Here is a 53,732-nt window from a genome sequence, read left to right on the forward strand (position 1 = left end):
CTCGTTGAGCCCGCCCACCACGGCGCCCTTGAAGCGGCGCAGCCCGGCTCCCAGGGTGGGCGCGGTCAGCCGGTCGTGCCAGTTGATGGCGGCCACGGGCAGGGTGGCCGAGCGGTCGAAGTAGATCTGCCGGCCGTGGACGTGGAGCATGGTCCACAGGGGGCTGCCATCAAGGCTCTCCAGCACCCGCCACGAGTACGGCATGCTGAACCTCGAGTGATCGCCTTCGGCCATCACGTCCCGGCTGGCCGTCTGGGACGCATAGAAGATGCCGTCGGCGCCGGCCTTGCCCACCTCCGCCACGTAGCGGATCACCGTCTCCGTGATGGCGTCGAGCGCGCCCATGACCGCATTGGGATGATCGCGGAGGTCATGGTCGAGGCGGTCCCCCGCGAGCTTGCGGGCAATGGTGAGGGGAGCGAAGACCGTGTGCAGCACGGGTACGTCATCGCTCCGGCCGCGCAGAATGTGACGCAGCGCCTCCAGCTCGCGCCCGAGCGCCCCGCGCCCAGGATCGAGGGGCTTGATCCTGGCCCAGTCCGCGGGCTGCCTCACCGCGTGCTGGGTGCAGGTCTTGGCGCCATTGGGCGAGCCCTGATAGGCGACCTTACAGCCCCAGTCCTCCACGCAATAGACCCCGCTCGACATGATCTTGATGAGGTCGAGATCCCAGCGACGCTGCCACTCGAGCATGGCGTCGGCGAGGCCGCGGGCCGTGTGGTCCCGATGCGGCACGTGCTGCCAGAACGCCACAGGCGGCCGGTCGACGGGACGGCGGTGCAGAGCCGCAAGAATCCGCTCGCGCTTGGTCATGGCCGAGAGTCTATCTTATCCAGCCCCCGCCTGCGGCTCGTCGGGTCGAAAGACAGTTCAGCCCTCGCCTCGCCGCTGATCCACTCAGCTCTCGCCTCAGGGCTGCGCCCGTCAGCTCGAACGGCCATGCCTGCGGTGTCAATTCAGCCCTCATCTCGCGGCTTCGCCACTCAACTCGAACCGCGGGCAGCGTCTCGCCTCGAAGGAGAATTTGATATCCGGGAACTCTGTGGGCACGCTATGGTCTAAGGATGCGAGAGGGAGACGCCGCCGACGCCCCGGAGTTTCTGGATCGGCTGCGGGCCGGCGACATACAGGCCTTCGAGCAGCTGGTCGCCCTCCATCAGCATCGCGTCTTCGGCGTCGCCCTCCGGATGCTGGGGAACGCGGCCGAGGCCGAGGAGATGGCCCAGGAGGCCTTCATGCGGGCTCACCGGAGCCTGTCGGAGTTCCGCGGGGACGCCAAGCTTTCGACCTGGCTCTATGCCATTGTCTCGCGCCTCTGTCTGAGCCGTCTCGCCTCGGGTGAGCGGCGGGCGGGGCGCCAGGGCGGCGAAGAGACGCTCCTGCGCCTTTCTGACCCCTCGGGAGGTCCGGATGCGGGCGCGGAGCGCGCCGAGCTCGAGGCAGCCCTGCATCGGGCCATCGCCGAGCTGCCCGAGGACCGCCGGGCCGTGGTCATCCTCCGCGATCTTCAGGGCCTCTCCTACGAGGAGATCGCCGAGGCGCTCGATCTCGAGCTCAATACCGTGCGCTCGCGTCTCCACCGCGCCCGCCTGGATCTCAAGGAGAAGATGGAGCGGTTCCTGCCATGACCTGCCACGAGACCCGCGAGCGGCTGTCCGAGCTCCTCGACGAGGCCCTCCTCGCCCGGGAGCGCACCGACGTCGAAGCCCACCTCGCCGGCTGTCCGGAATGCCGCCGCGAGCTCGAGCGGCTGCGCGCCACGGTTTCGTTGCTGGCGCGTGTCGAGCCCGTGCGCGCGCCCGCCGGCTTCGTGGATCGCGTCATGGCCGCGGTGCGCCCGGTCCCGTGGTATCGACGGCTGGCCGCGTGGATATTCCTGCCGCTCTCGATCAAGCTGCCCGCGGAGGCGGCGGCCATGGCCCTGATCGCCATCATGGCCGTCTATCTCTTCCAGCGTGACCCCGAGCTCCGACAGACCGTCAGACCAGATCTTCAAGTGACTCCGCCGCGTGCCGAAGCCCCGGCCCCGCGTGAGGAGCAGCCGGCATCCTCACCCGTCCCGCCACCGTTCAAGGCCGCCAAGGTCGAAAGACGGAGAGGAATGGAGCCCGCCCGCGAGAATGTCCAGGAGGCCGAGCGGGCCACGCGGGACGAGCGTGTGGCAAGCACCCAGCCTTCTCCGTCCGCCACGGCCGAGGACAAGTTGACCGAGAAGAAGAGAGAAGGTGAAGTCGGCCGTCTCCAGAAGGAAGGGCAGGCGCCCCAGAGCGCCGCACCCCCGGCGCCCTATGCCGCGCCGGCTCCGGCGGCTCCCGCCCAGGCGCCACCCGAGTCGCGGGCCAAGAGCCAGGATGCGAGCGAGCGCCCGCCCCGGATTCTCGCTCCCGCACCGCCCGCACAGGCCCATCGCCAGGCCGGGGCCTTGAGCTTCTCCGGTCTCCTCGCCGTCAAGGACCGCCGCGCCGCCGAGCAAGGGCTGGCCGAGCTTCTCGCGCGAGTGGGCGGAAGCGAAATCTCACGCCGTCGCGACGCCGCGCAGAGCGTGGTCGATGTGACGGTGCCCGAAGCCCGCTATGCCGAGTTCGCCCGCGGCCTCACGACTCTCGGCGTCTGGAGCCCCGAGCCACATCCCACGGTCCTGTCCACGGAGCCCGCCGCGCTCCGCGTCACCATCCGCATCTCGGAGTAGCATTTCGCGTTGAGTCCGCGGGAACTTCCCCGCTCCGACCCGGTCTAACCCTCCAGAAGCAACCGACCAAGCATGTGGAGGATAGACCCATGTGGAGACGGACCAGTGCCCTTTCCTTAGCGCTCCTGCTCTGGAGCACGAACCTCGTGGGGGCGGTGCCGCAAGCCATCACGCGAGACGATCAGAAGGATCTGATGGTGACCATCTACAACGGCAATCTCGGCCTCGTGAAGGACACGCGCGAGATCAGGCTCGATGCCGGCATGCTCGAAGTGCAGTTCGCGGATGTCGCCGCGCAGATCGATCCGACCACCGTGCATCTCAAGTCGCTCACCGACCCGTCGGGGCTCAAGATCCTCGAGCAGAACTACGAGTACGACCTCCTGACCTCGGCCAAGCTCATGGAAAAGTACGTGGGCAAGAAGGTGCGGCTCTACCAGTCGAACGGGACGTATCAGGAGGCGACGCTGCTCAGCATGAACGGACCCGTCTACGAGATCAATGGCCAGATCCACATGGGGCATCACGGCCAGGTCGTGCTCCCCGCCCTGCCCGACAACCTGGTCTCGAAGCCCACCCTCGTGTGGCTCCTTCGTAACGCCAGGGCGGCCGCCCAGCGCGTCGAGGCCTCCTATTTGACCGGCGGCATCACGTGGAAGTCCGACTACGTCATGGTGATCAATCCCTCCGACAGCCGCTCCGATCTGACCGGATGGGTCACCATCGACAACAAGAGCGGCGCGACCTATTCGAATGCGGCGCTCAAGCTCGTGGCCGGGGACATCAACCGCGCCCCCGATCGCCGGCGGGAGGGACGCGTGCTGGAGAAGGCGGCCCTCGCTTCTCCTGCCTCCAATGCCAGCCGGGACTTCAGAGAAGAGACCTTCTTCGAGTACCACCTGTACTCCCTCGACGGCCGCACCACCATCAAGGACAACCAGACCAAGCAGCTCTCCTTGATGTCGGCGGCGGACGTGCCCGTGGACAAGCACTTCATCTACTTCGGCGCCGCCGACTACTACCGCACCTCCTACGGGCTGCCCGTCTCGAACCAGAAAGTCGGCGTCTATCTCGAGCTCAAGAACAGCAAGGAGAACCGTCTCGGCGTGCCCCTGCCCAAGGGCCGCGTGCGCGTGTACAAGGCCGACGTCTCGGGCAGCCAGCAGCTCATCGGCGAGGACTGGATAGAGCACACCCCGAAGGACGAGAAGATCAAGATCAAGATGGGCAATGCCTTCGACGTGGTGGGCGAGCGGGTCCAGAAGGACTGGAAGCGCATCGCCTCCAACCTCTACGAGGTCGAGTGGGAGATCTCGCTCCGCAACCACAAGAAAGAAAGCATCACCGTCGAGGTGTTCGAGCCCATGCCGGGCGACTGGGAGGTGCTCCGCGCCAGCCAGCCTCACGAGAAGATCCAGGCCTTCACGGCCAAGTGGAATGTCTCCGTGCCTAAAGAAGGCGAGGCCAAGCTCAGCTATCGCATCCGAGTGCGCTTCTGATGCGGCGAGCGGCCGCGGCCGGGCTGGCAGTGCTCGCCCTCGGGTTTGCCGCGGTACCGGCCCTTGCGCTCACCTGCATGTTCCGGCCCTTCCAGGCGCCCGGGGAGCGTTTCGGGTCGAGGGAGCTGATCGCCCACGTCGAGGTGCTGGACGTGCGCGCGGACCGCACCATGGAGGTGCGCGTGCTTCGCGTCCTGCACGGACGCGAGGCGCGTCCCATCATCTCGATCGACGTCAGCGGATCGCTCGCCTGGAATATGCCGAAGCAGTGGGGCTTCGAGTCCTTCACCCGTGGCACGCAATGGGCAATGGTGCTGCTCCCCGCGCGGGAGGGCCCCACGGCCTGGCAGCTCGAGGTATGCCGGGCCTTTCTCAAGGTGGAGAGCGGTGTCGCCACGGGCCCCATCAGAGACTTGACGCGAACGGAACGTGTGCGGCTCGACGTCCTCGCATCAGAAATCGCCGCGCCTTGAATCCCGCCTGACCGGTTCACGTGCACGCAACAATTGCGGAGGGACGATCAACAAATTCAATACGATCACACGCAACAATTGCAGCGAAATGAGGGGCGCTGTCAGTCAACTTGACGATTGCCTGAGCCCTCGGTCCTAACCCCTCGTTGTTCTTCCCTCTCAATTCTTGGCCTCGGGTTTGCTCTCCTACCTGTCGAGGAAGTTTTGATGGACGCCCAGATTCTGGGCTGCGTCACATTCGACGAGAGCGAACGATTCGAACGGACGATAGAGGAGAAGACAGTGATGCGGTCATTGCCCTTCAGATTCCTTGCCGCCTGCTTACTGGGCGCGTGCCTCATGTTCGCCCCGGCGGCATATGCCGAGCCGCTCATGGTGACAGGCTTTACCGTCGGCTCCCAGACGATTACTCTTACCGACCCGTTCAGGAACGGGAACGTGCACGCGGGAGCCTTCAACCTGAATCCGCCCGCGGGTGAGATCGCCTACTGCATCGACCTGGCCCAGACCATCAGCTTCGGTACCCTGTACACCGACTACACCAAGTCATCGCTCGCCCTCGACGGCGGACTCACGGCGGCTCGCAAAGGCGACATCGCCCGGCTCTTTCACGGCTTCTACGACACCTCCTTGCTGAATTCGACGAACAGCGCCGCCTTCCAGCTCGCCCTGTGGGAGATCGTGTTCGAGACCGGAGCCAGCCTGGACGTTGACAGCACGCACGGGGCCACTCGAGGCGTGAACTATGCGACGAGCCCGGACACGCCGGGCGGGGTGATCACGACGGCGAACGCGTGGCTCGCGGGGCTGGGCGCCTTCTCGACGGACACCACGGGCCTGTTCACTTATCGCAGCGGAGAGCATCAGGACCAAATCGTCTACCATCGCACCCCGGAACCGCCCACGTGGATCATCCTGTGCGCGGGTCTCGGGCTGGTCGCGCTCCTGATGCGGCGGCGCGTGAAGTCATAGACCGAGCAGCGTTGGCCTGAGGGGTCGCTCGCGAGAGCGGCCCCTTTTTCATTTGTCGCGCTTCCGCCCCTTCGCCGCGCGGGCGGCGCGGATTGTGCTCGGCGGCCCCATATGGTATACGCTCGGCAAGTCGTGAGGCCACCGTTGCCCTCGCTTTCATCCACCTCCGGACCGGTGACTGAGGAGAGCCCCTCATGAAGAAATGGGCCCTGCTGTCCAGCGTGCTGTTTCTCATCGTGCTCGGGGCCGCCCCGATCCCTGCCCATGCCCAGGCCAAAGACACGCTGGTGGTCGCCCTGACCTCGCACGCGCCGACCCTTGACCCTCACATGCACTTCGAGCGGGTGGGCATCCTCCTCAACATCAACATGTTCGACTCCCTCCTCCACCGGAACACCAAGCTGGAGTTCGAGCCCTCGCTCGCCACCTCCTGGAAGCCGCTCTCGGACACCCAGTGGGAGTTCAAGCTCCGCAAGGGCGTCCGGTTTCACAACGGCGAGACCATGGGCGCGGAGGACGTGAAGTACTCCTTCGAGCGCGTGCTCGACCAGGCGAAGAAGTCGCCCCAGTACGGCAATATCCGGGCCATCAAGGAGGTCCGGGTGGTGAACCCGGACACCGTCCACATCATCACCGACAAGCCCTTCCCCCTGCTCCTGGAGCGGCTCGTCTTCTTCCCCATCGTGCCCAAGAAGCACGTCGAGACCGTAGGTGACCAGGCCTTCGGGACGACCTCCCCCGTGGGCACGGGACCGTGGAAGTTCGTGGAGTGGAAGCGCGATCAGTTGATCCGCCTGGAGGCCTTCGACCAGCACTGGCGCGGCCGTCCGGCCTTCAAGCATCTCGTATTTCGTGCCATTCCCGAGATCGCCACGCAGATTGCCGAGATCAAGACGGGCGGCGTGGACATCATCCGCAACGTGTCCGCCGACATCGTCCCCGAGCTCAAGACCCACCCTCAAGCCTACATCTCGTCGACGCCCATCCTGCGTGTCCACTACGCAGAGCTCGACATGCGCTCGGCGCCTTTCGACAAGAAGCTCGTGCGGCAGGCGGCGAACTATGCGGTGGACAAGCAGACCATCATTCAGAAGATGATGGGGGGACTAGGCCGGCAGGTCGCGACCACCGTTCAGCCCCTGGCTTTCGGCTTCGATCCCGAGGTCAAGCCTTACCCCTATGACCCCAAGAAGGCCAAGGAGCTCCTGGCCCAGGCGGGCTATCCCAACGGCGTAGACGTGACCTTCCACAGCGCCTTCATCGAGTTCCGCCCGGTCTTCGAGGCCATCTGCCAGATGCTCACCGAGGTCGGCATCCGCACCACCCCGCGCATGTGGGACCCGGGACCCGCGTGGAACAAGTTCCTCCAGGCCGAGGGGAAGGCCACCAACGGAATGTACGGCAGCTGGGGCAACTACTCCGTGTTCGACGCCGACGCGGTCCTCCACCCCCTGTACCACACCGAGCCGGGCGGCTGGATCGGCAAGTGGTACGCGCGCGTGGAGGGGCTCGACCGCCTCATCGACGAGGGCCGCTCCTCCGTGGACCAGCCCAAGCGCAAGCGCGTCTACTCCCAGATCCAGCAGCTGATCCGGGAAGAGGCGCCGAGCATTTTCCTGTGGACGCAGTACGACACGTTGGCCATCTCGAAGAAGGTGCAGTACGCGGCCCGCGGGGACGAGTGGCTCTGGCTCTACGATGCCAAGCCCGGCCGCTAAGGAGCTCGGAGGGGGGCTCCGCCCCCCTTCCGAAACCTCCCCCCGGGAATGGTAGGTTTCTCTCCATCAGCCCGCCGCGGGGCCATGACTAGCCCGGATTATGTGCGAACACCTGACCCCCTCACCCTGCCCTCTCCCCCAGTGGGGGGGAGGGATCAGAATGAAGAGAGCCGCGTGGCGAGAGTGTTCTCATCCCTCTCCCCCGCCGCGGGGGAGAGGGCAGGGTGAGGGGGCCATACGACGAGAGAGTCCCCTTGATGAATAGTCCTGACTAGGCCGCAGTGCTGACCCTCGTCGCGCGCCGGATCGTGCGCCTGCTCGTCGTGCTCGCGGGCGTGTCGCTCGTCACCTTCGCGATCCTGCACGTCAGCGGCGACCCTGTCTCGCTGATGATGCCCGAGGCGCCCGAGGCCGACCGCGCTGTCCTGCGCCAGTCCATGGGCTTCAACGACGCCCTGGCCGTCCAGTTCGGCCGCTTCGTGTGGAATCTGGCGCGGGGCGACTTCGGCCACTCCTTCTTCCACCGCGAGCCCGCTCTGCCCCTCGTCCTGGCCCGGATGCCGACCACGCTGCTGCTCACCGTGCTCGCCATGGGGCTCTCGCTGCTCATCGCCGTGCCCATCGGGATCCTGAGCGCCGTCCGCCGCAATTCCGTCTTCGATCACGGCGCGACATTCGTCGTGTTCCTGGGCACCTCGATGCCCGTCTTCTGGACCGGGATCATGCTGATCCTGCTTTTCGCCGTACAGCTTCGGGTCTTGCCGGTGTCGGGCTGGGAGAGCTGGGCGGCCCTGGTCCTGCCCGCCCTCACCCTCGCCACCTTCTCGACACCTCTCCTGCTCCGCATCGTCCGTTCGAGCATGCTGGACGTGATCAACCTCGACTACGTACGCACCGCCCGCGCCAAGGGCGTCTCGGAGTGGCTCGTCATCTGCCACCACGCACTCGTCAACGCGGCCCTCCCCCTGGTCACGGTGGCGGGGCTCCAGTTCGGTCTGGCTCTGAGCGGCGCCATCATTACCGAGACGGTGTTCGCGGTGCCCGGGGTGGGCCGCCTCATCGTGGGCGCCATTCGCCAGCTCGACTTCCCCATCGTCCAGGCGGGAGTCTTCGTCGTCGCCCTCATCGTCGTCCTCGTGAACTTCGCGGTCGACATGCTCTACATCTACCTGAACCCGCAGATCCGGGTGCGCTGAGCCCGCCGTGTCCATCAGGACGCTCGCCCCGCCCTCCGTTGCCGTACCCGAGGCGGCCCTGCGTGGCGAGGAGCGCTCGCGGGTGTGGCGAAAGCTCGTGCGCAACCCCGCCGCCCTCGTGGGCGCCGTCGTGCTCCTGGTGGTGATCGGCGCCGCCGTCGCCGCTCCCTACGTGGCGCCCCACGATCCCAAGCGCCAGAGCCTGATCCGTCGCTTCACGCCGCCGGTCTGGGCCCAGGGTGGCAACGTCAACTATGCGCTGGGCACGGACCAGGTCGGCCGCGACATCCTGAGCCGCATCATCTACGGCGCGCGGATCTCGCTCGTCGTGGGGATCTCCGCGATGGTGGTGAGCCTCCTGGTGGGTGTCAGCCTTGGCCTCCTGAGCGGGTTCCTTCATGGGCGCGTGGACACGGTGATCATGACGGTGGTGGACGTCCAGCTCTCCTTCCCCCAGCTTTTACTCGCCCTTGCCTTCGTCGCCGCGCTGGGACCGAGCCTGGTCACCATCATCGTCGTGCTCGGGCTCACCGGCTGGGAGCGGTACACGCGCGTGGTGCGGGCCGAAGTGCTCGCGCTGCGGGAGAAGGACTTCGTCGAGGCCGCCCGGTCCATCGGGGCCAGCCCCGCGCGGATGGTGCTCCGCCACCTGCTGCCCAACACCTTTTCCTCCATCATCGTCATGTCCACGCTGCAAGTCGCCCAGGCCATCCTGCAGGAGGCGGCGCTGTCCTTCCTCGGCGTGGGCACCGGGAGCGCGTATCCGACCTGGGGTCAGATGATCGCCCTCGGCCGGGACTTCGTGAGCGTGGCGTGGTGGCTGGCCACTTTCCCCGGCCTCGCCATTCTCCTCACGGTGCTCGCCATCAATCTCGTGGGCGACCGGTTGCGCGACGCCCTCGACCCCCGCATCGGCTGAGCGCGCGGGCCCTCACCGATTCCGGGTGGCCTCCCTCAGCGATACGCGCACGGCGGGACCGGGGTTCTCCAGACCACGGCAGGAAGGTGCCCTCCCTCGGCGAAGAGGCGGAGCTGCTGGGAAGGAGCTCGCGGGGCGAGGCGCTTGCCGCCAAGCGCCATGAAATACGCCCCGCGCGTCACGTCGAGACCGAGGCGGCGCAGATCGTCGGCGCCCCGCAATACGGTGCCCCGGCGTGTTGCCATGAGCCGATCGGCCGAGCGCGGCCCGATGCCGGGCACCCGGAGCAGCTCTTCGCGCGACGCGTGCAGCAGCTCTACGGGAAACTGCGCGGGGTGAGCGAGGGCCCACGCCGTCTTCGGGTCTTGATCCAGGACAAGGTTTCCGTCTGATCCGAAGGTGAGCTCCTCGAACCGAAACGCGTACTGGCGCAGCAGGTGCTCGGCCTGGTAGAGCCGGAACTCGCGGGCGGCCGGTGTCGGCGGCAACCCCTCCATCGGAGTGCCGGCCACGGGCTGGAAAGCGCTGAAGTGCGCATGGTGGAGGAGGCCGTTGCCTTCGAGCCGGCTCACGAGCTGGAGAAGATCGCGATCCGTCTCGCCCTGAGAGCCCACCACGAACTGCGTGGTCGTGCCTGACGGCGCGGCGAGGTGGGCCCGTCCCTCATGGCGCGCGTCGCGGGAGAGCTCTCCCGCGAGCACGAGCTTGGGCAGGAGATCGCCTGAGAAATCCTTCTCCTTGGCGAGCCGCCGCACCACGGCATCGTTCGGCCCTTCGAGGTTGATCGAGAGGCGGCTGGCGAGCTGAGCGGCGGCGCGGACCTGCCCCTCGTCGGCGCCGGGCAGCATCTTGAGGTGGACGTAGCCGGGGAATCTCTCGCGGCGCCGCAGGATGTGAACGGTCGCGAGCATGCGGTCCATGGCCCGCTGCGGGCGCCCGGGGACACCCGATGTGAGAAAGAGCCCGTCGGCCATGCCCGCGCGATGGGCTTCCATGAAGGTGCGGGCGGTCTCCTCCGGCGAGAGCGATACCCGGCGCACCTTGCCGCCGCAGAACGTGGGGCAGTAGCCGCAGGATAGCGAGCAGGCATTGGTCTGCATGACTCGCATGAGCTTGCTGGTTCCGCCGCCCGGCATCCGCACATTCCGGATCCCCACCGGCCCTTCCTGGACTCGCGATCGGCCCGGAAGGCCGTGTTCTCGGTCATTCGTTGCCTCGTGGCTCAGCAATGCGAATCGCTGGTACCTGTCCATGGTGGCCCTCCCCCGAACTCGGTGGTCGTGAGGGGGTATACTATACACCTGATGAGTTACTAGGCAAGGCACATAATCAACTCAGAACGAGCACGAAGGCTTGGCTCAGCGCCCGGCGGCCTGGTCCCCGCGAAGGGTCATGCAAGTGCTGACCGCATGAGCCACGAGCTTGCCGTCCGAGACCACGTCGCACTCCACGAGGGAGACGGTGCGCCCGGTACTCTTGACGCGGCCGCGCGCCTCGAGCCGCCCCGTCCACACGGGACGCAGGAAGTTGACCTTGATCTCGAGCGTCGCATACGACTCGCCCTCCCCGAGCGTGGTCATGAAGGCCCAGCCCATGGCGGCGTCGGCGATGGCGGCGAGGATGCCGCCCTGCACCGTGCCCATGGGGTTGGCGTGGGCGGGAGTCGGGTCGAGGGCGACGACGGCCTCGCCCTGCGCGAAGGCCTCGAGCCGCATCCCGATGAGCGTGGCGGCGGGCGGGGGCGGCATCTCGCTGCGCAGCATGCGCTCCATCCCGTCGAGCAGTTTCGCCATCACGCCACTCCGGGGGAAGCGGTCACCGGTACTTCTTGACGGCCGCTTCGATGGCGCCTCCGGCGCGGGCGAGATCATCCGGCAGCATGACCGGATGGAACTCGATGCTGGCATTGAACGCGAGGAACCACGGCTCGGCGATCGCGGGGATCTGGGAGGCGTCCTGCATGTCGAGAAATAGAAAGGCCGTCCGTTGACCATGGTCGTCGGTGAAATAGGCGGCCTCGGGCCTCAAGTCCGCCAGGATGGACTGGATGGTGGTGCCGAGCTTGCCGGCCTTCGCGGCCCCGTTCCCGGCTTCGACAGGGATATTCACCTTGACGAGGAATCGCATAGATCACCTCCTGGGGTCAGGTCTTGCAATCCAACATCTGACCGGCGGGCTCTAGGTGCGTCCTCTGGGGCGACCGGCCAGCTCATGGCGCGCGACGCGGGAGTCGGATCGCTACGTGCTATGACCGAAGATCCTCGAGACGAACGCCGCGCCCGCTCTTGAAGGCTGCCCGGGCTTCGGCGACTCGGCGAAGGAACTCCGGGTGGTGCTCCAACCGGTAGTCGAACCAGTCGTCTTCTGTTCCGAATCCGATCAGGACGCCCGCAGGCCTTCCGTGCCGCGTGATGATGATCTCCTGAGTCTCCGCCAGGCGCAGGAATCGAGACAGGTCATCCTTCACCTCAGCCAGCGCCGCCTGGCGTACCGGCCGTCCCGTGGGAGGCAAGCCAGCTGGCCGCTTGGGCCTTCGTGACGATAGCGAGGACTTCGACGGCTTCGTGCGTAACGTCATAGAACACTCTCCCCTCTCCAACCCGGAGACGATACTGGGGCTGGCTCAAACCCCGCAGACGTTTGATCCGGCTCTTGCTCCCCCGGGTAGGTTCGTGGCGCAAGTGCCGCTCCAGGGCATCCCGCACTTCGGCCCGACGGTAGGCCGGGAGAGATCTGTAGGCTCTCGCGGCCTCAGGCGCCAGGACGACCTCGTACCGCATTCTGGCTAGAATATAGCCATATTGTCCGTCCGCGTCAATTCGTATCTATCGGTCGGAGGGGCCCGGCTTGCCCCTCCAGCCTCGCGTCAGGAAGAGCGCACGAGAACCAGGTAGAGATCAAGAAGGTTGGTGTTGGTGGGGCCGGTCATCACGAGATCGCCGAGAGATGAGAACACCGGATGCGAGTCGTTTTCGGAGAGGCGCGCTGGGGGCTCAAGGCCTTGCGCGCGCGCCCGGGCGGCGCTCTGGCCGTCCGCGATGGCTCCCGCGGCGTCCGTCGGGCCGTCGGTCCCGTCGGTGCCGGCGGCCAGCACGACGACGTCTTCGATGCCCTCCATGGCGAGCGCAGCGGCAAGAGCGAACTCCTGGCAGCGGCCGCCCTTGCCCTTGCCCCTGACCGTGACCGTGGTTTCGCCTCCCGCGACTAGGCAGGCCGGCGGCCCCACGGGTCCCTTGCCCTCCTTGATCTCACGCGCCATCTCGACGAACCGGCCGGCGATCTCGCGCGCCTCACCCTCGAGGGCCCGGGTCACGACATGAGCATTGAGACCGAGCGCACGTGCCCGTGCCGCGGCGCCCTCCACGACGAGCGCATTGTTGCCGATGACCGTGTTCTTCACCCGCTCGAAGATGGGATCGCCCGGCTTGGGGGTCTCCGGAAACTCGCCCCGGGCGCCACGCTCGAGTCTCTCCACGATGGCCCGCGGTGCTTGCTCGCGCAGGCCGAAGCGGTCGAGGATGGCCAGAGCCTCCGCGAAGGTCGAGACATCCGGCGTCGTCGGACCCGAGGCGATGACATCGAGGGGGTCGCCGATCACGTCGGAGAGGAGCAAGGCCTCCACGCGGGCGGGAGCGGCCGCGCGGGCGAGCTGGCCGCCCTTGAGCAGCGAGCAGTGTTTTCTCACCGCATTGAGCTGGTTGATGGTGGCGCCGGCGGCCAGGAGGAGACGGGTCACCGCCTGCTTGTCGGCAAGCGTCATGGGGGGCGCGGGCGCCGGGGTCAGCGCCGAGCCGCCGCCCGAGACCAGGACCAGCACGAGATCCTCGCCCGTCGCCGACTCGGCGAGCGCCCGGATCTCCTTCGCCGCCGCCTCGCCGCGCTCGTCGGGCACCGGATGGCCCGCCTCGGCGAGTCGGATGCGGCGGGTCGGCGCGAGGTAGCCGTCCTTGACGGCCACGACCCCATCGGCGATGCGCGCGCCCCAGGTCTCCTCCACGGCCGCGGCCATGGCGCCCGAGGCCTTGCCGGCTCCCACCACGAGGACGCGCCCGGGCGCCGGCGGCATGATGGACGAGAGGGCGCCGATGGTGAGAGACCGGACATCGCCGGCCTCGAGGGCGGCATCGAAGATGGACCGGGCAACTTCGCGGAGGGTCAACGACGAAGCTTCTGGAGCCGCCGTCCCGCCTCGATCAGCATGTCGTCGGTCTTGGGGAAGCAGAAGCGGATCTTGGTACGCCCGAGCTCCTTGGTCGAGTAGAACGACGAGCCGGGGACGGTCGCCACGCCGATGTCCTTGACGAGGAACATGGCGAACTCGTGGTCGTCGGCGCAGCCGTATTCCGGCAGCCAGTGCGCCACGTCCGTGAGGATGTAATAGGCGCCCGCGGGCTTGAAGGCCTTGAAGCCCGCCTCCTCGACCTTGCCGAAGAGCAGATCGCGCCGTGCCTGGTAGCTCTCGCGGAGATGCACGTAGTACGAGTCGGGAAAGTTCAGCGCGGTGACGGCGGCCTCCTGCAGCGGATGCGGAGCGCCCACGGTGATGAAGTCATGGGCCCGGCGTATGCCCACCGAGAGCTCGGCATTGGCGATGGCATAGCCGACGCGCCAGCCCGTGACCGAGTAGGACTTCGAGATGCCCGAGATGGTGATGGTCCGCTCGGCCATGCCGGGCAGGGTGGCGATGGGAATGTGCTGCTCGCCGTCGTACACGATATGCTCGTAGATCTCGTCGGTGATGGCGAGGAGGTCGTGAGTGAGGCAGAGATCGGCGATCTGCTGGAGCTCCGCGCGCGAGAACACCTTGCCGGAGGGGTTGTTGGGGCTGTTGAAGACGATGGCGCGCGTGCGCGGCGACACGGCCTTTTTCAGCCGGTCCGGGTCGAAGGAGAAGCTCGGCGGCTCGAGGGGCACCCAGACCGGCTCTGCCCCGGCAATGATGCACCCCGGCCCGTAGTTCTCGTAGAAGGGCTCGAAGATGATGACCTCGTCGCCCGGATTGAGGAGGGCTAGGAGCGTGGCCAGCATGGTCTCTGTCGAGCCACAGCAAACCGTGACGTTCCGCTCCGGATCCACCTCCATCCCATAGAACTTGCGGTACTTCTCCGCGATGGCCTTGCGCAGCCTGGGGGTCCCCCAGGTGATGGCGTACTGGTGGAAGTCACCGTCTATGGCGCTATGGGCCGCGTCGAGGAGCTCCTTGGGTGGGAGAAAATTGGGCATGCCCTGGGCCAGGTTGATGCCCTGATGCTGATTGTTGATCCGGGTCATCTCCCGGATCACCGACTCCGTGAACCCCTGGACGCGGTTCGAGATCACGGCAGGACCATGTCGCCTTCGATGGGATCCACCTTGATGCCCTGCTGGCGCAGCCAGGCCACGCCCTGCCCGAGCTTTTCGTCGGGAGCCTCGAGCTCGAGCACCATCCAGCCGTGGTCGGCGCGCACATCGGCCCGCCGGATATTGGGGATTATGCCGAAGTCCGCCACGAGGCGGTAGATGATGGGCTGCTGCACCAGCTCCGAGGGGAAGGTCAGCCTCACCCTTGCGCGGGCCATGGGATCGGTTCCCGGCGCCCGGTTTCCTGGGCTCACCGTCCTCCCGCGATCGCGGGGACGATGGAGACGTGATCGCCGGCCTTGAGCACCGTCTTGTCGCCCTGGAGGAAGCGGATGTCCTCCTCGTTGACATAGACATTGATGAAGCGGCGCATCTCGCCGCTCTCGTCCACGAGGCGCTCCTTGAGCCCGGGATATTGCTTCTCCAGGCTCTCGATCAGGCCGGCGACGGTGTCGGCCTGGCCTTCGACCTCGGCCTGGCCCTTCGTCAGCGAGCGCAGCGGCGTGGGGATGCGGACGAGCACGGGCATGGATTGTCTCCTTCGCGCCGGCTCAGCCGGCGGCCTTTGATTTGAGATCCGCCAGCGCCTGGTCGAAGACCTGGAGCGAGGGGCGGATGGTCACGTCCACGGACAAGCGATCGTAGAACACGTCGGGCGTCTTGAGGCCATTGCCCGTGATGCAGATGACGATGGGTTCATTTCGCGGGATGCGACCGGAGTCAATGAGCTTCTTGGTTGCGGCCACCGTGACGCCGCCGGCCGTCTCGGTGAAGATGCCCTCGGTGCGGGCGAGGAGCTGCATGCCCTCGATGATCTCCTCGTCCTCGGCATGCTCGCCGTAGCCGCCCGAGTCCTTGGCCGCGCGATAGGCGTAGTAGCCGTCGGCCGGATTGCCGATGGCCAGCGACTTGGCAATGGTGTTCGGGCGCACGGGTACCAGCACGTCCGTATCCTTCTTGATCATGGTCACGATGGGCCCGCAGCCCAGGGCCTGGGCGGCATACATCTTGGTCTCGCCCTCGGGGATGAGCTTGAGCAGCCGGAACTCGTTGAAGGCCTTGGCGATCTTGGTGATGAGCGAGCCGCCCGCGCAGGGCACCACCACGTGCGCGGGCGCCCGCCAGCCGAGCTGCTCGGCGATCTCGTAGCCGTACGTCTTCGAGCCCTCGGCATAGTACGGACGGATGTTGATGTTCACGAAGGCCCAGCGATACTTGTCTCCCACCTCGGCGCAGAGCCGGTTGACCTCGTCATAGGTGCCTTCCACCGCGACGAGGGTCGGCGCGTATATGAGCGTGGTGATGACCTTGCCCCGCTCGAGGTCCGCGGGGATGAAGATATAGGACTTGAGCCTGGCCTCCGCGGAGTGCGCGGCGACGGAGTTGGCCAGATTCCCCGTGGAGGCGCAGGCGACCGTGTCGAAGCCGAACTCCTTGGCCTTGCCGATGGCCACGGCGACCACGCGGTCCTTGAAGGACCAGGTGGGATGGCAGACCGAGTCGTTCTTGACCCAGAGTTCCTTGACGCCCAGCTCCTCGGCCAGGTTCCGCGCCCGCAGCATCGGAGTGAAGCCCACCGCCTGGCCCACCGGCGTCTCGCCTTCCGGAATGTTCAGGGGCAGGAGCGGCGCGTAACGCCAGATGCTGGGCGGCCCCGCCTCGATCTTTGCGCGGCTGATCTGGGAGGCGATGGCCTCGTAGTCGTAGTCGACCTCGAGGGGGCCGAAGCAGAACTCGCAGACGTGAATCGGGGAGGACGGGTAGTGGCGCCCGCACTCGCGACACTTGAGACCCTTCAATCTCTCCATGGCCTCTCCATCGGTAGGGGATTTGAGCCCCGGAATTAACCGCACGGCCCGGAAGCCATGCTTCCAGGCCACCGACCGAGCCAGCGATTTTCACTACTAGACACGTGAATATCGCAATTGTCAACGTAGCTTCGAGCGGCGGCGACGGATGCCGTATCATCGCCACCCGTGAGCCGAGTGTTTCCCCCCGCCCTCCTGCTCGTCTACGGTCTCGCGTTCGGCCACGCCGCGCTCGGGGGCGGGCTCCTCGTCTACGACGATCATCCGGGTCAGCTCTATCGCCTGCACCATGCCCTCGCCTTCGGACCGGCGCCGTGGCGCTTCGATCCAGGCTGGTGGGCCGGCTATGCCGAGCTTCAATACTACCCGCCGGGACTCTCCTGGCTCGGCTGGCTCCTCCACCAGATCTCGTGGGGCGCTCTGGGCGCGGAGGAGGCCTACCGGGTGCTTCTGTGGCTGGCATGGCTCCTTCCTGGACTCGCGACTTTCGCTTTGCTCGCGCGGCTACTCGGCAATGGCTGGCTGGCGCTTCCCGGCGCCTTCATCGCCATGACGCTGTCGGCGGGATCCCGGAGCGGAGTCGAGGAGGGACTCCGCTGGGGCCTCGTGGCCGCGCGTCTGGGCTGCGGTCTCTTGCCCGTCTTGGGACTTTCTCTCACGCGCTGGGTCGAAGGGAGCGGGCGGCTCCCAATCCTCGCCGCTCCGCTCCTGGCCGCGATCGTCCTGCTTCATCCCGCTCATGCGCCAGCGGCGCTCGCCCTTTTGGTGTTGGCCGCCTGGCTCGGCGTGGGTGACCGACGCACCCGATTGGGCCAGGGCGCTCTCATCGCGGTACTGGGCCTGGGCCTCGCGGCCCTCTGGCTCGTGCCGCTGCTCGCGCACCTCCGCATGGCGCTGCCTCTGGCCTGGGGGGATGCCTCTCCGCTCGCGCTGCTCCGAGGGCTCGCGCTCCAGCCGCTCATCTGGCTGTTCGTCCTTGGATGTCTGGCGGCCTGGCTCAGCCCGCGCGCGCACATGGCCACGCGCGCGACTCTCGCTCGATGGATACTCGCGTGGGTGCCGACCATGGTGCTGGTGATCGCTCTCGATGCGCTGGTCGCGGCACCTCTGGGCCTGGTTTGGCTGCCCGCCGATCGGCTCATGGACGGCCTTTTTCTCGCGCTGCTCGTCGGCGCTTCCCTCGCCGTGCCCCTTCTGCCGTCACGATTTCCCCGGATAGGCGCGGCTCCTACGGCGGCCACGGTGATCCTCGCGTGCGTCATCCTGTCGCACGGCGCTCGCGCTTCGGGCGAGCCGGCGCTCTCCCTATGGCCCGTGAGAGGCCAGTGGCCAAAATACGAAGAGGTGGTCCGCGGCAGCCGGCTCGAGGCGCTGTGGCAGGCGCTCCGCGAAGCTCCGGCTGGGCGTGCGCTTTTCGTGCGCTCGGCCATCACGCTCGAGTATCGTCCGGAGTGGTGGCGGCCCCACACTCATCTCACCGCTCTCACGCCGGTACGCGCGGGACGCGCCATCATCAACGGAACCTTCACCCACCCTGGCCCCGTGGCCGGCTTGTTCTACACGGGCTCGGCCGCGCCGCGTCCCATCACGATGCTCGTGGAGATGCGCGATGGCGTGACGCTCTTCGGCCGCCCGCTCGAGGCGCTGACCGCGGAGGAGTTCGCCGCCCACTGCCGGAGGCTCGAAGTCTCGGCCGTCATCGCAACCGACGAGGACACGGGCCGATTGCCATTTCTCGACGGAAATCAAGCGTTCTCGACCCCGATCCTTATCGGCCCCTTCAGGCTCTATGTGGGCCGCGAGCCGCTGCCGGTGCCCGGGCTGGTCGGGCCGCAGAGCTGGCGGCTTCAGCCTGCCCGCGGTTCCGCCGGATTCACCTCGACCGGCTTTGCCTTTTCCCCGCTCATGACAGCCGCGGCTGGCGGGCACGCCCTCGCCGTGCGTCGAGATGCTTTCGGCATGCTGGAAGTCGAGCTCCCCTCAGACGTCCTCGACGACATCACGCTCACGCATCCTCCCGGCCTGGCGGAGTGGACGGGTGTCCTGCTCTCCGTTCTCTCGGCGACCGCCCTGATTGCCCTCGGCCTTGCCCTTGTCAACCGCACCAGAGGTCAGCATGATTCGACGGCATGAAGCCTGACCCCTCGGCGAAGCCCGAACCCTCGCCTCCCTCGCACACTCACAACCCGCTCGTTCGCTACTTCCAGACTCTGGGCCCGGGCCTCGTCACCGGCGCCTCCGACGATGACCCGAGCGGCATCGCCACGTATTCCGTCGCGGGCGCCGCCTATGGCTATGGACTGCTCTGGACGGCGCTCTTCACGTTTCCTCTCATGGCCGCCATCCAGCTCGTCTGCGCCCGGATAGGTCTCGTCACGGGCCGAGGCCTGGCCGGGGCCGTCCGGCAATACTATCCGCGCTGGCTCCTGCTGGGCGCCTGCTTCATTCTCCTCGTGGCCAATGTCTTCAATATCGCGGCGGACCTGGGCGGGATGGCGGAGGCCGCCGCCATGCTCACGGGCCTCCCGAGCGTCCCCCTGCTCGTGCTCTTCGGCATCGGCATCACCCTGGTCACCGTCTACACGAGCTATGCGACCTTTGCCCGATGCCTCAAGTGGCTGACGGCAGTCCTCTTCGCCTATATCGTGGCGGCCTTTCTCGCGCGTCCCGACGGGCTGGCGGTGCTCCGGGCGACCTTCGTCCCGTCGCTCCAGTGGAATGGCGCCTCCATCGCCACGCTCGTGGGCATCCTCGGGACCACGATCTCGCCGTATCTCTTCTTCTGGCAGGCCTCTCAAGAGGTCGAGGAGGAGAAGGGCCGAGGCAAGCGGACCCTTGCCGCGCGTCGCGGGGCCACCCCTCACGAGCTGGCCGATGCGCGCCTCGACGTCAATACCGGCATGTTCTTCTCGAATCTCGTCATGTTCTTCATCATTCTCGCCACGGCTTCCACCCTCTACCGATCCGGCCACCGCGATATCCAGACGGCGCGGCAAGCCGCCGAAGCCCTGCGCCCCCTGGCCGGTGATGCCGCCTACCTGCTGTTCGGCCTGGGCCTCATCGGCACGGGGCTCCTCGCCATTCCGGTGCTCGCGGGGTCGGCTTCTTTCGCGGTGGCTGAGCTCTTCGGCTGGCGCGCCGGCCTCGATCTCAAGCCCCGGAGCGCCCGCCGCTTCTACTTGGTGCTGGCAGGGGCCATCGTCTGCGGCATGGTGCTGGGCGTTCTGGAGACGAATCCGATCCGCGTCCTCTTCTTCTCAGCCGTCCTCAATGGGCTCCTGGCCCCGCCCCTCATGGCGCTGGTCATGATGGTGGGCGGCAACCGGAAGATCATGGGCGAGCAGGTCAATGGCTTCTGGCTCCGAGTGTTCGGCTGGACCGCCACGGCCGTCATGACGGCGGCCGCCATCGCCTTCTTCGCCACCCTCGGCTCCTGAAGAACCGCCCCCTGATTTACTCAGCCCTCGCCTCGCGGCTGCGCCGCTCAGCTCGAACTGCGGCCCTCTCCCCCGAGACGGGGAGAGGGATCCACAAAGCTCCTGAATGAAACCCTCTCCCCCATCGGGGGAGAGGGCCGCTCTTCGAGCTGAGACGCTCGCCTCGAGCGGCGAGGCGAGGGCTGAATGAATGAGGGGGCAGCGTCGGGCGGTGCTAGCGCTCGGGGCCAATGGTGTGGCTGCCGAGCTGGCGCCCGGCCGCGTCCAGGATGCGCACCGTCAAGGTGTCGGGGTCGATGCGGACCACGCCGAAGTTGTCCGTCTCGCCCACCGCGAAGAGGGTGCGCGATCCCAGGCCCTGATCGAGCGGGCGCGGCCGACCGTGCCGCGCCGAAAGCGGACCGGCGATGAACTCATGGAATGACCATTCCGGCGTCGGATGATGGCGGATGAGCTCCGCATGGTGAACGTCGGCGGCCAGGAAGACAAGGTTCTTCACGCCGCGCACCCGGAGCTCGCGCAGGATAGCATCGCGCTCGACGGCAAAGCCGGTGCCATGCTCGTCGGGAAAGCCCACGACGTTGGCATTGCTCCACGAGTCGCGCTTCTCCTTGGTCCCCGTGGGCACGGCCAGCGGCACACTCGTGACCACGACCTTCCACAGCGCGGGGGAGGTCGTGACGCCGTCCACGAGCCATCGCCGCTGGGCGCGCCCGAGCATGGTCTTGTCGGGGCCGTCCGGCTGGGTGTTGGCGCTCCGGTACTGACGGGTATCCAGGATGAAGGCCTCGAGCAGCCGGCCCCAGCGGAAGCGGCGATAGAGACGGCCCGACTCCTCGGGGGGCGGGATGATGGGAAAGTAGTCGAGGAAGGCCTGCCGTCCTGCTGCCATGCGCGGCTCGGTCGTCCCGGAGAAATTGTCCACCACCTCATGATCATCCCAGATGGCGAACACGATCGTGCCCCGGAAGTAGTCCTGCACGGCCGGGTCCGCACGGTTGTACCGGTGCTTGGCCTGGTACTGCGGCAGCGTCTTCGCCACGAAGCCGCCGCCCGGGGCGACGTCGGGTCCCTGGCAGCGAAGATCGCCGTAGATGGTGTCGCCCACGAAGAGAAAGAAGTCGACGGGCACCCGCGCCATGGCGCGGAAGATCGGGTAGCCGCCTGTCAGGGGTCGGCAGTAACCAGGCGAGCCGAGGTCGCCGCTCCAGGCGAAGGTCACCGTGGCCGGGGCGTTGGGCTCGGGCGCCGTGACGAACCCGCCCTCCAGGGACGCGGCGCCCTGGCTCAGCCGGTATCGATACCGTGTCGCCGGCTCGAGGCCGGTGAGCCGGAGCTTGCCGGTATGATCGGCGGCGAACGAGAGCGGTACGTTCGCTCGTCTGTCTTCGCCGCCATCGACCCGCGCGTAACCCAGGGCGACGGCCGGCAGTCCACGCCCCCGGACCCAGATCACCGCGCTGCTCTCCGTCACCTCGCCCACGGTGACGAGGAGCCGGGCCTCCTCGGCCCCGGCCACCGTCGCCCAGACGACGAGCATGGTCGCGGACACCAGCCGAACTCTCATCGCTCGCAGTTGGGTTCAGAAGCCAGCAGGTCGCTCAAAAAGGCCCAGATGCGAGGCGGCGCCCGAAGGCCGCAGGTGAGGCGTACTCTCTGTACGTTGAACCTGCGGCCGAGGGCGCCAACGAAGCAGATGGGCCTTTTTCAGCGACCTGACTAGACGAGAGGGTCGTAGTTGAAGTACTGCCCTGACGTCTCCAGGGGCACCAGGTGATGCTTGAGCGTTCCGGGGAAGATCTCGGCGAGCCGCTCCGGCGTCCACCCCTGGTCGTGATGGATATTTCGGATCGGCCGCATATGGCTGAAGAGCATGATCTCCTTGCCGCGAACGCCCAAGACCTGGCCGGAGATCTCCCTGGCCGCATCGCTCGCGAGAAAGACGGCCACGGGGGCGATGTGCTCCGGGCCCATCTTCTTGATCTTCTCCACGCGGGCCTTCTGCGCGTCGGTCTCGGTGGGGATGGTGCCGATCATGCGCGTCCAGGCGAAAGGCGAAATGCAGTTGGCCGTGACGTTGTAGCGGGCCATGTCGAGCGCGGTCACCCTGGTCAGCCCGACGATCCCCAGCTTGGCCGCGGCATAGTTGGCCTGGCCGACATTGCCCACCAGCCCCGAGGTGGAGGTCATGTTGATGAGGCGCCCCCACTTCTTCTCGCGCATGTGCGGCACGGCCGCCCGGGTGACGGAGAAGCAGCCCTTGAGATGCGTGTCGATGACGCCGTCCCACTCCTCTTCTGTCATGTTGAAGATCATGCGGTCGCGGAGAATGCCGGCATTGTTCACGACGATGTCGATGCTGCCGAAGTGGTCGAGGGCCGTCTGCACGATGGCCTGGCCCCCCGCCATGGTGGCCACGGAATCATAGTTGGCCGCGGCTTGCCCGCCCAGGCCCTTGATGGCGCTGACGACATCGTCGGCGGGTCCATGATCGCTGCCCTTGCCATCGGCGCCGCCGCCGTAGTCGTTGACCACGACCTTGGCGCCGTGCTGGGCCATCAGGAGGGCGATCTCACGCCCGATTCCCCTCGCCGCGCCGGTCACCGCCGCCACCTTGTCCTTCAGCATCGGAGTCGCCATCGGAACCCCTCTCTCTCCGTTGAGTGTGATCTGGTCAGATGATGCCGCGGGAGGCCAGCGTCTGGATCTCTGCCGCGTCGAGCCCGACTTCACGCAGGACATCCCGCGAGTGCTCTCCGAGCGCGGGCGCGCCGGTGCGAATGGTGCCGGGGGTGCCCTCGAGCTTGACGGGCGTTCCCATGGTGGTGAAACGGCCGGCGCGCGGGTGGTCCTGCTCGGTGATCATTCCGCTCGCCACCACCGCCGGGTGCTTGACCACCTCGGCATAGCCATTGACGGGAGCGCAGAGCACGTCGATCGCCTCGAATTCGGCCATCCAGTCCGGCACGGTGCGCTGGGCCATCAGGGTCTCGAGCAGAGGAACAAGCTCCTTCCGGTTGTTCCGGCGGTCGGTGGCCATCGCGAACCGTGGATCGTCGGCGAGGTCCGGCCGACCTATGAGCTTGCAGAAGGGCCGCCACGTTTCCTCTTTCCATACGGCCACGAAGATCCAATCGTCCTGCGCGCGAAAGGCCTGGTAGGGGACGAGCTCGGGATGCCCGCTGCCGTAGCGCGGCAGGGGCTGGCCGGTTTCGTGAAACACCGAGAGTCGCGCGGTATGAGACAGCAGGATGCCGTCGAGCAGGCAGGCGTCCACCCGCTGTCCCTCACCCGTACGGCCGCGAGCGATCAACGCGGTCAAAATGCCCTGGATGGCCAGGAGCCCGCCCATGGTATCGGCCACGGGCGCGCCCACGAGCGCCGGGCCGCCGTCGGGATCTCCCGTGATGGCCATCAGCCCGCCCACGGCCTGGGCGAGCGCATCGAGCCCGGGCTTGGCGCGCCACGGCCCCGCGGGGCCGAAGGCCGAGACCGAGCAGTAGATGAGGCGCGGATTCAGCGGCTTGAGCGTCGCGTAGTCGATGCCAAGCTTCTCGGCCACGCCGTTCCGGAAGGCCTCGATGATCACGTCGGCCGTGGCGGCCACGCGGTGAAATGCCTGCTGGCCCTCGCGGGTGGTGAGATCCAGACACAGACTGCGCTTGTTGCGATTGACGGTGAGGTGGAGGATGCCCTCGCCGCCTCGAGCGATTCCGTACACGGTGCGTCCGGCATCCGGCGCCGCGCGCGATTCCACCTTGATGACGTCGGCCCCCATATCCGCGAGGTACATCCCGCAGATGGGGCCCGCGATGAGATGAGCCATCTCCAGCACGCGGATGCCCGCCAGTGGCGCCGTCGGGGTCATGGCCGCATCAACCTACCACACGACCCGCCGCCGCGCGACGCCCCGAGGGCAGCATGCCGAACTCCCACAGGCGGCTCAAAAAGGTCCAGATGCGAGGCGGCGCCCCGTTGTTCGAGTTGAGCGGCGGGCCCTGGCCGACGCGAGACGAGGGCTGAGTCGATCCGCAGGTGAGGCGTAGTTCTCACTCAGCCCTCGCCTCGCGGCTGCGCCCCTCAGCTCGAACGGCCACGTACGTTGAGCGTGCGGTCGAGGGCGCCAACGAAGCAGATGGGCCTTTTTCAGCCGCCTGCTACGCGCGAGACTGGCGGATGGTCAGGGCGGCCACGAACTCCGCGCCGAGGATGAAGACGACGCCGGTGTAGTAGGAGAACATGGCAAGGCCGACGAGGGCGCCGAGCGGCCCGTAGATCCTGTCGTAGACGCCCATGCGCAGGATGTACCACCGGAAGAGCTGCTTGGCGCTCTCGAAGAGCACGGCGGCCAGGAGGGCCCCGGCCAGCGCCGCCCCCGCGGGAATCTTGCGGTGCGGGAAGTAGCGATAGGCGATGAAGAAGAACGTGGAGCTGAAGGCGAGGGCCAGGGCCAGGCTGAGAGACCTGATCCACTCGGCCCGGATCTCGAGAGGCGCGAGGAGCAGGATTCTGATCCACCCGAAGATATCGAAGACGAGAATGCTCGCGAGAAACATCACGCCCATCAGGAAGAGCAGCAGGATGTCCTTGAGGGCGCCGCGCAGGAAGCCCGTGCCCTTGGTGAACCCGAAGATGTCGTTGAGCACGAGGCGGATGGAGGCGAAGAGCTGGCTCGCGAAGACGAGCAGGATGCCCGTGCCGAGGAGGCCGGACAGGCGGCGGCGCCGGATGATCTCGCCCAGCGCCTCGCGCAGCTCGTCCTTGTAGACGGGCACGAACTGCGCGAGCTGGTTGAGCACCGCTTCCGAGGCGGCCCGGCGGCTCAGGACGAAGCCCGCCAGCGCCACGATGAAGAAGAGGATGGGCACCAGGCAGGTCAGGAAGCTGAAGGCCAGGCCCGCCGCCATGAAGAAGCCGCGGTGCTGCCGGAACTGGGCAATGGTGGTCCGCAGAACCCGCATGGAGCTCCGCTAGACGTTGCTCTTGATGAGGCCGCCGTCCACCTGCGCCACGGTGCCCGTGATATAGGACGCCCGCTCCGAGGCGAGAAAGACCACCATGCTCGCGAACTCCTCCGGCGTGCCGATCCGGCCCATCGGAATGTCGGCGGTCGAGCGCTCGGCGATCCACGCCTCCAGGGTCTTGCCCGCGCGCGCGGCCAGGTCCTTCTGATGGCCCATGAACCGGTCCGTCATGATCCGTCCGGGCAGCACGAGGTTGACGGTGACACCGTCCTTGGCCACCTCACCGGCGAGCGTCTTGAACATTCCCGCGATGGCCGGCCGGATGCCGTTGGAGAGGATGAGCCCTTCCACGGGCTGCTTGACCGAGCTCGACTGGATGGCGAGGATACGCCCCCACTTCTTCCGCTTCATATCCGGCAGCACGGCGCGGATGAAGCGCACGGTGGAGAGATGCACCTGCTCGAAGGCCGCCTTCCACTGCTCGTCGGTCATCTGCTCGAACGGTCCCGGCGGGGGCCCGCCCACGTTGGCGACCAGGACGTCCACACCTCCCCATTTTTCCTTCACCTGCCCGACGACCCGCGTGATGTCCTCGAGCTTGCTGGCGTCGGCGGACACGGCCAGGACGTCGGCGCCCGTCTTCTCGCGCACCTCGTCGGCGGCCGCCTCGAGGTCGGCCTCCCCGCGCGCGCACATGGCCACGCGCGCGCCCTCGGCGGCCAATCCCATGGCCGATGCCTTGCCCATGCCCTTGCTCGCCGCCACCACGAGCGCAGTCTTGCCCTTCAATCCGAGGTCCACGGTGTCCTCCGGTCAGGGAGTCTGCTTGTAGAAGTCGGCCCGATCGCCGCCCGTGACGTCCAGCCGCTTCAGCTCATTGTCCCGCATCACCTCGAGCGTGATGCGCTCACCGGGGCCGCGCAGCCAGAGCGAGAGGTAGAGATCCTTGCGCGTGGGCACCTGGCGGGCATCGAGCGAGACGATGACGTCGCCCTCCTGGATGCCCGAGCGCGCCCCCGGACCATTCGGCACCAGGCCCGCCACCACCACCCCCTCGTCGAGCGGGTGGGCGAAGACGCCGAGCCAGGCCCGCTGCGGGCGGCTCACCACGCGCCCATAGCGCAAATACTCGGCTCGGTTCTGCTCGAAGCACTCGCCCGGGATGGCGAGGGAGCAGCGCCCGATCTCGGACAGGTTGAGGGACACGACACCGACCATCCGTCCCGCCATGGTGAAGAGCGGTCCCCCGCCGAAGCCCGGATTCGAGGCGCTGGAGACGAGGCTCCGCTCGAGCAGGTATTCCCAGGGGGCTTCGAACTCCCCCAGATATGTCAACAGTCCTCCCGCGACTTTCCGCTCGCGCGGTCCGGTCGACCCCAGGGCGAACACGGACTGGCCACGCTCGAGCCGATCCGAGGTGGCCACCGGCACCGAGGCGAGACCCGACCGCTTCACCTTCAAGAGGGCCAGGCCCAGCTCGAAGTCCTGGGCCACGATCTCCGCCCGCTGGGTCCGCCCCTTGGCGAAGCTGACCTGTATCGTCTCGCCGCCCATGACGACGTAGTTGACGGTGAGGATGAGACCGGAGGGATCGATCACCGTCCCCGTGCCCATTCGCTCATCACCGAGGATGCGCGTGGAGGGATGCGACGGGGGCACCTCGGTGTGGATGTACACCACCGAGGAGAGGCATTGCTTGACGAGCTCGATCGAGGCATCCATGAATCAGTTGCCCACGCTAGCACGTCGCCCCATATCAGAGCAACGGTCGGGCCCTCGCGGCCTGTTCAAGTGATTCCCCTTCCCTCGCGAGAAGGAGTGTTCCGCTTCGAGCGCCGGCTTCGCCGTCGCAATTCTCGGATTGCTCGCCTCGGACGGCCTGGCCCCAGCCCCACGACGTCCTGCGGCTCGCCCTGCGTCGGGGGAGGCTTCGGAAGAGGGGCGGAGCCCTCCTCCGAGCTACCTAGCGCGTGGGCGTCGCCTTGAGGGTACGCGCGAGGAATTCCTCGATGCGACGGCTGGCATCGGCGGCGGCCTGGGGATCATAGGCGATGGTGACCCCGAAGGTGCCGGGTGTGAAGGGCTGCTCGATGTCCTTGAGCACTTCCTTCTTCTGGCCGACGACGTCGAAGTAGTGATAGGCGCCCGGGTACTCGACCAGGGTGACGTCCGCGCCGCGCGCCTTCATGGCCGTGACCATCTCGCGGCAATACTGCGGTGGGGTCCAGTTGTCGGCGCCGGCGATCAGCAAGAGCAGCGGACGGATGACCAGCTCCTTCGCGTAGTCCCGGCATCCGCCCGGGTACATGGCGATGGCGGCGGCGTAGCCTGCGCGCGGCAGGGCGACGCCGCGGGCCCGCGCCCGCTCGAGGGTCGGCCCATTGATGACGGACATCGCGAACAGGCCCCCCTGGGACCATCCGAAGGAGGCCACGCGATCGGGGATGACGAAGGTCTTGGATTGTAGGAATTGGAGCGCGCCGATGGCGTCATCGAAGCGCGCGGTGCTCGGACCGCTGTCTCCGCCGCCCGCACAGTCGGCCGGCTCCTTGCGCGGCCCGAAGCTGTCCACCACGAAGGCGACGTAGCCTCGCTCGCGGAGCCAGTGCGCCCAGGTCTCGGTTTGCCGGACGATGCCCTGGCAGCCGTGGAAGAGCACGAGAGCGGGGAAGGGGCCGGGCCCGTCTGGCTTGTGGAGCCTTCCCGCGATGCGCTGGGGCGCGCCGGGCGTGGCATTGTCGAAAGAGATTTTCCCGGCGCACCCGGCCGCGACGGTCGTCGCCAGGACGGCGACGAGGGCGAGTCGGCGCGCTTTCATGCGCGGAAGTATAGCGCAGTCCGGGAAGCACCTCGCGCGCGGCGTGCGGTACAATCCCCGAAGGGGGGCCATCCATGCCAGTGCAAATCGTCGAGTACGGCGACTATCTCTGACCGTGGTGTTACCCGGCGGCCGTGCGCCTCCGGCGACTGAAAGACGAGATGGGTGACGACCTCGTGATCCAGTGGAAGGCCTTCCCGCTGCGCCCCGAGCCTGATCCCACGGTGGCCTTCAAGGGCACCTACCGCGAAGAGGGCTGGCGTCGCTGCGGCGCCATGGCCGCCTCTGACGGCATCACCTATACTCCCTGGCCGCGCGAGGACTACCCGAACTGGTCGCTCCCGGCCCTCGAGGCCGCGAAGTGCGTTGCCCTCCAGGGCTCCGAGGCCTTCGATCGCCTGCACCTCCGGCTCTACGAGGCGTTCTTCAGCCGCAGCATCAATATCGCGAAGCCGGACGAGCTGCTGGGTGTGGTCAAGGAGACGGGCGTGGACATGCCACGTTTCGTGGCGGACTGGGAAAGCGGCGCCGCCCGAGAGGCGGTGGGCCGCGACTATGAGGACGCGCTGACGCGCGACAGGGTGCGCGCCATCCCCACCATCATCGTGGAAGGCGGGCGCCGCCTCACCGGCCTCGTAGATCTGCCCACCTATAGAAAGGCGATCGAAGAGGCGTAGATCGGGTAATGCGCGAACGGAGCGCCACCCTCACCCCGGCCCTCTCCCTCCCCGAGGGAGAGGGAGTTCTTTGCATTCCCTCTCCCCCATCGGGGGAGAGGGCCGCAGTTCGAGCTGAGCGGCGCAGCCGCGAGGCGAGGGCTGAGTAGATCAGGGGGCGGCGCGCACATCATGAGTGAGCCCGAGTGGCAGGCCGAGGCCCGCGAGCAGTTCGAGCTGGGCTATCAGGCCCAGATGGCGGGTCGGCTCGAGGAAGCCCTGGAGCGCTATCGTCGCTCGCTCGCCATCCAGGAGACGGCCGAGGGCCACACCTTTCTCGGATGGGCCATGGCGCATCAGGGCAAGCACGAGGAAGCCATCGAGGAGTGCAAGCGCGCCATCGCGGTGGATCCCAGCTTCGGCAACCCCTACAACGATATCGGCTCCTATCTCATCGCCCTCGGCCGCGACGAGGAGGCCATCGCCTGGCTCGAGCGGGCCAAGCGCGCGCCGCGCTACGAGCCGCGCCACTTCCCCTACGTCAATCTGGCCACCGTCTACGCGAGGCAGCACAAGGTGCAAGAGGCGATCCGTGAGCTCCAGCACGCCATTGCCATCGAGCCTCGCCACGTGGCGGCGCGCCGCGAGTTGCATCGGCTGATCGGCCTCCTGAATTGAGCGGCCTTCCCCTACCCTTCTACGACAACCGACTCCTCTTCGGCCACGCCGCCCGGCCAGGGCTCATCGCCTTCGAGACGGGCGAACACACTGTCCGGATCTGGTCGCGCGCGGCGGGCGAGACGCGCGTCTCCGAAGAGCCGTTCCGCCCCTTCCTGCTCCTCGCCGATCCGGATCTCCTGAAGGACTTCAAGGGCGACGCCGGGGTGACGCCGCTGGACGGTGCGGGCACCTATCGCTGGCTGGCCGAGCTCGGCTCGTGGAGCCAGGGCCTCAAGGCGCGCGACCATATCCAGAAGGTCTCCGGGCGAGCGCCGGGCGCGCCCGACGCGCCCTACCGCTTCCTTTCGGATCCCACCCAGCAGTTCTTGCTGCGGAGCGGCTGCACCTCCTTCCTCGGCATGGGGTTCGAGGGTCTGCGTCGCATGGCCGTGGACATCGAGGTGACCACGGCCCCCGGCTTCGAGTTCCCGAACGCCGCGCGGGAGTCCGACCGCATCATCGCCATCGCCCTTGCCGATTCCACGGGCTTCACCACCGTTCTCTCCGGCGCCCTGGTGGACGAGGCGGATCTCCTCCGCGAGTGCACACGGATCATCCGCGAGCGCGATCCCGATGTGATCGAGGGGCACAACATCTTCCGCTTCGATCTCGAGTACATCGAGGCGCGGGCCCGTCGCCACAAGGTCGCGCTGACCTGGGGACGTGACGGCGCCACCCTCGGCAGCTACCCCTCGCGCATGCAGATCGCCGAGCGGACCATCGGCTATCGCCGCTACCGGATCCGCGGCCGGCACATCGTCGACACGTGGATCCTCGCCCAGCTCTACGACGTGGGCGCGCGGGACCTCGAGTCCTATGGGCTCAAAGACGTGGCCCGCCACTTCGGCATCGCGGCGCCGGACCGCACCTATCTGCCCCCCGAGGACATCCCGCGCATCTTTCGCGAGGAGCCCGAGCGGCTCATGGCCTATGCGCGAGACGATGTGCTCGAGACCCTTGGGCTCTCGGCCATCCTCTCGCCTCCCTACTTCGTCCAGGCCCAGGCCCTGCCCCTCGGCTACGAGGCCGTGGTGCTGCGAGGCAATGCCACCAAGATCGACGCCCTGCTCATGCGCGAGTACCTGCATCGCGGGCGCGCCGTCCCCTCGCCATCGGCAGGCCGGGCGGTGGCGGGCGGCCACACCGCGATGCTTCTGAGCGGCGTGGCCAAGGGCGTCCTTCACGTCGACGTCACCTCCCTGTATCCGTCCCTCATGCTGACCCAGGAGATCGCGCCGGGGGGAGACGGGCTCGGCGTCTTCCCCACCCTGCTCCGCGACCTCCGCGAGTTTCGGGTGGCGGCCAAGCGCCTGGCTCGGGAGGCCGCCGCGCCCGCCGAGCGGACACTGGCCGGCGCGCTTCAGCAGACCTTCAAGATCCTCATCAACTCCTTCTATGGATATCTCGCCTTCTCCCAGGGTCACTGGAATGACTACGATGCCGCCAACCGCGTGACGGGCGAAGGTCGCGCGCTCGTCCAGCGTCTCGTGGCACGGCTCGGGGAGCTGGGCGCCGCCGTCATCGAGGTCGACACCGACGGCATCTACTTCGTCCCGCCTTCTTCATCCCTCTCCCCCACTGGGGGAGAGGGCCGCGTTTCGAGCCGAGACGCTGCCGACGAACCGGAGGTAAGGAGAGCGGCGAGGCGAGGGCTGAGTGAGGCTGAGGGGGAGAGTCATCTCGTCGCCGAGCTGGAACGTGTGCTGCCCCCGGGCATTCAGCTCGAGCTGGACGGCCGCTACGAGGCCATGTTCTCGTACAAGATGAAGAACTACGTGCTGCTGGATGCCCGCGGCAAGCTCTTGGTCAAGGGCTCGGGCCTCCGCTCACGCGGCATCGAGCTCTTCCAGCGGCGGTGGATGGAGGAGATGTTCCGTCTGCTCCTGACCGGACATGCGGACGAGATCCCCGCGCTCAATCAGCGGTGGCAGACGGACTTCCAGGCTCACCGCGTGCCCGTCAGACATTTCATGAAGACGGAGACGCTGCAGGAATCGCCCGCGGGCTATCAGGACAAGGTCCGCGAGGGCAAGCGGAATCCCTCCGCCGCCTATGAGCTCGCCCTCCGCTCGCAGCGGCCGTATCAGCCCGGCGACCAGGTCTCGTACTATGTCACGGGCGCCGACAAGCGCGTCAAGGTCAACGAGTCCGCCAAGCTGGCCGTGGCCTGGGATCAGGCGGCGCCGGACGAGAACACGGAGTACTACCTCGACAAGCTCGACGATCTCTACGAGAAGTTCCGTCCCCTCATCGAGCAGGACGGCCTGCGGCCTGCGGGGGAGACCGAAACGCCCCCCGAGTCGCCCCAGGCAGAGCTCGAGTTCTAGCTCCCGGAACTCCGGGCGAGGCTGGTGCGAGCGTTAGCGTGTCGTCGGCCCGCCCCCTTTATCTACTCAGCCCTCGCCTCAGGGCTTCGCCCTTCATCTCGAACGGCGGCCCTCTCCCCCTCCGGGGGCGAGGGATTCGGAAATGGCTCCCTCGCTTTGCACTGGATCCCTCTCCCCCATCGGGGGAGAGGGCAGGGTGAGGGGGCGAGTTGTCGCGAGGCGCGCTACCAGGCCAGCTCGAGCTGCCGCGATCGCGCCGGCCGCTCCGCCGCGATCCGGTCGGCCCGACTTCGCCCGGGGAATTGGGCTTCCAGAGCCAAGCGTTCCGCCATCTGCCCGATGCGCGCCCGGTAGGCTGACTCAGCGGAGGCTCCCCCGGCATAAAGATCTCGGTACCGCGCCAGGAGATGCGGAAACTCCTTTCCGATGAAGTCGAGGAAGAAGGCGTGGGTCTCGCCCCGCAGGAAGAGAACATTCCAGATCGCCTCGCGGGCCCCCGCCTCTCGGGCGGCAGTGAACAGCGCCCCCAGCTCGGCTTCGCCATCCGTGAGGAAGGGAAGCACGGGCATGGCAAAGAGCCGGGTCGGCACGTCCGCGGCCGTCAGGATCGCCATGGCTTCGAGTCGGAGGTCGGGGCGGGGTGCCCGAGGCTCGATGCGCCGAAGCAGCGCCGCGTCCGTGGAGGCGATCGAGACATTGACCACGAGCTCGCCGGTGGCGGCGATCTCGCGGAGGAGCCCGAGGTCTCTCGTGATGGCGGGTGACTTGGTCGTGATGCCGACGCGGAGACCGGGCACGCCCCGTATGGCCTCGAGCACGCTTCGGGTGACCCCAAAGCGCCCCTCGGCCGGCTGATAGGGATCGGTGGCCGTGCCCACCGCCACTTCCTCGCCGCTCTCGCGCGCCTTGCGCAGGCGCGCCACGAGTCGGTCATCGTCCGCGCGCTTGATGTAGATGCGATGCTCGAACTCGTCGGGATCGACATGCCCCAGATAGCCGTGGGTCGGGCGCGCATAGCAATAGCGGCACCCGAACTCGCAGCCTCGATAGGGGTTGACCGTCCAGCCGAAAGGCATGCGCGCATCTGTCAAGCGGTTCAGGAGCTCCGCGCTGGCAAGGCTCCGGAACTCCACGCGTCGCCGCTCATCGACGACGGCGCCTATCCGATTCACAAAACCGGGGGCCGGCACGCCTGGCGTGTTCATAGGCTCCTCACATGTTGAGTATACTACCGCCGGAAAAAGCCCCGAGGTCTTCTCCCCGGGGCTCTCCTCTATTATATATGTACGCGCTTATCTAGCGCCGCCAGCCTCCGCCGCCGCCCCCTCCACCCCCGCGCGGACCACCGGGACCTCCGCCGCGGGGACCGCCCCCGCCCCCCGCACCCCGTTGAGGCTGGGGCCGGGCTTCGTCCACGACGAGGTTGCGATCGCGGAAGAGGCGGCCATTGAGCATCTCGATGGCCTTGGCCGATTCTTCCTTGGTGGCCATCTCCACGAAGCCGAAGCCTCGCGGCCGCCCCGTGAACTGGTCGGTGACGATACGCACCGACTCCACCGTGCCGGCTTGCTGGAAGAGCTCGCGGAGATCCTCTTCCGTTGCCTGGAAGGAGAGGTTGCCGACGAACAGCTTTGCAGGCATCACTGGCCTCCTGCCGCGATCAGGACCGAAGGTACACTCTCCCCGGCTCACCGGCGGCGCATGGGGATTGCTCCCCGTAAAACGCGTCCGCGCCACGAACCCACGCTGCCGGCCCGTTTTGCGTGCGCATACCCTACTGATGCGCCCACCGGGTGTCAAGGACAAGTTCGCATAGTCGAACGAGGGATGTTCTTTGTTTCACGAAGCCTTATGAGCTTGGCTGGCCAAAAAAACCGTGATTGGCGCCCCGCCCCTGGGGAAGAAATGACTCGCCTACAGGTAGACTCCCCGGCTGATGCCACTGTCTATGGTGATCGCCACCCCGCTCAGGAAGGAAGCCCGCGCCGAGGCCAGGAAACAGATCAGGTCGGCGCACTCCTCGGGCGTGGCGATGCGTCCCAGCGGATAATTCTTGTTCAATTCGGCCAGGAAGGTGTCGAGATCCTTGCCGGCGGCTTGGGCCTGCTGGCGCTGGAGGTTGTCCCAGCGCTCCGTCTTCACCGGTCCCGGCGAGACGGCCGTGACGAGGATATTGGAGCGTGCGCCGAGATCGGCCAGGGCCTTGGTGAAGTTGATGAGCGCGGCATTCGCGGTGCCGCCCATCATGTAGGTGGTGGCGGGATTGCGGGCGGCTGCCCCCACCACGTTGACGATGCGTCCCCCGCCCTGCTTCTGCATGACCGGGAAAACGGTTCGCGCCATGCGGATGTAGCCGAGGAGCTTGAGGCTCCACCCGCGCATCCACTCGTCGTCCGGGGTCGTCAGGAAGTCCCCGCCCTTGATGGCGCCCGCGTTGTTGACCAGGATATCGAGCCGGCCGAGGCGCGTGAGGGCCTCGGAGGCCGTCCGCTCCACGCCCGCGAGCTCGGAGAGATCGACGGCGAGCGTTTCCACCGTCTGTCCGGTCTCTCGCTTGATGGTGCCCGCGGCATCCCCGAGCGCCTCCGCGCTCCTGGAGCAGATCATGACGCGCGCACCTTCCCCCGCCATGGCCCGCGCCGTGGCGAGCCCTATCCCCTTGCTGCCTCCCGTGATGAGCGCTGTCTTGCCCTTCAGCTCGAGATCCATGGCTCGTGTCCCTCTCCTGGTGGTCAGTCGTACTTCGTGGCATAGCGCGTGAGCATCTCGTCCCAGCTGGCCGCGGGCAGACTCTCCGCCCATTGCCGCCCCTCCGGGTCCCTGCCGAAATACTCGGTCATGTAGATCTGTGCCTCGCGTCGGCTCTGGAAGAGTCGCCACACGTGGGCGGCGGTGCCGCCGGGCCGTCTGAGATAGAAGACGGGATCGGCCGGCCCCTGCGGCTCGTACTGCGTCCGCTCGCCGAGCTGGTTCATGGTGATCCAGGCCACGCCGATGCCGTGCGCGGAGAGGACGCGCGTCTGCAGCGACTCGACGTCGGGCAATGACTCGACATCCGTCAGACGCGGGCCGTAGTAGATCGGCACGGCCGAGTCTTCCACCGCGAGCTTGGCGGCCAGGGGCGGCCCGGTTTCGTCAAGGAGCGCCTTGGCGCGCGCCCCCATCCAGAACTCTCCCCTGACGAAGAGATCCGGCCAGGCCTCGACCAGTTGCCCGGCCGCCATCTTGGGGCGACGGCGCGCGATCTCACCCTGGTCGGCGACCAGATAGAGCTTACTCATCGGAGACACGGACCGGGAAGCGGGGCACCTCGTTCCAGTCGAAGCCCGTGGGCGCCTCGTCTCCCAGCTCGTCGATGCGCGCCAGGCAGCGCTGCAGCGCTCGGCCGAAGGGGTCGAGGGGCACGCCTTCGAGCTGCCGCTCGAGGACCTTGCCGCAGCCGTCGTGGAGAAGCGACAGGGCCCCGCTGACATTGCGATTGGCCAGATGCTGGAAGCCGACCGCGACCTGGATGAGCCCCTGCAGGGCCACGCGCGCACTTCCGTCGGCGCGCATCCAGTAGGGCTCGAGGAGCTCGTGTACCTCGAAGTAGAGATGCGCGTGGAAGAGCAGCGCGGCCGAGACGAGGGCCGTGGCGAGGGGCGGGTCGGCGGGGTCGAAGGGCCGACGGCGCAGCATCCGCCGGGCCCGCTCCGCTCGCTCGGCGAATTCCACCTCGTAAGCCTTCCAAGCGCCCTTGAGCCGCCAGACGCCCTCGCGGTGCTCGAAGAGATCAGCGGGGAAGGCCTGGGGAACTTGTTGGGCCGCCGCGGGGGCGCCGGACTCGACGCAGACGGCCGCGACCACCTCGAGAGCCTGGCGCGCCTGCGGATCGTGGAGCGCGTCCAGGATCAGCTCCGCCAGGCGGTTGCGCAGCGGGAGGGGAAGCGCCATGGCGCCCGCCCGCGGATCCTACAAGCGCTCCACGCGCGTGCCCGCGAGTAGATCGTGGAGCGCCCGCTTGTCGCTGCGCAGACCGACCATGATGAAGCCGATGAGGAGAATGAATGCCGAGAGGAAGGTGGCGAAGTAGCGCCCGATGGCCTGGCCGAGGCTGAGAGGACCGCCGTCCATGCGGACGACGCGGATCTGCATCAGCATCTTGCCGAAGGTCTGGCCCCAGCGGAAGTGGAACACGATGAAGTAGAGGGCGCCAATGATCCAGTTGAAGAGATACGTGGCCGCTCCCACCGCTCTCGAGCTCCCGGCGCCACCCCCCACCGCCCAGCCCACGCCCCAGAGGACAATCTGGATCAGGAGCAGAAAGAACCAATCGATGAAGTAGGCCACCACGCGTATCCAGAAGCCCGCGGGCCGGACCTGAGCTTGCACACGCGGGACATAGGGGGTGGCGGCAGGCGGCGCGGTATACGACGGCGAAGCCGGAGTGGTTGGCCTTGAGAAGACCGAGCCGGGGGCCGCGGCGGGGGCCTCGAGGGTGGCGCCACAACGCGCACAGTACTGTGCTGCATCACCCTGCCACCCGCACCTCGGGCATGTCACCGGCATCGCGCCGTATCCTAGCACAAGTGCGGGCGCGCGCTTGTTTCGCCCACGGTATAATGCGCGCATGATCTCGGTCCGCGACGCGCAGGCCCAGGTCCTGGCCAGGATCACTAGTGTTGCGTCCCCCGAGATCGTCCCGCTGGCCAGCGCGCTCGGTCGTGTCCTTGCCGAGGACGTTCGCGCCGAGATGGACGTACCCCCCACGGACAATTCAGCCGTGGACGGCTATGCCGTTGCCTCCTCGGATGTCCCCGCCACGGGCACACGCGCATTCGACGTCGCCGCCGAGCTGGCCGCGGGAGCGGTCTTCTCCGGCACCCTCGAGCCGGGTCAGGCCCTTCGCATCATGACGGGGGCGCCCATGCCGGCCGGCGCCGACACGGTCTATCCCCAGGAAGTCGTCACGCGCGAGGGTGAGCGCATCACGGTGGGCTCCATCGCACCCGGAGCGAACCGGCGCCTGCGCGGCGAGGATGTGGGCGCGGGCCAGATCGTGCTCCCCGCGGGCAGCGTCCTGCGGCCCCAGGAGATCGGCGTGGCCGCCTCCCTTGGTCTCGCGCAGCTCTACGTCAGACAGAAGCCGCGCGTGGCCGTGCTCTCGACCGGGGACGAGGTTGCCGAGCCTGGATCGCCGCGCAAGTCTGGGCAGATCTACGACTCCAATCGCTTTTCCCTGCGCGGCCTCCTCGAGGCGAGCGGCGCCGAGATCGTGGATGACGGCATCGTGCCGGACCAGTTCGACGAGCTCCAGTCACGCCTTCTCCGGGCCTCCGAGTACGCGGATATCGTGTTGACCTCGGGTGGCGTCTCCGTGGGCGTTCACGACCTCGTGAAGGCCGTCCTCCAGCAGGCCGGCGGCATCGACTTCTGGCAAGTGGCCATGCAGCCGGGACGGCCCATGGCCGTGGGGAGTATTGGCCGCGCGCACTTCTTCGGCCTGCCGGGCAATCCGGTCGCCTCCATGCTGACCTTCCACCTCTTCGTGCGGCCGGCCCTCTGGAAGCTTGCCGGTCGACGCGACCTCTTCGTGACACCCTTTCGCGCCCTCGCCACGGAGCGCATGAGCAAGCGGACGGGACGCCGCGAATTCAAGCGCGGCATCCTGACCTTTGCTCACGACCGGTGGGAGGTGCGCACCACGGGCCCCCAGGGTTCGGGCATACTGACCTCCATGACGGCCGCGAATTGCTTCGTGGTGATCGAGGAGGCGCGCGGCGACGTGGCCGCGGGTGAGCCTGTGTGGGTCGAGCCCTTCACGCCCTGGTAAGCCCCCTCCCCTCATGCCTTCCGCCATCCGCACCGACCTGATCGACGGCCTGAAGCCGCTCGTGAGCGATCTCGCCATGGGCTATGCGCGCCGGCTGCCGCATCTCGCGTATGCCGATATCCGGCTCGAGATCGGCGAGGGAAAGTACGCCTCGTCCGAGAACGGCGCCTCCAAGAGCTCCGGGGAAGACACGGCGCTGGCCTTTGGCATCCGGGTGCTCGCGGGCGACCGCTCGATCGCCCCCGGGTATTTCGGCCGCGGGCTGGGCGAGGCCGACCTCTCCCGCATAGAGGCCGTGCTCAAGGAAGGGCTCGAGGCCGCCTATCGACGCGCCGTGGCCAATGCCGACGGGAAGGCGGAGGCGCGCGGCAAGTTCGGCCCGTTGGGCGAGTCGCTTGCCGATACGCGATTGCATCCGATCCGCATCTGCCAGGACACCGTGCCCGCGGTCTACGAGATGGACCCGCGCGCGGTAGACCTGGGCGCCATGGTCCGGTTCACCGAGGAGATCTCGCGGCGGATCAAGGCGACCGAGCCCGTGGTCGGCTTCAACTACATCTCGACCATGACCCAGCTTTCGCGCGAGCTTTTCGCCTCGTCCGAGGGCGCCCTCATCGACCAGGCCTTCGCCCTCACGCAGGGCATGTGCTATGTCGTGGCCAGCGGCACCGGCAACAGCCAGGAGCTCTACGACGTCGTCGGCCATCAGCGGGGCTGGGAGATCCTGGAGCGCGGCGTGGACGATCCGCTCATGCCCTTTCCTCCCTTCCCCGCCTTCGCCCTCGCCATGGCCCGCGAGGCCGCCGAGCTCGCCGCCGCGCCATCGCTGCCGAGCCTCGAGGGCGAGGTGACCGTGGTCACCGACCCCCACTACAACACGCTCGTCTCCCACGAGATCATCGGCCATCCCATGGAGCTCGACCGCGGGCTCAAGATGGAGACGGCCTATGCGGGACGCTCCTGGCTGCTCAAGGACCTCGATGACACCCAGGTCGGTCGCCAGATCGCTTCCCCGCTCGTCTCGGCCTTCTCGGATCCCTCGCTCCCCGGCTACGGGCACTACACGTACGACCACGAGGGCACGCCCGCTCGGCGCGTGGCGCATATCGACCGGGGCATCTTCAAGGGCTTCATGAACAGCCGCCAGACCGCCGCGATATTCGGCGGGGAGCCCAATGGCCACTGGAAGGCGACCGAGGCGCCCCTCGTTCCGCTCATCCGCATGTCCAATACGGTGTTCGACGGGGGCGACCGGGACCCCGCGGAGATCATCAAGGAAGTCGATCACGGCTACTACCTCGTCGGCCACAAGACACCGTCCATCGCGGAGAGCCGGGAGAACTTCCGGATCTCCGCCCGCAAGGTGTACGAGATTCGCCACGGGCAGCTGGGGCGCCTGTATCGAGATGGCGGCATCATGGCCGACAGTCGAGACTACCTCATGAAGGTGGACGCCGTCGGCCGTGACTTCCGACTCTATCCCATTCCGAATTGCGGCAAGGGACAGCCCATGCAGACCAAGAAGCTCGGCAATGGCGGCCCCACCATGCGCAGCCGCGCCATCCTCACGGGAGGCCAGGGCTGATGCCGTCGTGCTCGGGCTCGACCCCCTCACCCTGCCCTCTCCCCCACTGGGGGAGAGGGATTCAAGCACGTTGATGCGCCCCTCTCTTTCATCCTTCTCCCCCATCGGGGGAGAGGGCCGCCGTTCGAGATGAGCGGCGAAGCCGCGAGGCGAGGGCTGAGTAGATGAGGGGGCGGTTCTTCGCGGCGCTCCTCCTCGCGACGGCGATGCTGTGGGCGGCCCCGGCCCCGGCCGATGATCCGGAGGTGCCGGAGAAGTACGTCTCCGTAGAAGCGGCCAAGGCGCTCGTGGACAAGCGGCAACGTGTCGTCTTTGTCGATGTGAGAGAGAAGCCGCAGTACGACGATCTCCACATCAAGGGCGCCATCAATATCCCGCTCGACTCCATGCGCGGCCGTCTGCGCGACATCCCGCGTAAGGACTTCGTCGTCCTCTACTGAGCCTGCCCTCATGCCCTGGCCCGTGCGGCCTACCGGACGCTCTACCAGGCCGGCTACCGGAACATGGCGATTCTCGACGAGGGCATTCCCGGATGGACGGAGAAGCGCTATCCGACGGCTGTCACCGTGGCCCGGCGGCCCTAGGGCAATGATTCCCACTCCCTCGCGGGCAACAACGTTCCCTTCCGAGTTATCTAGTGCCGGCCCTGTCTGATCTCGCTCGCGCCGTGGGTGAAGGTCTCGCCTTCGTGCGGGCTCAGCCCGGCGTGCGAGAGGTCGAGATCTTCGTGGCGGAGAACCGTACCCTTCTGACCCGGCTCAACTACACCTCGCACATCCCCTGCAATGGCGTGGAGGAGCCGAAGAGCGCCGAGATGTATGGCGTGGGCATACAGGCCGCCTTCGACTCGCCCGACGGCGTCCTCATTGGCTTCGGATCCGAGCCCAGCGATCTCTCGACCGCCGGCATGCGACGGGCCTTCGACAAGGCGCGCCAGGGGGCGGTGCGGGATCCCGAGTTCCGCTCCCTGCCCCGACCGGGAGGAGCGAAGCGCGAGCTCTTCGACTATCACGATCCCGCCCTGCTCGCCCTCAGCGATGCGCAGCTCGTCGAGTCGGGGTGGAAGGTGCTGCAAGGCGGGCTCCGCGCGTTTCTCGCCTCCGGTAGCCTGGCCGAGCTCGCGGGCTCGGAGGCCGAGCTTCGCCGGCTGGGCCTCATCCTGGGTGGCGATGTCACCATCGTCCAGGAATCCATGGCCATTGCCTCGAGCCATATGCCCGAGGCCCAGACGGATGTGTCCACCCCCATGATGGGCTTCGTGACGGCCATGGTGGAATCGCGGGAGGCCAAGGGCTCGGGCTGGTCCACGGGCACGCGGCTCGATCATTTCACCGACGAGGCCGGCGTGGACGCGGCCCGGCGGGCCATCGAAGCCATCGGCGGCGAGCGCATCCCATCGGGCGACTACACGGTGATCTTCGGCCGGCAACCCGTCGCGGATCTCATGAACAACCTGGTCGTCCCCTCCTGTCAGGCGGGCTCCTTCTATTCCTCGAGCACGCACTTTCTGGGTAAGCTCGGCCAGCTCGTCGCCTCGCCGCGACTGTCCATCTACGACCACGGCGCCATGCCGGGCTTCATGGGCTCCAAGGGCATCACCTGCGAGGGGCTGCCGACCGGCCGCACGGACCTGATCAAGGAGGGAGTCTTCACGGGCACCCTCACCAACTGGTACGAGGCGCAGCGCCTCCTCCACGACCCCGAGCTCAAGGTGAAGCTCGGGGTGGACGCGGCGGCCGCCGCGCCCGCCCTCGTGGCCCGCAACGGCTTTCGCTATACGGGGGGCGGCGGGCGCGCCTTCGATACCTCGCCCGAGACCGCGGCCTCCAATATCATCGTCGAGGGCAGCGACCCCGTTGCCCTCGACGAGCTGATCAAGAGCGTGTGCGACGGGCTCTACATCGGCCGCATCTGGTACACGTACCCCATCAACGGGCTCCGTGCGGGAGACTTCACTTGCACCGTGGTGGGAGACTCCTTTACCATTCGCGACGGGCGCATCGCGGCGCCCCTCAAGGCCAACTGCGTGCGGATCAACGACAATATCACGAGGCTGCTCACGCACATCGCCGGCATCACCAAGGACCAGCGCGGCACTCTGGTGTGGGGCGTCGATGAGGTCGTCTACACGCCCGAGATCGCCGTCACCGGCGTTCACGTCGATGCCATCGCGGGCTTCATGGAGGCAACTGACTGATGGCCAATCCCGATCTCGCCAAGCTCGAAGCCATTGCCCGCGACGGGCGCGTGCAGATCCTCCGCATGCTCACCCATGCGGGCTCGGGTCATCCGGGCGGTTCTCTCTCCGTCATCGACATCCTGACCGTGCTCTACTTCAGCCGCATGAAGTACGATTCCAAGCGCCCGACCTGGGAGGACCGCGACCGCTTCGTCCTCTCCAAGGGCCACTGCGTCCCCGCCCAGTACTACTGCATGGCCCGGGCGGGCTTTTTCCCCGAGAGCCAGCTCCTCACCCTGCGTAAGCTTGGCAGCCCGCTCCAGGGTCACCCCGATCGCATGGCGCTCCCGGGCATCGAGGCGGCCACGGGCTCGCTCGGCCAGGGGCTGTCGGTCTCCATGGGGATGGCCTTGGGACTCAAGCTGGCCGGCAAGGGCGCGCGCGTGTACTGCGTGATGGGCGACGGCGAGACCCAGGAGGGCCAGGTCTGGGAAAGCCTCATGTCGGGGCCCAAGCTCGGAGCGCCCGACCATCACCTGGACAACCTCTGCGTCGTCCTCGACTACAACGGGGTCCAGCTCGACAACTTCGTGAAGAAGATCCTCGACATCGAGCCGATCGTCGACAAGGTCAAGGCCTTCGGCTGGCCGGTCCTCGACATCAACGGCCACGATCTCGCCCAGATCGACAAGGCCTTCGATCAGGCCGAAGCGACCAAGGGGGCGCCCACCTTCATCGTGGCCCACACCGTCAAGGGCAAGGGCGTGTCCTTCATGGAGAACGACCCCGAGTGGCATGGCAAGGCGCCCAAGCCCAATGAGGCCATCGAGGCCATCCGCGAAGTGGTCGGCGAGCCCGTTCCCGCCTCGGTGCAACCCATCCTCGACGAGCTGAAAGCTCTGGAGAAAAAGTGATGCCCGCCAAAGCCTCCCGCGCCGCGTTCGGAGAAGCCCTCCTCGACCTCGGGGCCAAGGACGAGCGCATCGTGACGGTGGACGCCGATCTGTCGAAGTCCACCATGACGGCCAAGTTCGCCAAGACCTATCCCTCCCGCGCCTTCAATGTCGGCATCGCGGAATCGGGGATGATCGGGCTTGCCGCCGGGCTAGCCCTGGCGGGCCGCATCCCCTTCGCCTGCTCCTTCGCCTGCTTTCTCGTCGGGCGCTTCGAGACCATTCGCGTCTCCGTCGCCTACAGCAATGCCCCCGTCATCCTCGTGGGCACACATGTGGGCGTGGCCATCGGCGAGGACGGGTACTCACAGATGGGGCTGGAAGACATGGGCTGCCTCCGGTCGCTGCCGAATATCCCGATCATCCAGCCCGCCGATGAGATCGAGACCAAGCAGGCCGTGGCCTACGCCGTCGAGCACCGCAATCCGCTCTACCTGCGGCTGACGCGCCAGAACCTGGAGCCGGTCCACGACGACAAGTACCAGTTCCGCTTCGGCAGGGCCGATGTCCTTCGCGCGGGAACCGACGTGTCGATTCTCGCCACCGGGGGTACCGTGTGGAACTCCCTGGAGGCGGCCAAGAAGCTCGCCTCCGATGGGGTCCAGGCCGAAGTGATCAATGTCGCCACCGTGAAGCCGCTCGACGAGGAGGCCCTGCTCCTGTCGGCCGGCAAGACCGGCCGCGTGGTCACCGTCGAGGATCACTCCATCCACGGCGGGCTCGGCGGCGCGGTGGCCGAGCTCCTGGGCGAGATCATGCCGACGCCCGTGAAGCGCCTCGGCGTGGTCGGTTTCGGCGAGTCCGGGGACGCCAAGGGCCTCTACGCCAAGCACGGCCTCGATCCCGACGGCATCGCCCGGAGCGTGCTGAAGTTCCTGAACCGCTAGGCAGGCTCTGGCGATGAGCGGAGAGCTCGAGGTTTGCTGGCCATGGGGAATACGTTCATAACGATCTCTTCCGCAGGCGTGAATCGTGATTTATCAAAGGGCACGCGTGAGCAGCCTTTCTGGGATGAACACGCGCAGTTCATCAATAAGCTTACCGAGGAAGGCTTTATCTTGATGGGAGGACCTTTGGTTGACGAAAGCGGCGCGCTCTTGATCGTCAACGCAGTGAATGAAAACGAAGTGAAAGCGAAAATTGAGAATGACCCCTGGTACGCGCACGGCATTCTCAAATTGGAGAGCATACGGCGGTGGCAAATCTTCATTGACGCGCGGAAGTAGTTCTACGCCGCGCGCGGCTTCTGGCCGCTGGTCTCGCGCATCTTCCCCGAGAACGCCGCGAGCCTCGGGCGGCCCGAGCGCTACGGGTTCCGTGTCGGCGGCGTCTTTCGGCGCCACGGGAAGCTCGGCGGCGAGTGGCGCGATTGCGTGATCGTCGAGTGGATGCTCGACGAGGACCGCGCTCGCTGAGCGCGGCGACCGGCTATGCTCTCCAGGTGATGATCCTCCTCGTGCTGCCGCTCCTGCTCCTCGCCGCGCCGGCGACCAGCCTCGCGCAGGAGCCGGCCCCGGAAGACTCGCCAGCTGTATCGTCCGCCCGCGCCGGCCTCGAGCGGCGCCAGACGCTGCCGCCCCCCGGGCTGATCCCCCCGGCCTTCTCGGTCAACGGGGTGCTGCGGGGCGGCGCGCAGTGGATCGTGAACCCTCCGCGCGCGAAGGACGACGTCTTCGGGTTTGGCGCGTTTGACGCCATCCTGATCTGGCGTCCCACGCCGAACGTCACCCTGCTCGCGGACGTCGAGGCCATCGTCGGCCCCGGGCCCGACGCAGCCCTGGGCACCCTGTCGCTCCTGAACGCCGAGACCGAGCGGCTCTTCGGGGACGACACCAAGGTCTTCCTGCGCGAGGCGTGGATCCGGCTGCAGTCGAGCGACGCCTCCATCCGGTTCAACGTGGGCAAGCTCGACGTCACGCACTACTTCGACCGCAACTTCTTCGCGGAGGACGAGACGCGGCAGTTCCTGAACGCCGCGTTGGCCGGCAACCCGCTCCTCGGGCAGCCGCGGAACGGTCCGGGCACCTCGCTCCGGATCAGTCAGGGCGACTGGCGCTACGCGTTCGGCGTGCACGCGCCCGGCGACGTGGACGACGACCTCTCGGGCCTGCCGTATTTCATCGCCGAGCTCGGCCGCCGACGCATCTTCCCGCTCGTTGGCCACTATCGCTGGTGGGCGCGCGTCGGCTCCGTGCCCGAGCACCGCGACGACCTCACGTGGGGCACGGGCCTCAGCATCGATCAGCTCGTCATCGCCGACACCGGCGTCTTCGTGCGCGCCGGACTCAGCCGCAGCGAGGGCGAGTCGCTGACCTCGCACGCGTGGTCCGCGGGCGTGCAGCACACGCCCTCGTGGCTCGGCCGCGCGAAAGACCTGGCCGGGGTCGGCTACTCGTTCCTGCGCCAGCCCGAGGGGCGCGAGCAGGTGGCCGAGGCCTACTACAACCTCTCCCTGGCCGACTGTTGCGCGATCATCGCGAACGTGCAATGGATCCTGTCCGGCCCGAACCTGGTCAGCGGCCGGCGCAATCGCGACGTGGTGGTGCCCGGCCTCCGGGCGCTGATCTCGTTCTAGGGGCGCCGAGCAGGTCGGCGATGGCGGCGAGGATCGCGGAGAGCGAGAAGGCGCGCGAGCCGACGAGGGGGCGCCCCCCACCCTGTCGACGAGAAGCGCGTTGCTGCCCTTGACTCCGACCCGGAGACGGACTAGCTTCGAGCCATCAATAGCGACCCAACGGTCCGGCCCTTACTCTCAGGAGGTGCCTGGTGAGCGGCAACGGTCATCCCACCCCGGCCCAGATTCGTTCCAAGCTGAACCACCCCGTGATCGACGCCGACGGCCACTGGCTGGAGTACGGCCCCGTCTTCTCGGAGCAGATGCGGAAGATCGGTGGGAACAAGGCCGCCGAGGCTTTCCTCGCCGCGCTCAGATCGACCCGCGAGAGCCTGATGACGCCCGTGGACGAGCGGCGGCGGCGTCGCATCGGGCAGGAAGGCTTCTGGTCGCGAGCGGAGCGGAACACCCGCGACCGCGCCACCGGGCTGTTCCCGCGGTTCCTCTACGAGCGCCTCGAGGAGCTCGGAATCGACTTCGCGACCATCTATCCCACGGCGGGCCTCCGCATCGGCCGGATCGCCGACGACGAGGGGCGTCGCGCCGTCTGCCACGCCTTCAACATCGTCACCGCCGACTACTTCCGCGACTTCGGCGACCGCATGACGCCGGCGGCGGCCATCCCGACCCACACGCCCGAGGAGGCGATCGAGGAGCTGGAGTTCTGCGTTCGTCAGCTCGGCACCAAGGTCGCGATGTTCACCAGCCCGGTCCCGCGGCCGGTGGCGTCGGTCACCAATCGCGATGGCGACGTCGGCCGCTTCGCCGTCTGGTACGACGCGGTCGGCCTGGACAGCCTCTACGACTACGATCCGCTCTGGAAGAAGTGCATGGAGCTCGGGATCGCGCCGACGTTCCACACCGGGTCGAGCCGGCAGGGGCTCAGGAATACGGCCGTGAACTTCACCTACAACCACATCGGCCACTTCGCCGAGTCCGGCCACGCCGCCTGCAAGGCGATCTTCCTCGGCGGCGTCACCCGTCGCTTCCCCCAGCTCCGGTTCGCTTTCCTCGAGGGCGGGGTGGGCTGGGGCTGCATGCTCTTCGGCGATCTGATCGGCCACTGGGACAAGCGGAACCGGAAGGCGCTCGAGCACACCGATCCGCGCACGCTCGATCGCGCGCTGCTCCTGGAGCTGGCGGAGAAGTACGGATATCACGATCACATCGCGGCGCTGCGCGCGCGTGACGGCTGGCCCGATCCGGACGCCGTCAACCTGACCGGCGGCCTCGCGGACCTCGACGACTACTCGGCCTGCCAGATCACCAAGAAGCAGGACTGGCAGGATCTGTTCGTGACACCGTTCTACTTCGGCTGCGAGGCCGACGACCGGGCGAACGCCTGGGCGTTCAAGAAGGGCGCGAACCCCTTCAGCGCGCGTCTCAACGCGATCATGGGCTCGGACATCGGCCACTTCGACGTTCCGGACATGATGGAGGTGCTGCCGGAGGCGTACGAGCTCGTCGACGACGGTCTCATCGACAGGGACGACTTCCGCGACTTCACGTTCGCCAACGCAGTCCGGCTGTGGGGCACGCAGAACCCAAAGTTCTTCGAGGGCACGGCGGTCGCGAAGGCGGCCGCGGCGGTTCTGGCGGAGGCGAAGAAGGCCCCGGCCGACGTCTGAGCCAAACGCCGCGCTCGATCAGCGAAGGGGGCCGTGGAGGCCCCCTTCGTTCTTCCTCGTCTCGCTTCCGATCAGGTCGCCGATCCGGTTCCGGTATTCCAGGCGCGCGATCCTAGGCCAAGGTCTCTGTGTTCTCAGAAGTATCGCGTTCGACGCTTCTCACCGGGAGCGGCGCCGGCAAGCGGGCGTGCGCCTCCCGGATCAGGACGGAGCAGACCAGAGATCGCGGAAGCGCGTAGCCACCACCTCGTCGTAAGCGACCGGTGTCGCCAGCAGGCCGATGGCCCGGGCGAAGCCGCTCATCGCCGCTACCGCCGCTTCCGGGATGACGGGATCGTAGAAGGGGAGATCGCGTTCGACGATCGCCGCGATGATCTCGGCGGCCGCGGGCGGAAACCGCCGCCGGCCGACCTCACCCGCGCGGGCTGGCTCCTTCCGGAGCAGGCGCTGGGTCCGCACGATCGCGCGCACGGCGGCCGCCACGCGCTCGGGCTCGCGGGCGATGAGCGCCTCGGTCGTCGAGAGCGCGGCGAACGTGTAGTGGCCGGCCCCCGGCGGGCCGTCACCGCGCCGGACGTCGGCGATGATCTTCCCGACCCCGCGCCGCACGGCGGTCTCGCTGCCCAGGGCGTTGGCCCAGAACCCATCGACGAGCCGGCGCTCGAGGGCCTCCGCGGCCACCACGCCGAACGACGCGCCCGGATCGAGCGCGCCGGGCACCGGTCCAATCGCGATGCCGTCGCGGGCGGGATCGATGCCGACCTCGGCGAGCAGGCGCAGAAAGGCGCGATCCGGTCCGGGGGCGGCGCCGATGCGGAGGCCCTTGACGGCGCCGATGTCGCCGCGACGGGCCGGCAGATCCGCGCGCAAGACCAGCAGCCACGGTGTTCCCTGCGACAGCGTGACGACGAGCTTCGCGCTCTTCCATTGGGGGAAGGCGAGCAGCGTCGTGTGGGCGCCGCCGGCCACGAAGTCCACCGCGCCGTCGCGCAAGGCATTGACCGCGTCGAGCGAGGGAAGCAGCTCCACGTGGGCCTCCAGCCCCTCCTCGCGGTAGACGCCGAGCTCTTCGGCGGCCAGGGCGGGAAAGTAGGAGTTCGTCACCAGATCCGGGGTGGCGATCCTCATCGCGCGAAGCCGTAGACCATGGCCACGGGCGCGTAGCCTTCGTAGTGGAAGTAGGCGCCCTCCGGATCGCCGGGTTTTTCGAGCGGGAGGGGCGCCCGGTTGCGAGATATGTAGCCCGTCATCTCGGACCTCCCCTCGGCACGGTGGCGCACCCTCCTGGCCGAGCCGTGCCTGCTCTTGGTCGATGAGGTGTCGCTCAGCTTCATGCCCAATGGTACAGACACCACCTGCCCCAAAAGAGGAACGGGCACCCCCCGGCCCCTGGGGGGGTGCCCGTCCCTCTTCTGCGGCGCGAGCTCGACTCTCCCTATACCGTCGTGCGCGCTACGTAGCCATAGCGCGCGTTGGTGCGCGCTCCACCCGCGGCGAGATACTCCGCCTTGATCGCGGCGATCTTGTCGGTGGTAATACCGTGCTGGGCGGTGGTCGTGGGGCGAAGTCGGTAGAGGCGCGCCGAATTGCCGCCGAAGATCGCGCGCTTCACCGGGCCGTCGGCCGCCCCCAGCGGCTTGAAGCCGTGCTTCTTTTGCATGTCCTCGGGGATCTCGAGCCGGCGCATCGCCTCGATCTGCCACTGGGGCGAGCCGTACCAGAGCGAGTCGGTGCCCCAGACGACGTGGTCGGCGCCGAGACCCTTGACCAGGGTGCCGATGAAGGCCGCGGCAAAGCGCGGGTTTGCCACGGCGCACGTTGCGAACGCCGTGCCCACCTCGCCATAGACGTTCTTCACGCCCTGCTTGCTCGGGATCTCGGCCAGGTCGGTCGCCCACTTGATGCGCCCGGTCTGCTCGAACTCGGCGAGCACCGCGTCGGGCTTCTCTAGAAATGGCCGAAGGGCGCCGTGGTACATGACGAAGTTGATCTTCGGCCAGTCCTTAGCCGCCTTGCCGACGTCCTTGACGGTCGCGTACTCCCAGACGCCCGGCCACGACGTCTCGTAGTCGGCGGGCAGGAGCCCCTTGTGGATGCACACGGTCGTGATGCCGGACTTCACGGCCTTTTCGTAGAACGGGTACATGAGCTTGTCGTCGTCGAGCCACCAATACGACTGCAGCTTGGAGGGAAACAGGGGATCGCCGATGGTGTAACCCTTCCAGCTGTCGGGCTTGAGGGTGGCGATCGCGCGGTCCACTTCCTCCATCCACCCTTGTTTCTTCGGCGTGAACACGGCGTGGCCGAGGAGACGACGGGAGCCGGAGAACTTGTTGATGGACATGCGGGCGGCCGCGATCTGGTCGTTGGTCAGGAGGTCCCAGCTCGGGTCGTCGAAGGGCGCGCCGGAGAGCAGCGCGATCTTGGTGTCGCTGTCGACGAAGATCTCCTTGAGGTAGTTCTCGAACTTGAACCGGGCGAGGTTGCTCTCGCCCCACAGCTCGGGGTTCCAGTTCGCCTTGGCGTACTTGGCCAGGTCGAGCAACCCTTCCTGCTTGAAGTCGTCGCGGACGAAGTGCGTCTGGGCGTCCACGATGAACTGTCCGGAGAGCGCCTTGGCCCGCTTGTCGGCCACCCCCGGCGTGGCCGCCTCCGCTCGACTCACCTCGAACACGGGGCCGAACACGTCGTTCATGGCGAGGAAGGCCGCGGCCATGCCGGCGCTGGAGGCCAGAAACTGGCGGCGGCTCAGCCCGTGCCGGGGGGCGAGATCGCCGGCGAGCTCTTTCACCCGCGCCTCCACGCGACGCTGCTCCCGCGTCTGGGGCAGAGGGTTGTACTCGCCGTTCGATACGATCTGGGTGGGCACCGGGCCTCTGTAGGCTGTGACCTCGGCCGGCATCGTGCGCTTCAGCTCGTCGTCACTGAGGTAGTGCGGCATCGCTCTCCTCCTTCTGGTTCGACGCGCCCCTGGATCCGCAACATTGCGTTGTCCAGAGCTGGGAGTCCCCTGGGCGCGGCGGTGACGAAAGGAGCAGTAACTCCGTTGGTGCGACGAGTCAAGGCGCGACGCGGCTTGTCGTTATAGAGGCGCATCCGAAGATCACCAGCGAGAAAATACGTGGTGGACTGGACGGTGACCACGCGCTAGCTGCCCGCGCGTCTCTCCCCTGACGCCGCTCCGCTTCGGGGGCGAGCAAGACCGGGGAAGCGGCAAAAACCCGTTGCCGCGCGAGGGCCCCGCCAGGACACGAACAGGAGCGATGAGGCCCGCGCGGACGTCCAGTCCAACGGGATTCTACACCGGCTTCCGAGGCTCCCGCCAGCGAGCTCGCTTTGCAGCATCGAGGTCACCCCGCATGATGCACCGGGGTCAGGTCTTGCAATACGACAGTGGGTAGCGGCGGAGCGTATCTCCGCGCGTACATGTTGAGTCTCTGAGACATCAGGTATCGGGTCAGGTCTTGAGATCCAACATCCCTGTGCCAGAGCCCTCGTAGCGCGCGCCGACGGCGGTCATGAAGGAGCTCGCCGAGGACTGCGCCGCCGACGGCGTGTACGAGTTCTTCTTCTGCGCGTCCCCGCTGGTGATCAGCCGCGACACGGGCTCGCCCATCAATCCTCAGACGATCAAGTAGGGGAGACCGGCAATCACGGCGGTACCGAGCGCGAGAGCGCCCATGTCTCGGACTGCGCTCCGTGTAGTGAGCTCTGCCACAATGTCGGAATAGTTGCCAAAGCCCTGTTGCTGGCCCCGGAGGTCCCAAAGCACATTTCCTATCTGTGGCAATGGTTTGGCGATGTTGTCGAGGGTGGCTCTGCCCAGAGGTTGGGTGGCTCCTGCAGCTTTTCCCGCTCACCACGCGTGGAATTCGTGGATAAGGTGTCGAAAGACTTTACATTTCTTGCTTCGATTTGCAACACGAGATCAGCAGTCCCAGGCTTTTTCTGTGGCAAGTCGAAATGTTATCGCGCTGTATCAATTCTGGTACAGCCTTTGCTCGGAGAGGCACTGCTCCCTGTGCGGAGCCCTGCACGCGAAGTTTTCCGCTCCACGGCTGTCGACCCTGAGAAAAGGGGAGGAAGCTTATGAAACGGGCAGTAGCGCTGTTATTCATCATCGCTGTTTGCTGCCCCGCAGCAGCTTGGGCAGGGCCCGTCATCCTCGGCGGTGACGATCTCACCGACCACGGGTCCCGCAGTGGAGCTGTGAACCTCGAGGGCTGGCTCTACATCGAAAAGGCGCTGACGAACCTGAACCCGAACGTCACGAGAACGGGACCGTTCACGACCGACATCGCGGCGATCGGCTCCGCTGCGGTTGTAGGGTGCCCGCCGGCGTGTCCAGGCAGCAACGCGGGCGCGGCCATCGCCTCCGCAGCCGGCAACGCGGGGCTGGGTGTCACCTTCTTTGATGGTGCGGCCGTCATCAACGGCTTCTTTGCCAGCCTCGCGTCCGGGGCGGTCAATCCCCGGATCATCTGGCTGGCTGGCTCCGACGCGAGCAATGACGAGGACGCGGCCGAAATCGCTGCGGTCAACGCGAATGCCGCCGCGCTCAACTCCTACGTGGCTTCGGGCGGTGGCCTCATGTCGCATGGTATATCCAGTGCCGGCGTGTATGACTGGCTGAGCACGCTCTTGCCAGGCATCACCACGCCTGGCATTTGCAACTCGACGGGGGCCACCCTCACTCCGGCTGGGCAGGCCGCCTTCCCGGGCTTGACCAACAGCAACATCGACGCAAACGCGGGTCCCTGTCATAACACGTTCGGAGGCAACTTCGGCGGCTTGGTCGCGCTCGCCCTCGACGGTACGGGCACGCCCTACATCATTGGTGGCGGAGGCGGAACGCTGATCCAGTGCGGTCAGCCCGGCCAACCTCCGTGCCCCACCACGGGGGTACCTTTCCCTTCCACGCTGGGCCTGCTGCTTTCGGCGGGTGGCTTCGGCCTCGCGGTTCGGCTCTGGCGCGCTCGCAGGAGCCAGCACCAGAGCGCCCTGATCGAATAGCTCCGAACCGACTAGGGGAGGGCGACGGTCAAGACCGTGCTAGACTGTCTCCCTCCCCGCTCCGTCCGTTCGCCCCCACCGGCGCCGCTCAGAGCCGGGGTCAGGTCTTGCAATGCGACAGTGGGTAGCAGCGGAGCGTATCTCCGCGCGTACACGTTGAGTCCCCGAGACATCAGGTATCGGGTCAGCTCTTGAGATCCAACATGCCCGTCGGCATCGATGGTCGCGGCCGCCGCGCCCCGGATCTTCCCGACGATCGTCCCGTCCTGGATCGCCACGTCGGCTCGATAGCGCGAAAACCCCGTCCCGTCGACGACTATCCCGTTCCTGATGAGCAGGTCGTAAGCCATGATGCTCCCGGTCGCCTCAGGCGGCTTGATGGCGGGTGTTGTGCAGCACGCGGCCCGGATAGCTGCCCGTGTGGGTGCCCTTCTCCATCAGCACCTCGCCGTTCACGATGGTGTAGTGGATGCCCTCGGCCAGCTCTCGCATCCGCCAGCCGTTGCTCGGAAAATCGTGGACCACGTCTTCGGGGACCGGACGGACGGTGTCGGGATCGAAGACGACGAGGTCGGCGGCCATCCCCGGCTGCAGGAGGCCGCGATCGTAGATGCCGAAGGCCGAGGCGGAGTCGAAGGTGAGCCGGCGGACGGCCAGCTCGAGCGACATGATGCCCTTCTCGCGCACCCAGTAGCCGAGCAACCGCGTGGGGTTCGACACATTCGAGTGGAACTGCACGTGGGCGCCGCCGTCGGAGAGCCCCACCACGGCGTAGGGGCTGCCCAGGATCTGCGCGACCGCCTCGGTGTCCATGTTGATCTCGCCGAGACTGAACACCGTCTCCAGGTCCTCCTCGACGGCCAGGTCGAGGAAGGCGTCGAGCGGATGCTTGCCTTGCCCCTTGGCGATCTCCGCGATGTGCTGTCCCCGGAGGCCGCGGTTCTTCGGGAGCACCGGCTCCTCCACGATCATCAGGTCCCAGCGCTTGGAGAACGTCGAGTCCGGCCCGAGGGGCGCCTCGACCTCGCTCCGGAGCTTCGCCCGGATCTCCGGGTTCTGATAGGCGGCAAGCTTCTCGGCATCGGAGGCCTGGAGGATGGGCAGCCAGGTGGGCATGCTCCGGAACACCTGGCAGTTCTTCATGGTGAACCGGTTCACCACGCTCCCGGGATTGCAGAGCGGGATCGCGCGGATCCCCTGCTTGACCGTCGCCTCGACGTGGGCCAGGTGCTTTTGCCACCGCCCCGGCTGACGCGCCTGCTCGAGGAGCGTGTTGTACATGACCGTCCGACCGCAGGCCTGGGAGAGCCGGCTGAGCAGGCCGTCCTTCAGCTCGGGATTGGTGCCGCCGCCGCACTGGATCACGCCGGTGCCCGCCTCGCGCAGGACGTCGGCCAGGGCGAACAGCTCCGACTCCGGCGCGCACGCGGCGGGGATGCGCGTCCCCGCGATGTCGAAGTGGTTCATGTTGCGCGTGATCGACAAGCCGAGGGCCCCCGCCTCGAGCGCCTCCCGCACCACCCGCCGCATGGCCTCGAGCTCGGCGTCGGTGGCCGGGCGCTCCGAGCAGTCGGCGCCCATGGTGTAGAGCCGGACCGCCGAGTGTCCGACGAGCGTCCCCACGTTCACGCCGAGCCGCTGGCCGATCGCCCTCATGTACTCGGGGTACGTCTCCCACGTCCAGGGCACGCCCGCCTGGAGCACGTCCATGGGGATGGCCTCGACGTAGGACAGCATGCCGGCCAGCTTGTCGCGCTCGTGGGCCTTGACGGGAGCGAGGGCCAGCGAGCAGTTGCCGATGATGACGGTGGTCGCCCCGTGGTGGGACGAGAAGGTGCAGAGCGGGTCCCAGAGGACCTGGGCGTCGTAGTGGCAGTGGTTGTCGACGAACCCCGGCGCCACCACGCGTCCATCCGCCTCGATCACCCGCCGCGCGGGGCCGTCGAGGCGTCCGAGCTCCACGATCTTGCCTCGGGCCATCGCCACATCGCCGTTGAAGGCGGGCCGACCGGAGCCATCGATGATGCGACCGTTCTTGACGAGGAGATCGTAGGCCATGCGTCCCTCCAGTTGAGAGTTTGTCCGCGAGAAGGTTATCCCAACTGCGGGATTTATGCGAGGCCTGAGAGGGAAGCGCCGTGTCAGGCGGCGGCCTCGCGTCCGAGCGACACTCAGCTGACCTCTGCTCTATTGACTCTGGGTGGCTTGACGAAGCGGCCCGACGGGAATAGAAAGAGCCCACCCAATCCGGCCCTACGTCTTCTCCACAATGGGAGGTCGCCACGATGGACGACCACGCACTCCGCGAGCTGATCCGACAGGTCACGACGGGCGCCCTGAGCCGCCGTCGCTTCGTCCAGACGATGATCGGCGTGGGCCTGACCGCGCCGATGGCCGCCCGGATGCTGGCCA

General features: G+C 67.3%; 50 protein-coding genes and 2 pseudogenes. 23 read left to right on the forward strand and 29 right to left on the reverse strand.

All coding sequences use genetic code 11. The features are described from left to right. On the reverse strand, positions 1-813 hold an 813-nt coding region (locus tag VGT00_19270; protein HEV8533572.1), incomplete at its 3' end, for a uroporphyrinogen decarboxylase family protein. 251 nt (positions 814-1,064) lie between these two features. Here VGT00_19270 and VGT00_19275 point away from each other — a divergent pair. The 8 genes from VGT00_19275 to VGT00_19310 all read left to right on the forward strand — a co-directional run bounded on the left by VGT00_19275 (position 1,065) and on the right by VGT00_19310 (position 9,466). After that, positions 1,065-1,628 carry a sigma-70 family RNA polymerase sigma factor gene (locus tag VGT00_19275; GenBank protein HEV8533573.1) on the forward strand — a complete coding sequence of 188 codons (564 nt, stop codon included), beginning with the start codon at positions 1,065-1,067 and terminating at the stop codon, positions 1,626-1,628. Then, on the forward strand, positions 1,625-2,689 hold the full coding sequence (locus tag VGT00_19280) for a zf-HC2 domain-containing protein (protein HEV8533574.1): 1,065 nt from the start codon (positions 1,625-1,627) through the stop codon (positions 2,687-2,689). Before VGT00_19275 ends, VGT00_19280 begins: the two co-directional genes overlap by 4 nt. Positions 2,690-2,778: 89 nt before the next feature. Next, on the forward strand, positions 2,779-4,188 hold the full coding sequence (locus tag VGT00_19285; GenBank protein ID HEV8533575.1) for a DUF4139 domain-containing protein: 1,410 nt from the start codon (positions 2,779-2,781) through the stop codon (positions 4,186-4,188). Further along, complete coding sequence (locus VGT00_19290; protein HEV8533576.1) at positions 4,188-4,661, forward strand: hypothetical protein; 474 nt, start codon at positions 4,188-4,190, stop codon at positions 4,659-4,661. Before VGT00_19285 ends, VGT00_19290 begins: the two co-directional genes overlap by 1 nt. A 285-nt stretch (positions 4,662-4,946) precedes the next feature. Further along, a complete protein-coding gene (locus VGT00_19295; protein ID HEV8533577.1) occupies positions 4,947-5,633 on the forward strand; it encodes a PEP-CTERM sorting domain-containing protein in 687 nt (228 codons plus the stop codon). A gap of 194 nt (positions 5,634-5,827) precedes the next feature. After that, on the forward strand, positions 5,828-7,351 hold the full coding sequence (locus VGT00_19300; protein ID HEV8533578.1) for an ABC transporter substrate-binding protein: 1,524 nt from the start codon (positions 5,828-5,830) through the stop codon (positions 7,349-7,351). A gap of 281 nt (positions 7,352-7,632) precedes the next feature. Further along, a complete protein-coding gene (locus VGT00_19305) occupies positions 7,633-8,547 on the forward strand; it encodes an ABC transporter permease (GenBank protein ID HEV8533579.1) in 915 nt (304 codons plus the stop codon). Between the two features lie 7 nt (positions 8,548-8,554). Further along, positions 8,555-9,466: an ABC transporter permease gene (locus tag VGT00_19310; GenBank protein ID HEV8533580.1), complete on the forward strand. Its 912-nt coding sequence runs from the start codon at positions 8,555-8,557 to the stop codon at positions 9,464-9,466. A 35-nt stretch (positions 9,467-9,501) separates the two neighbouring features. Here the strand turns inward: VGT00_19310 and VGT00_19315 are convergent, their stop codons facing one another. From VGT00_19315 to thrC, 9 genes are all read right to left on the reverse strand, one after another. Next, complete coding sequence (locus VGT00_19315) at positions 9,502-10,623, reverse strand: radical SAM protein (GenBank protein HEV8533581.1); 1,122 nt, start codon at positions 10,621-10,623, stop codon at positions 9,502-9,504. Between the two features lie 201 nt (positions 10,624-10,824). Further along, positions 10,825-11,259 carry a PaaI family thioesterase gene (locus VGT00_19320; protein HEV8533582.1) on the reverse strand — a complete coding sequence of 145 codons (435 nt, stop codon included), beginning with the start codon at positions 11,257-11,259 and terminating at the stop codon, positions 10,825-10,827. A gap of 22 nt (positions 11,260-11,281) precedes the next feature. Continuing rightward, the gene (locus VGT00_19325; protein HEV8533583.1) at positions 11,282-11,593 is read right to left on the reverse strand and encodes a hypothetical protein; all 312 of its coding nucleotides are present in this window, start codon (positions 11,591-11,593) and stop codon (positions 11,282-11,284) included. A gap of 118 nt (positions 11,594-11,711) precedes the next feature. Further along, a complete protein-coding gene (locus tag VGT00_19330; protein ID HEV8533584.1) occupies positions 11,712-12,044 on the reverse strand; it encodes a type II toxin-antitoxin system prevent-host-death family antitoxin in 333 nt (110 codons plus the stop codon). 288 nt (positions 12,045-12,332) lie between these two features. Next, entirely contained in the window at positions 12,333-13,625 is a 1,293-nt protein-coding gene (locus tag VGT00_19335) for a glycerate kinase (GenBank protein ID HEV8533585.1), read from the reverse strand. Further along, positions 13,622-14,737, reverse strand: a complete 1,116-nt coding sequence (locus VGT00_19340; GenBank protein HEV8533586.1) for an aminotransferase class I/II-fold pyridoxal phosphate-dependent enzyme — start codon at positions 14,735-14,737, stop codon at positions 13,622-13,624. The genes VGT00_19335 and VGT00_19340 overlap by 4 nt, the downstream gene beginning before the upstream one ends. Positions 14,738-14,781: 44 nt before the next feature. Then, complete coding sequence (locus VGT00_19345) at positions 14,782-15,024, reverse strand: NIL domain-containing protein (protein ID HEV8533587.1); 243 nt, start codon at positions 15,022-15,024, stop codon at positions 14,782-14,784. 32 nt (positions 15,025-15,056) lie between these two features. Then, positions 15,057-15,335, reverse strand: a complete 279-nt coding sequence (locus VGT00_19350) for a MoaD/ThiS family protein (protein ID HEV8533588.1) — start codon at positions 15,333-15,335, stop codon at positions 15,057-15,059. A gap of 22 nt (positions 15,336-15,357) precedes the next feature. Further along, on the reverse strand, positions 15,358-16,614 hold the full coding sequence (gene thrC, locus VGT00_19355; protein HEV8533589.1) for a threonine synthase: 1,257 nt from the start codon (positions 16,612-16,614) through the stop codon (positions 15,358-15,360). Positions 16,615-16,782: 168 nt separating this feature from the next. Between thrC and VGT00_19360 the strand changes: the two genes are divergently transcribed. Together VGT00_19360 and VGT00_19365 are read left to right on the forward strand one after the other, a co-directional pair. Continuing rightward, positions 16,783-18,747: a hypothetical protein gene (locus VGT00_19360; GenBank protein ID HEV8533590.1), complete on the forward strand. Its 1,965-nt coding sequence runs from the start codon at positions 16,783-16,785 to the stop codon at positions 18,745-18,747. Next, positions 18,744-20,051, forward strand: a complete 1,308-nt coding sequence (locus VGT00_19365; GenBank protein HEV8533591.1) for a divalent metal cation transporter — start codon at positions 18,744-18,746, stop codon at positions 20,049-20,051. The genes VGT00_19360 and VGT00_19365 overlap by 4 nt, the downstream gene beginning before the upstream one ends. A 214-nt stretch (positions 20,052-20,265) precedes the next feature. Here VGT00_19365 and VGT00_19370 read toward each other — a convergent pair whose 3' ends face one another. From VGT00_19370 to VGT00_19400, 7 genes are all read right to left on the reverse strand, one after another. Then, a complete protein-coding gene (locus VGT00_19370; GenBank protein ID HEV8533592.1) occupies positions 20,266-21,603 on the reverse strand; it encodes an alkaline phosphatase D family protein in 1,338 nt (445 codons plus the stop codon). A 167-nt stretch (positions 21,604-21,770) separates the two neighbouring features. Then, entirely contained in the window at positions 21,771-22,691 is a 921-nt protein-coding gene (locus VGT00_19375; protein HEV8533593.1) for an SDR family oxidoreductase, read from the reverse strand. Positions 22,692-22,725: 34 nt separating this feature from the next. Beyond that, positions 22,726-23,919, reverse strand: coding sequence for a CoA transferase (locus VGT00_19380; protein ID HEV8533594.1), 1,194 nt, complete (start codon positions 23,917-23,919; stop codon positions 22,726-22,728). A 289-nt stretch (positions 23,920-24,208) separates the two neighbouring features. Beyond that, positions 24,209-25,012, reverse strand: a complete 804-nt coding sequence (locus VGT00_19385) for a YihY/virulence factor BrkB family protein (GenBank protein ID HEV8533595.1) — start codon at positions 25,010-25,012, stop codon at positions 24,209-24,211. Between the two features lie 9 nt (positions 25,013-25,021). Beyond that, a complete protein-coding gene (locus VGT00_19390; protein HEV8533596.1) occupies positions 25,022-25,816 on the reverse strand; it encodes an SDR family oxidoreductase in 795 nt (264 codons plus the stop codon). Positions 25,817-25,828: 12 nt separating this feature from the next. Next, complete coding sequence (locus VGT00_19395; GenBank protein ID HEV8533597.1) at positions 25,829-26,737, reverse strand: S1C family serine protease; 909 nt, start codon at positions 26,735-26,737, stop codon at positions 25,829-25,831. A gap of 241 nt (positions 26,738-26,978) precedes the next feature. Beyond that, positions 26,979-27,833 carry a dienelactone hydrolase family protein gene (locus tag VGT00_19400; GenBank protein ID HEV8533598.1) on the reverse strand — a complete coding sequence of 285 codons (855 nt, stop codon included), beginning with the start codon at positions 27,831-27,833 and terminating at the stop codon, positions 26,979-26,981. A gap of 125 nt (positions 27,834-27,958) precedes the next feature. Here VGT00_19400 and VGT00_19405 point away from each other — a divergent pair. The 3 genes and pseudogenes from VGT00_19405 to VGT00_19415 all read left to right on the forward strand — a co-directional run bounded on the left by VGT00_19405 (position 27,959) and on the right by VGT00_19415 (position 31,536). Next, positions 27,959-28,510 (forward strand): annotated as a pseudogene (locus VGT00_19405) (DsbA family protein). A gap of 171 nt (positions 28,511-28,681) precedes the next feature. After that, a complete protein-coding gene (locus VGT00_19410; GenBank protein ID HEV8533599.1) occupies positions 28,682-29,167 on the forward strand; it encodes a tetratricopeptide repeat protein in 486 nt (161 codons plus the stop codon). Then, a complete protein-coding gene (locus VGT00_19415; protein HEV8533600.1) occupies positions 29,164-31,536 on the forward strand; it encodes a DNA polymerase domain-containing protein in 2,373 nt (790 codons plus the stop codon). Before VGT00_19410 ends, VGT00_19415 begins: the two co-directional genes overlap by 4 nt. Positions 31,537-31,760: 224 nt before the next feature. Here VGT00_19415 and VGT00_19420 read toward each other — a convergent pair whose 3' ends face one another. From VGT00_19420 to VGT00_19445, 6 genes are all read right to left on the reverse strand, one after another. Next, on the reverse strand, positions 31,761-32,741 hold the full coding sequence (locus VGT00_19420; protein HEV8533601.1) for a radical SAM protein: 981 nt from the start codon (positions 32,739-32,741) through the stop codon (positions 31,761-31,763). A gap of 91 nt (positions 32,742-32,832) precedes the next feature. After that, a complete protein-coding gene (locus VGT00_19425) occupies positions 32,833-33,177 on the reverse strand; it encodes an RNA-binding protein (protein HEV8533602.1) in 345 nt (114 codons plus the stop codon). Positions 33,178-33,450: 273 nt separating this feature from the next. After that, on the reverse strand, positions 33,451-34,245 hold the full coding sequence (locus tag VGT00_19430; protein ID HEV8533603.1) for a short-chain dehydrogenase/reductase: 795 nt from the start codon (positions 34,243-34,245) through the stop codon (positions 33,451-33,453). A 23-nt stretch (positions 34,246-34,268) separates the two neighbouring features. After that, positions 34,269-34,817: a hypothetical protein gene (locus tag VGT00_19435; protein HEV8533604.1), complete on the reverse strand. Its 549-nt coding sequence runs from the start codon at positions 34,815-34,817 to the stop codon at positions 34,269-34,271. After that, on the reverse strand, positions 34,810-35,469 hold the full coding sequence (locus VGT00_19440; GenBank protein ID HEV8533605.1) for a DUF309 domain-containing protein: 660 nt from the start codon (positions 35,467-35,469) through the stop codon (positions 34,810-34,812). Before VGT00_19440 ends, VGT00_19435 begins: the two co-directional genes overlap by 8 nt. Positions 35,470-35,487: 18 nt before the next feature. Continuing rightward, a complete protein-coding gene (locus tag VGT00_19445; protein ID HEV8533606.1) occupies positions 35,488-35,907 on the reverse strand; it encodes an RDD family protein in 420 nt (139 codons plus the stop codon). Positions 35,908-36,145: 238 nt separating this feature from the next. Here VGT00_19445 and glp point away from each other — a divergent pair, with 238 nt between their 5' ends. From glp to VGT00_19475, 6 genes are all read left to right on the forward strand, one after another. After that, positions 36,146-37,348 carry a gephyrin-like molybdotransferase Glp gene (gene glp, locus VGT00_19450; protein HEV8533607.1) on the forward strand — a complete coding sequence of 401 codons (1,203 nt, stop codon included), beginning with the start codon at positions 36,146-36,148 and terminating at the stop codon, positions 37,346-37,348. A gap of 13 nt (positions 37,349-37,361) precedes the next feature. After that, positions 37,362-38,933, forward strand: coding sequence for a TldD/PmbA family protein (locus VGT00_19455; protein ID HEV8533608.1), 1,572 nt, complete (start codon positions 37,362-37,364; stop codon positions 38,931-38,933). A 164-nt stretch (positions 38,934-39,097) separates the two neighbouring features. Continuing rightward, on the forward strand, positions 39,098-39,373 hold the full coding sequence (locus tag VGT00_19460; GenBank protein ID HEV8533609.1) for a rhodanese-like domain-containing protein: 276 nt from the start codon (positions 39,098-39,100) through the stop codon (positions 39,371-39,373). 197 nt (positions 39,374-39,570) lie between these two features. Next, a complete protein-coding gene (locus VGT00_19465; GenBank protein HEV8533610.1) occupies positions 39,571-41,130 on the forward strand; it encodes a metallopeptidase TldD-related protein in 1,560 nt (519 codons plus the stop codon). Continuing rightward, complete coding sequence (locus tag VGT00_19470) at positions 41,130-42,026, forward strand: transketolase (protein ID HEV8533611.1); 897 nt, start codon at positions 41,130-41,132, stop codon at positions 42,024-42,026. Before VGT00_19465 ends, VGT00_19470 begins: the two co-directional genes overlap by 1 nt. Beyond that, positions 42,026-42,952, forward strand: coding sequence for a transketolase C-terminal domain-containing protein (locus VGT00_19475; GenBank protein ID HEV8533612.1), 927 nt, complete (start codon positions 42,026-42,028; stop codon positions 42,950-42,952). Before VGT00_19470 ends, VGT00_19475 begins: the two co-directional genes overlap by 1 nt. 93 nt (positions 42,953-43,045) lie before the next feature. Here the strand turns inward: VGT00_19475 and VGT00_19480 are convergent, their stop codons facing one another. Next, entirely contained in the window at positions 43,046-43,408 is a 363-nt protein-coding gene (locus tag VGT00_19480; GenBank protein HEV8533613.1) for a hypothetical protein, read from the reverse strand. A 41-nt stretch (positions 43,409-43,449) separates the two neighbouring features. Here VGT00_19480 and VGT00_19485 point away from each other — a divergent pair, with 41 nt between their 5' ends. Both VGT00_19485 and VGT00_19490 read left to right on the forward strand, forming a co-directional pair. After that, positions 43,450-44,640 (forward strand): carbohydrate porin, encoded by a 1,191-nt coding sequence (locus tag VGT00_19485; protein HEV8533614.1) that lies wholly within the window; start codon positions 43,450-43,452, stop codon positions 44,638-44,640. A 191-nt stretch (positions 44,641-44,831) separates the two neighbouring features. Beyond that, positions 44,832-46,307, forward strand: coding sequence for an amidohydrolase family protein (locus VGT00_19490; GenBank protein HEV8533615.1), 1,476 nt, complete (start codon positions 44,832-44,834; stop codon positions 46,305-46,307). A 201-nt stretch (positions 46,308-46,508) separates the two neighbouring features. On the opposite strand, the gene VGT00_19495 is transcribed toward VGT00_19490, so the two are convergent. The 3 genes from VGT00_19495 to VGT00_19505 form a co-directional block, all read right to left on the reverse strand. After that, positions 46,509-47,435 (reverse strand): ABC transporter substrate-binding protein, encoded by a 927-nt coding sequence (locus VGT00_19495; GenBank protein HEV8533616.1) that lies wholly within the window; start codon positions 47,433-47,435, stop codon positions 46,509-46,511. Further along, on the reverse strand, positions 47,432-47,557 hold the full coding sequence (locus tag VGT00_19500) for a hypothetical protein (protein ID HEV8533617.1): 126 nt from the start codon (positions 47,555-47,557) through the stop codon (positions 47,432-47,434). The genes VGT00_19495 and VGT00_19500 overlap by 4 nt, the downstream gene beginning before the upstream one ends. Before the next feature lie 185 nt (positions 47,558-47,742). After that, positions 47,743-49,248, reverse strand: coding sequence for an amidohydrolase family protein (locus VGT00_19505; protein ID HEV8533618.1), 1,506 nt, complete (start codon positions 49,246-49,248; stop codon positions 47,743-47,745). A gap of 577 nt (positions 49,249-49,825) precedes the next feature. Here VGT00_19505 and VGT00_19510 point away from each other — a divergent pair. Then, positions 49,826-49,945 (forward strand): annotated as a pseudogene (locus tag VGT00_19510) (cyclase family protein). Positions 49,946-50,396: 451 nt separating this feature from the next. Further along, positions 50,397-51,320 carry a hypothetical protein gene (locus VGT00_19515; GenBank protein ID HEV8533619.1) on the forward strand — a complete coding sequence of 308 codons (924 nt, stop codon included), beginning with the start codon at positions 50,397-50,399 and terminating at the stop codon, positions 51,318-51,320. An 11-nt stretch (positions 51,321-51,331) separates the two neighbouring features. Here the strand turns inward: VGT00_19515 and VGT00_19520 are convergent, their stop codons facing one another. Both VGT00_19520 and VGT00_19525 read right to left on the reverse strand, forming a co-directional pair. Continuing rightward, positions 51,332-51,670, reverse strand: a complete 339-nt coding sequence (locus tag VGT00_19520; GenBank protein ID HEV8533620.1) for a hypothetical protein — start codon at positions 51,668-51,670, stop codon at positions 51,332-51,334. A 16-nt stretch (positions 51,671-51,686) separates the two neighbouring features. Further along, entirely contained in the window at positions 51,687-53,378 is a 1,692-nt protein-coding gene (locus tag VGT00_19525; GenBank protein HEV8533621.1) for an amidohydrolase family protein, read from the reverse strand. Positions 53,379-53,732 lie beyond the last annotated feature (354 nt).

The organism is Candidatus Methylomirabilota bacterium (assembly GCA_036002485.1).
GTDB lineage: Bacteria > Methylomirabilota > Methylomirabilia > Rokubacteriales > CSP1-6 > AR37.

Bases quoted from the DNA above. Each gene is read 5' to 3' on its own strand.
- VGT00_19385 (HEV8533595.1), bottom strand. From the start codon at position 25,012: ATGCGGGTTCTGCGGACCACCATTGCCCAGTTCCGGCAGCACCGCGGC.
- VGT00_19430 (HEV8533603.1), bottom strand. From the start codon at position 34,245: ATGGATCTCGAGCTGAAGGGCAAGACAGCGCTCATCACGGGAGGCAGC.
- glp (HEV8533607.1), top strand. From the start codon at position 36,146: ATGATCTCGGTCCGCGACGCGCAGGCCCAGGTCCTGGCCAGGATCACT.
- VGT00_19505 (HEV8533618.1), bottom strand. From the start codon at position 49,248: ATGCCGCACTACCTCAGTGACGACGAGCTGAAGCGCACGATGCCGGCC.
- VGT00_19420 (HEV8533601.1), bottom strand. From the start codon at position 32,741: ATGAACACGCCAGGCGTGCCGGCCCCCGGTTTTGTGAATCGGATAGGC.
- VGT00_19290 (HEV8533576.1), top strand. From the start codon at position 4,188: ATGCGGCGAGCGGCCGCGGCCGGGCTGGCAGTGCTCGCCCTCGGGTTT.
- VGT00_19380 (HEV8533594.1), bottom strand. From the start codon at position 23,919: ATGACCCCGACGGCGCCACTGGCGGGCATCCGCGTGCTGGAGATGGCT.
- VGT00_19520 (HEV8533620.1), bottom strand. From the start codon at position 51,670: ATGGCTTACGACCTGCTCATCAGGAACGGGATAGTCGTCGACGGGACG.
- VGT00_19375 (HEV8533593.1), bottom strand. From the start codon at position 22,691: ATGGCGACTCCGATGCTGAAGGACAAGGTGGCGGCGGTGACCGGCGCG.
- VGT00_19440 (HEV8533605.1), bottom strand. From the start codon at position 35,469: ATGGCGCTTCCCCTCCCGCTGCGCAACCGCCTGGCGGAGCTGATCCTG.
- VGT00_19495 (HEV8533616.1), bottom strand. From the start codon at position 47,435: ATGAGGATCGCCACCCCGGATCTGGTGACGAACTCCTACTTTCCCGCC.
- VGT00_19365 (HEV8533591.1), top strand. From the start codon at position 18,744: ATGAAGCCTGACCCCTCGGCGAAGCCCGAACCCTCGCCTCCCTCGCAC.
- VGT00_19425 (HEV8533602.1), bottom strand. From the start codon at position 33,177: ATGCCTGCAAAGCTGTTCGTCGGCAACCTCTCCTTCCAGGCAACGGAA.
- VGT00_19410 (HEV8533599.1), top strand. From the start codon at position 28,682: ATGAGTGAGCCCGAGTGGCAGGCCGAGGCCCGCGAGCAGTTCGAGCTG.
- VGT00_19435 (HEV8533604.1), bottom strand. From the start codon at position 34,817: ATGAGTAAGCTCTATCTGGTCGCCGACCAGGGTGAGATCGCGCGCCGT.
- VGT00_19460 (HEV8533609.1), top strand. From the start codon at position 39,098: ATGAGGGGGCGGTTCTTCGCGGCGCTCCTCCTCGCGACGGCGATGCTG.
- VGT00_19280 (HEV8533574.1), top strand. From the start codon at position 1,625: ATGACCTGCCACGAGACCCGCGAGCGGCTGTCCGAGCTCCTCGACGAG.
- VGT00_19345 (HEV8533587.1), bottom strand. From the start codon at position 15,024: ATGGCCCGCGCAAGGGTGAGGCTGACCTTCCCCTCGGAGCTGGTGCAG.
- VGT00_19500 (HEV8533617.1), bottom strand. From the start codon at position 47,557: ATGACGGGCTACATATCTCGCAACCGGGCGCCCCTCCCGCTCGAAAAA.
- VGT00_19515 (HEV8533619.1), top strand. From the start codon at position 50,397: ATGAAACGGGCAGTAGCGCTGTTATTCATCATCGCTGTTTGCTGCCCC.
- VGT00_19295 (HEV8533577.1), top strand. From the start codon at position 4,947: ATGCGGTCATTGCCCTTCAGATTCCTTGCCGCCTGCTTACTGGGCGCG.
- VGT00_19330 (HEV8533584.1), bottom strand. From the start codon at position 12,044: ATGACGTTACGCACGAAGCCGTCGAAGTCCTCGCTATCGTCACGAAGG.
- VGT00_19285 (HEV8533575.1), top strand. From the start codon at position 2,779: ATGTGGAGACGGACCAGTGCCCTTTCCTTAGCGCTCCTGCTCTGGAGC.
- VGT00_19475 (HEV8533612.1), top strand. From the start codon at position 42,026: ATGCCCGCCAAAGCCTCCCGCGCCGCGTTCGGAGAAGCCCTCCTCGAC.
- VGT00_19300 (HEV8533578.1), top strand. From the start codon at position 5,828: ATGAAGAAATGGGCCCTGCTGTCCAGCGTGCTGTTTCTCATCGTGCTC.
- VGT00_19325 (HEV8533583.1), bottom strand. From the start codon at position 11,593: ATGCGATTCCTCGTCAAGGTGAATATCCCTGTCGAAGCCGGGAACGGG.
- VGT00_19455 (HEV8533608.1), top strand. From the start codon at position 37,362: ATGCCTTCCGCCATCCGCACCGACCTGATCGACGGCCTGAAGCCGCTC.
- VGT00_19350 (HEV8533588.1), bottom strand. From the start codon at position 15,335: ATGCCCGTGCTCGTCCGCATCCCCACGCCGCTGCGCTCGCTGACGAAG.
- VGT00_19400 (HEV8533598.1), bottom strand. From the start codon at position 27,833: ATGAAAGCGCGCCGACTCGCCCTCGTCGCCGTCCTGGCGACGACCGTC.
- VGT00_19395 (HEV8533597.1), bottom strand. From the start codon at position 26,737: ATGGATGCCTCGATCGAGCTCGTCAAGCAATGCCTCTCCTCGGTGGTG.
- VGT00_19275 (HEV8533573.1), top strand. From the start codon at position 1,065: ATGCGAGAGGGAGACGCCGCCGACGCCCCGGAGTTTCTGGATCGGCTG.
- VGT00_19340 (HEV8533586.1), bottom strand. From the start codon at position 14,737: ATGACCCGGATCAACAATCAGCATCAGGGCATCAACCTGGCCCAGGGC.
- VGT00_19525 (HEV8533621.1), bottom strand. From the start codon at position 53,378: ATGGCCTACGATCTCCTCGTCAAGAACGGTCGCATCATCGATGGCTCC.
- VGT00_19470 (HEV8533611.1), top strand. From the start codon at position 41,130: ATGGCCAATCCCGATCTCGCCAAGCTCGAAGCCATTGCCCGCGACGGG.
- thrC (HEV8533589.1), bottom strand. From the start codon at position 16,614: ATGGAGAGATTGAAGGGTCTCAAGTGTCGCGAGTGCGGGCGCCACTAC.
- VGT00_19320 (HEV8533582.1), bottom strand. From the start codon at position 11,259: ATGGCGAAACTGCTCGACGGGATGGAGCGCATGCTGCGCAGCGAGATG.